This window comes from uncultured Sphingomonas sp. (assembly GCF_964237155.1).
In the GTDB taxonomy this organism is placed as follows: Bacteria; Pseudomonadota; Alphaproteobacteria; order Sphingomonadales; family Sphingomonadaceae; genus Sphingomonas.
The window spans coordinates 55,380-105,305 of sequence record NZ_CAXSHH010000003.1 but is presented as its reverse complement, the minus strand read 5'-3'; the positions used below and the strand labels follow the sequence as shown (position 1 = coordinate 105,305).

Here is a 49,926-nt window from a genome sequence, read left to right as displayed (position 1 = left end):
CCGTGTTCAGCCGACCGGATCACGCGTCGTCGTTCGAGCTGATCGAACTCGCGCCCGAGGTGAGCGCCGAAGAGGTGGCGGCAAAGACCACGGCGCGGTACGAGGGCTGATGTCGGTTACCCGGAGAAGGCAGCGGTTCGAGAGTTACCGCCGCGCGCTAACACTTCTGCGCGAGGCCGTCTTCGCTTTATGCGCAGGACAGCCATCCATGCTGGAGCGCGAAGGCCTGATCCAGCGTTTCGAGTATACCTGGGAGCAAGGTTGAAAGGTCATGCGCGATTACCTGATTGATGCCGCTTATGGCTTAAAGATCATGGTTCCGGCGGACGTGATACGGGCCGCCAATGAGGCCAGGTTGATCAAGGATGGCGACCGATGGATCAAGGCGCAACGATCGCGTAACTAGCTCGGACCCGTATGTCGTCGAGCGTCGCGACGATGAAAGCCGCCACCTCCATGTCGACCGCGCTCTCGCCTTGGAGGTCACCAGCCCGCGGTCCTCCGGGGCCGGGCGGTCGCGAGCTCCCGCTGTCATTCGCGATGGCGGCGAACGCTCGCACCGGGTACGGGATCCGAAGGGGAGAAGAACATGAAGCGTGCGTTGGCGGCGTTGGTATTGGGATGTCTGGGCAGCGGAGTGGCCGCGTTCGCTGCGGGTGGGAAGGATCCGCCCGTCCGGGTCACGCTCACCCGCCTCGATTGCGGCGCGACCAAGCAGCCGCGCGACATCGCGATCTTTTCGGATACACGCGCCTATGAGGGCGTGAAGAAGTCGCTCGTCGCCAGCTGCTACCTGATCCGTCACGGTGACGAGCTGATGCTGTGGGACACCGGCTATCCCGTCGCGACCAAGACCGATCCGCAGTCGCCAATCGCGCTGAACGCGACGGTCGTCGAGCAGCTCCGCGCATTGAACATCATTCCCGCGCAGGTAACCCGCGTCGGGGTAAGCCACCATCACGGCGACCATACCGGCCAAGCGCGCGACTTTCCCGGCGCGACGTTGCTGATCGGGCGAGGCGACTGGGCCGCGCTGACGGCCGCGCCCGCCTCGACCGGGTTCGGCGCGCCCGATCCCGCGCCGGTCGCACACTGGATCTCGGGTGGCGGCAAGGTCGAGCAGGTCCGGGGCGACCTGGACGTGTTCGGCGACGGCAGCGTCGTCATGCTGGACATGCCGGGCCATACGCCGGGCCATCACTCGCTCCTGGTGAAGCTGAAAGCAAAGGGCCCCATCCTGCTGACCGGCGACCTCGCGCATTTCCAAGAGAATTACGATACGGGCGGCGTTCCGGGCTTCAACACCGATCGCGCCGATACGATCGCGTCGCTCGACCGATTCAAGGCCATGGCGCGCAATATGAAGGCGACGGTGGTCATCCAGCACGATCCGCGCGATGTCGGCAAGCTGCCCGCGTTCCCGGCCGCCGCCGACTGACGCTGTCTGTCGTCGGCGTCGGGGGTCGCGCCGACACCGACGGCGCGGCCGATATGGACCTGGGCCGGCCCGACCCGTTCCGCCGTCGCTGGTTCGAAAGACTGGACGAGATCGGCCTGACGCTGGCAAGGTAGGGAAGGATAACAAGGTTCCGGGGATGGTCGCCGAGCATCGCCCCTGGCCGACGGGAGTGGGTGAACATGCGGGCGTTGCTGTCGAAGGCGGTCGGTGGACCTGACACGTTGGAGCTGACCGAGCTTCCCGATCCCACCGCCGGGCCCGGCCAGGTGGTCGTCGTGGTCAAGGCGTGCGCGATCAACTACCCGGATGTCCTGATCATCGAGGACAAATACCAATTCAAGCCGCCGCGCCCGTTCGCTCCCGGCGGCGAGATCGCGGGGTTGGTCGAGAGCGTCGGGGAAGGCGTGACCGGTTGGGGCGTTGGCGACCGGATCATGGGCACGATCGGCAATGGCGGCCTCGCGGAACGGATCGCGATCGACCCCAGCCGAATGTTCCGCGTGCCCGAGGGTCGCAGCTTCGCCGAGGGCGCATCGCTGGTCCTGACATACGGCACCACCATTCACGCGCTCCTCGACCGCGGTCACCTCAAGGACGGGCAGACGCTCCTCGTGCTCGGCGCGGCGGGCGGCGTCGGGCTAGCCGCGATCGAGCTCGGCAAGGCGTTCGGCGCGCGCGTGGTCGCCGCCGTGTCGTCCGAGGAGAAGGCGAAGGCCGCGAAGCGGGCCGGAGCGGACGACACGATCGTCTATGCTCGCGCGCCGTTCGACAAGGACCAGTCCAAGGCGCTTGCCGAACGGTTCAAGGCCGCCGTCGGCAAGAACGGCGCGGACGTCATCTACGATCCGGTCGGCGGCGATTACGCCGAGCCGGCACTCCGCTCGATCGCCTGGGAGGGCCGCTACTTGGTGGTCGGCTTCCCGGCCGGCATCCCCAAACTCCCGCTCAACCTGACCCTGCTCAAGAGTTGCGACGTCTGCGGCGTCTTCTGGGGCGCGTTCGCCGCGCGCGACCCGGCCGCCAACCAAGCCCACATCGACCATCTGTTCCGCCTGTGGGAGCAGGACCGCATAAGTCCCCGAGTGACCGAGACGTTCCCGCTGGAACGCGGCGGAGACGCCATCGCGAAGATGGCCGCGCGCGGCGCGATCGGAAAGTTGGTGGTGGAGATGTGAGACGAGCGGTGGGGCCGTTGCCTCCCTCCCGCCCCCGGCCTATCTCGAACGTGAGCAACAAGGGAGCGCGCGCATGACCATCTTCGACGAACGCGAGCGTGCGCACGAGGCGGAGTTCACGCGCGACGGCGAGATGGCGTTCCGTATCGCGGCCCGCCGCAACAAGCTGGTCGGGCAGTGGGCGGCCGGGTTGATGCAGCTTACCCCCGCCGAGGCGGACAGCTACGCCAAGTCCGTCGTCCAGGCCGATTTCGAGGAAGCGGGCGATGACGACGTGGCGCGCAAGCTGATCGGCGATCTGGCGGCCGCGGGTGTGGAGGTGGACGACGCCGCCGTCCGCCGGGCGCTCGACGAGCAACTGGTCGAGGCGCGCCGCCAGTTGTTGGAGGCGCGCTGACGTCATGCCGATGGCCGCAACCGACATCGAAGCCATGATCCGCGCCGCCATCCCCGATGCGCAGGTCGAGATCACCGACCTTGCCGGCGACGGCGACCATTACGCCGCGCGGGTCGTCGCGGCGAGCTTCGTGGGGCTCAGCCGCGTACAGCAGACCCGCGCCGTCTATGCGGCCCTTGGCGATCGCATGGGCACGACCCTACATGCGCTTCAACTGACCACTTCCGTCCCCAAGGACCGATACTCATGACCGACCCCGACCAGACCCGCATCGACGCGCTCGTGAAGGCGAAGCCCGTCGTGTTGTTCATGAAGGGCACCGCGCTCTTCCCCCAATGCGGCTTTTCCAGCCGGGCGATCGCGATTCTCCAGCATCTCAACGTCGATTTCGAGACCGTCGACGTGCTGCAGGACCAAGGTGTCCGCCAAGGCATCAAGGCGTATAGCGACTGGCCGACGATCCCTCAGCTTTATGTCGGCGGCGAGTTCGTCGGCGGGTCGGACATCATGATGGAGATGTACGAGTCGGGCGAACTGAAGGAGTTGTTCGAGAAGCAGGTGATACCCTTGGCCTGATGGCCGGATCAGGGTGGCTTTACACGCGACCGGATACGCTGCCGATCTATCCTGGTGAGGCTCTAGGGCCTTCAGCTGACGATGCTCACGTATTCGACGTGCCGGTGGGCGAAATGCGTGTGCTCCTATCGTTCGACCGTTGAGATCGCGCACCCGGTCTTCTGGAACGTAAACGCGACCGACAGGTGCCATCGCGCTTGACTACACATGTGATCGATGTTAACTACGCTTGTAGTCAGTTAAGGAGCGAGTAGGTGGCCGAACGGATCAGCGACGCCGAGCATGCGGTCATGGAGGTGCTCTGGGTCCGGTCGCCATTGACCGCGCAGGAGGTGGTCGAGCGCGTCGACCCCGCGCGCGGATGGAGTGGCAACACGGTCAAGACCCTGCTCGGCCGACTGTTGGCCAAGACCGCGATCTCTGCCGAGGAGGACGGCCGTCGTTATCTATATCGCCCCGCGATCGAACGCGGCGACTACGTCGCGGGCGAATCCAAGCGGCTCATGGATCGGCTTTTCGGCGGCAGGCTCATCCCGCTCGTCGCGCACCTAGCCGAACGCGACCAGCTCAGCGACGCCGACATCGCCGAGATCGAGGCGCTTCTCCGAGACCTGAAAAAATGATCGGCTGGTTGGTCGAGGCGGCGCTTGGCTCCACACTTCTGATCGGAGTGGTGCTTCTTCTCCGCGAACCCACACGCCGCCTGTTCGGCCCCACCGTCGCCTATGCGCTTTGGGCGCTGCCCGCGCTCCGTCTCGTGCTTCCGCCGATGCCCGAATGGCGGCGCGACATCGCGACCACCCCGATCAGTCGGGTCGGCGAACTCGTGATCCATTTCCTCGATACGGCCGTCACCGCCGAGGAAGTCGCCGCCGCGAACGTTGTCCTGCTGCTCTGGCTTATCGGCGGGGCGGCTTTTCTGGGCTGGCACTTGGTCCGCTACGCCCTGTTTCGCGCCCGCATCCTGCGCGGTCATGACGATCTGGCCCGCATCGGTCGTGTCCGGGTGGTGCGAAGCGCCGTCGCGCCCGGCCCGCTCGCCTTCGGGGTATTGCGTCCGCACGTCGCCATGCCCACCGATTTGGATCGCGTCTACGACGCGGACGAGCGGGCGCTCGCCATCGCGCATGAACTCGGCCACCATGCGCGCGGAGACCTTCTCGCCAACTGGGTCGCGCTGCTCGTGCTCGCGGTCCATTGGTGGAACCCGCTCGCCTGGATCGCGCACCGCGCGTTCCGCACCGATCAGGAGTTGGCCAACGATGCGCATGTCCTCGCCGAGTGCGGGTCCGACGCCGTCCACGCCTACGCGCGTGCGATCGTCAAGGCGGCGAGCGGGTACGGTCACGCCGCAGCCTGTCACCTCCGCTCCGTTTCCGACCTGAAAGGACGCATCCGTATGTTGAAAGCCGATCCGCCTTCGCCGCGCCGTCTGCGCACCGGCATCGCCGGCGTCGCGCTGTTCGCCGTTCCGACGCTGGCGCTTACCGCATCCGGAAGCGGTGCCGCCGCTACCATGAGGGAGGGCGTCGGCGCGACGATCGGGTTGGACTTGACGACCGCCAAACTCGACTGGAGCCCGATCGACGTACCGAGCGCGCCGGTGCCGCCGATCGTTCCGGCTCAAGTCGAAGCGCCCGTCGCGTTCGTTCCGCGGTCCCTAGCTGCGATCCCGCCGGTGCCACCCACTCCTCCGCTGCCCTCGGTTCCGCCCGCGCCGCCCGTTCCACCCGTGCCGGCAGTCGATGGGACGCGCCAGGTCACGGTGATCCGGACCCGCGATGGACAGGCCGTCTATCGTATCGTCCGCACCCGCAACGGCCGCGAATTCGACCTGTCGTCGATATCGGAGGTTTTGGAGCAAAGCTGCGGCCGAGGTGATCGCCCGCTGGTCCGCCGCGAAATGCGGGACGGCAAGCCGGTCACGATCATCTGCATCGACCGGATCGGGCGTGTCGCCGACCAGGCCTCCCGTGCCGCGACCGAGGCCGGCGAGATCGGACGCGGTGGGCTGGCGGCCGCGCTCTTCGGCCTGCGCGGCGCGCGCACCGCGATCGACGCCGACCCTCATCTCTCCGGCGAGCAGAAGCGTCGGGCGCGTGAGGGCGTCGAACAAGGGATCCGCGAGATCGAGAACAATTTAGCCAAGCCGGGCTAGCGGCCCCGTCCGCTGATGAGGGAGTTGCCATCCTTATCCTGACCCGGCACATCGTCGACCATGCCCGCACCCCCGACCGGCATCGCGATACCGCTCGAGCCGCTCGTGACGCGGGTGCTCGCGCCGAACCCGTCGCCCTTCACGCATACCGGTACGCAGTCCCACATCATCGGCGTGCGAGCGCTCGCCGTGATTGACCCCGGGCCGGACGATCCGGCGCATCTGGCGGCGCTCCTGCGTGCGATCGACGGCCGTCCGGTGTCGGCGATCCTCGTCACCCACCACCACCGCGATCACAGTCCCGCCACGCGTGCGTTGGCAACGGCGACGGGCGCGCCGATCGTCGGCGCGGCTCCGTCGCATGTGAGCGGTGATGGTCCGCGCGCCGACGCCGCCTTCGATCCCGACTACGCACCCGAGCGCGTCTTGGCGGACGGCGAGACCGTGGAAGGGGAGGGCTGGACGTTGCGCGCGATCGCCACCCCCGGCCACAGCGCCAACCATCTCGCCTTCGCGCTGGAGCGGTCGGGAGAGGATGGTACGGCGCTCTTCTCGGGCGATCACGTGATGGGTTGGTCGACCAGCGTGGTCTCGCCGCCCGACGGTAGCATGACGGCGTACATGGCAAGCCTGGAGAAGCTGCTCGCGCGCGACGACCGCGTCTATTACCCCGGTCATGGCGACCAGGTCGACAATCCCCGACGCTGGGTGCGCGGCCTGCTCGGCCATCGAAAACAGCGCGAGGGGCAGATCATGCGGCTGCTCGGTACGGAGGCGCTGACGGTCACCGCCATAACGAAACGGATGTATGTCGGCCTGGACCCGCGCCTGCTGCTCGCCGCCGAGCGGTCGGTGCTCGCCCATCTGCTCGACCTTCAGGCGCGTGAACTGGTCTGGGGCGAGGCGACGAGAGAAGGAGCGAGGTGGGAATCGACCGACGCCGCCCCGGCGACGGCGGAGTGATGCAAAACCATCGGCCTCCGCGCGATCCCATTGGGAAGCATCGCCTTTCCGCTCCCCGACATATTCAAACCCGGACCGAAGACCTTAACCGGAGAGCGACGGACCGATGATCCATGTCGGCCAGGCCACTCAAAACGGCCAGCCACGGGACCTAAGTAGGTCGCTCGAAGAGATTACCGCCGAGGAACGCGAATGACCGCCATCGACCTGAACCTCACCGGCCTCGATCTTCGCGCGGAGATCGACCGTTTGCGCCATGAGCGCAACGCGGTGATCCTTGCGCATTACTATCAGAAGCCCGAGCTTCAGGATCTGGCGGACTTCGTCGGCGACAGCCTCGACCTCAGCCGTCGCGCGGCGGAGACGAACGCCGACGTTATCGCCTTTTGCGGCGTGCGCTTCATGGCGCAGACCGCCAAGATCCTGTCGCCCGACAAGATAGTCGTGCTGCCCGACATGGACGCGGGCTGCTCGCTCGAGGATTCGTGCCCACCCGATCAGTTCGCGGCGTTCCGCGCGCGTCATCCCGGTCACATCGCGCTCACCTACATCAATTGTTCGACCGAGGTGAAGGCGCTGTCCGACATCATCGTCACTTCATCGTCGGCCGAGAAAATCCTGTCGCAGATCCCCGTCGATCAGCCAATCATCTTCGGCCCGGACCGCAATCTGGGCGGCTATCTCGTGCGCAAGACCGGGCGCGACATGCTGCTCTGGCCGGGGGTATGCATCGTCCACGAGGCGTTCAGCGAGACCGAGCTGATGAAATTGCAGGCGCTATATCCCGGTGCGCCGGTGGCGGCGCATCCGGAGTGTCCGGCGGTGATCCTGGACCATGCCGACTATGTCGGATCGACGCGCGGCATCCTGGAGTTCGCGAACGCGATGCCCGGCGATACGCTGATCGTCGCGACGGAGCCCCACATCATCCACCAGATGGAAAAGGCGATGCCGGACAAGCGATTCATCGGCGCGCCGGGCGCGGACGGCAACTGCAACTGCAACATTTGCCCGTACATGGCGCTTAACGACATGGAGAAGCTTTGCTTCGCGCTCCGCGATCTGCAGCCGAGGATCGAGATCGAGGAGTCCTTGCGCCTCCGCGCCAAGCGGAGCCTCGACGCGATGCTCGCCATGGCGAGCGGGACGGTCGGGCAGGGCGATCTCGGGCCGGTGCGGGTGACGGGGGATTGACGGTGGCGGGGGGCGAAGTCTGGGCGGATATATGATCGGGTTCGATCTCGACCGTTTCGTGCGGTCCACCCTGGCCGAGGATCTGGGCGAAACGGGTGACATCACTTCGGATGCGGTCGTTCCTGTGGATGCTGCGTTCAGCGGTGTCATGGACAGCCGCGACGCGATAACCGTCGCCGGCTTGAACATCGCCGAAGCGTTCTTCCGTCATCTCGACCCTGAGGTCCGGATCGAGCGTTTGGTCGAGGACGGCGCGCGCCTCGAGCCCGGAACCGAGCTGCTCCGCCTGCACGGCCGCGCACGCGCGCTGCTCACCGCAGAGCGTTCGGCGCTCAACACGGTCCAACACTTGTCGGGCATCGCCACGCTCACCCGGGCGCATGTCGATGCGATCGCGGGCACGGGCGCGACGCTGCTCGACACGCGCAAGACGATCCCGGGCCTGCGCGTCCTGGAGAAATACGCGACCCGCACCGGCGGCGCGCGCAATCACCGCATGGGATTGTGGGATGCGGCGATGATCAAGGACAACCACGTCGCGGTCGCGGGCGGCGTCGCCGAAGCGGTCCGCCGCGCCCGCGCCGCCGGGATCGCCGACATCATCGTCGAGGTGGACCGGATCGATCAGATCGCCGCCGCCTTGGATGCGGGCGCCACGCACCTGCTGCTCGACAACATGGCCCCTGCTGTCCTGATCGAAGCGGTCGCGGCCGTGGACGGTCGCGTTCCGACCGAGGCGTCGGGCGGCGTCACGCTCGCCACGATTCGCGCCATCGCCGAGACGGGAGTGACATTCATCTCGGTCGGGCGGCTGACGCAGTCGGCCCCGGCCGCCGATATCGGCCTCGACTTCACCGTCTGACCGCGCCACCACGCGGGAGGAAAAGGAGTCATATGCACAGACCACCGTCGATCGTCCGGTTCGAGCGGATGTGGTGGACGTCCGCGCTGCTGTCGCTAATCGCCGCCTATCTCTCCTGGGATCGTGTCCAGCACGGCATACGGGCGAGGTTCGCGGTGGACCCGGCATTGCGTGCGAACCCGTTCGGCGCGGTCGTCGTCGACTGGACGCAGGTCGCCGGCGTCGCGATCACGATCGCGTGGACGGTGATCGTCTGGTTCCTGGTGACGCGGCGGGCGAGCGGAGCGGGCCGGTGGCTGGCCGTGCTGACCGCGGTGCTGAGCGGCGTTCAGCTCGCCATCCTGCTCGGCGGGCTGGCGTTGGGCCGCACCCTGCATCCGTTGTCGCACGGAGCGGCCGCCGCGGCGGCGGTCCTAACGATGATCGCCGCGGCCGCCTTGTTCACATCCGCCTCCCGGACGTGGTTCGGCGAGGCGGACGAAACCGAACGGCAACCGGTCTGACTTGACGATCAACGCTCGGCGCGACCCTCGACGACGACGGTCGCGGGATGATGCTTGTCGAGGTGGCGTTTGAGCATGCGCAGGTTGCGGGTGTTCGATCGGAACAGAAAATCGGCGGCATCGCCCACGAACGGTACCAGTCCAATCACCGTATCAAGCCCCACATTCCCCGCCATGCGCGCGAGCTTGAACTTGGACAGCCCCAGATTCCGCGCCTCCCACACCAACCACGCACCCAGGCCCGCGCCGGCGAGGTCGCCTACGACCGGTACGAAGCCGATCAGCGTGTCGAGCCCGATCGGTCGATTGATGCCTGGCACGACGAACAGGCGCTCGAGCAGCCGCTCCATGGTCTCGATCCGGAGGCGGACCGCGGCGGGGTCGCGACCGAGCGGGAGGCGGTCGAAGATGGTGGGGTCGAGGCGGCGTTCCATGCCAGCTATCTGGGCGCGGCGCGGAGCCGGTTCAACGGATGCCATGCCCGTGCGTTGGGCCGCCACCGTCCCAACCGGGGCGCGACCAGCGACCAGCGCAGCGGCCGGGCGATCGGGATGAACGCCGCATCGGCGTCGACCAACCGGTCCACCGCCGCGATCTCCCGCGCCCGCGTTGCCATGTCGGGCGCATCGCGCGCGGCCATCAGTGCCGTGGTCGCTGCGGGACCGCATGGCCGGCATGCGCCGACGAGATACCAGCGCGCGCTGTCATAGGGCGCGACCTCGTCGATCAGGCGCAGTTCGGCGGGCGCCGACCACCCGACCCGCTCCGGCGTGACGCCGACCGCCAGCAGCGACCCCGCCACCCGCCCGTAAAGGATGGTGGCCCCCGGTCCGCGCGGCAACGCGATCCGCAGCCGGACCGGGCGGCCGGCGGAAAGAACTCGTCCGCGCGCGGCGGCACGGCGCTGGTCGAGCGTCAGCAGAGTCCATTCCGGCACGGTCGGTGGCACCGCGCTGTCGAGCGCGTCCGGCAATATGCGGTCGGCGGGTTCCCATCCGGGCGTCAGCGCGGCGGTGATCGCGGCACGGTCGAGCGCCTGGGACACCGCCGCCCGGTTCGCGGCGGTCGCAAGGAAGCCTCGGCGCGAGACGACCGCGAAGCCGAACAGGCCCGTGGCCGGGTCGATGCGCAGGTCGGCGGGACGAATACCCGCGCCGGCGACGATCGGCCAGCCGGCGAAGTCGCCGCCCAACACCAAGGCGGACCCACCCGCGGCGAAGCGTGCGACCGCGAGCGCGCCGCTTTCGGCGATCAGGCGCACGTCCTCCTCCGGGCGTGCCGCGACGGGGTTCGCCGGGTCGGCGCGGGCGGGGTCGATGGCGGGACGGAGCAGCGGATGAGGGTCGTCGTCGACGAGCCGCATGGGACCAGTACCGCCGATCCGCGCCCGGGCGATCGCCATCTCCGGCTGCGCGAACAGCTTGAGCAGGTCGGGCCGTTGGCGGCTCAACCGGACCTGGATCACCTGCGGCGTCATCGCGACCGCACCTTCGACGGCGGTCAGGAAGGGGCGCAGCGGGTTGGCGCGCGCGGTCAGGCGGCGGGTGAGGGCGGCGGCGACCTGCGCCGCGGTAACGGGGGAGCCGTCGGGCCACTCCGCCCGGCGGAGGCGAAAGATGTAGCTGGTGCCTTGGTCGATCACGATCCAGCGTTCGGCGAGGCCAGGTTCGATCCGTCCGGCGGCGTCAAATCGGACCAGGCCTTGTTCGGTCGCATCGACGAGCAGGCGGATCGGCAACGCGGCGCCGACGGGCGCGGTCTCGCCCGCGATGGCGCTGACGACCACCGGGCCGGTATCGGCGGGACGGTCGCAGGCCGCCAGCGCCAGTAGCATCGAAAGCGGGGCAAGGAGAGTGGTGCGGACGGCGGGACTTGAACCCGCACTCCAAAGGAAACCGATTTTAAGTCGGCAGCGTCTACCGATTTCGCCACGTCCGCCCACGGCCAGGGGTCAAGCGTAGGATCTCCGACATTGCAAGCGGTCTGCGGGATCGGGAGGGGGTCACGGGAGTAGATTCCGTGACGCCGATCCTCGGTCATGCCGAGGTCGGCCGGCCTGCGCCGGGTCTTCGCGCAAGCTCCGCTCGCGCGAAGCCGGCTGAGCTACACGTTCAGGCGGGCGCGCATTTCCTTGCCGGGCTTGAAATAGGGAACGCGCTTGGCTCCAACTTCGACATGCTCGCCGGTGCGCGGGTTGCGGCCGGTGCGGGCGTCCCGGGGGCGGGTCGAGAACGCGCCGAAGCCGCGCAGCTCCACGCGGCCATTGGCGGCGAGACGAGCGGAGATGGTGTCGAAGAAGCAGCCGATGATCGCCTCGATCTCGCGGCCCGACAGGTCGGGATGCTCGGCGCATAGCCGATCGACTAGTTCAGACCTGATCATCTTGGAGCCCCCTCAAGCCCGGTCGACCGGGGCCGGGGCGAACACCGCCCCGGCCCATCCCTCCCTTAGTTGTTGTCTCGCGCCTTGAGCGCGGCACCCAGGATGTCGCCCAGCGACGCGCCCGAGTCGGACGAACCATACTGCGCCACCGCTTGTTTCTCCTCGGAAATTTGCATCGCCTTGACGGAGAAGGTCGGCTTCTTGGATCGATCGAAACCCGTCACCATCGCATCGAGCTTCTGGCCGACCTGGAAGCGCTCGGGCCGCTGCTCGTCGCGGTCGCGGCCGAGATCGATGCGTTTGATGAAGCCCGTGACGCCGTCGTCGCCGACCTGGACCTCGAGGCCCGGATCGCGGACTTCCAAGACCGTCACGGTGACGACCTGGTTCTTGTTGAGGCCGGACCCCGGACCCGCCGCCGCGCCGCCCGCGACGGGAGCGCCGCGCTCGAGCTGCTTCATGCCGAGCGAGATGCGCTCCTTCTCGGGGTCGATGTCGAGCACCACGGCCTGGACGGTCTCACCCTTGCGGTGCAGATTGAGCGCGTCCTCGCCCGATACGCCCCAGGCGATGTCGGACATGTGGACCATGCCGTCGACGTCGTTGTCGAGGCCGATGAACAGCCCGAACTCGGTCGAGTTCTTGACCTCGCCCTCGACGGTCGAACCGATCGGATGAGCCGCCATGAACGCGTCCCAGGGATTGTTCTGCGCCTGCTTGAGGCCGAGCGAGATGCGGCGCTTCTCGCCATCGACCTCGAGCACCATCACGTCGACTTCCTGGCTGGTCGATACGATCTTGCCCGGATGGACGTTCTTCTTGGTCCAGCTCATCTCGGACACATGGACCAGACCCTCAATGCCCGCCTCCAGCTCGACGAAGGCGCCGTATTCGGTGATGTTGGTCACGCGGCCGGACAGCTTCGCGCCGACCGGGTACTTGACCGAGGCCGCGTCCCACGGATCGCTCTCGAGCTGCTTCATGCCCAGCGAGATCCGCTGCGTGTCCTTGTTGATCCGGATGATCTGGACGCGGACCGTGTCGCCGATATTCAGCACCTCCGAGGGGTGCTGGACGCGTTTGTAGCTAAGGTCGGTGACGTGGAGCAGGCCATCGATGCCGCCGAGATCGACAAACGCCCCGTAATCGGTGATGTTCTTGACCATTCCCTCGATGATCTGTCCCTCGGCGAGGCTCTGGATGAGGCCGGTGCGCTGCTCGGCGCGGGTCTCCTCCAGGATGGCGCGGCGCGAGACGACGATATTGCCGCGCTTGCGGTCCATCTTCAGGATCTGGAAGGGCTGGGGCAGGTCCATCAGCGGCGTGACGTCGCGCACGGGGCGGATGTCGACCTGGCTGCCCGGCAGGAAGGCGACGGCGCCCGACAGGTCGACGGTGAAGCCGCCCTTGACGCGGCCGAAGATCACGCCCTCGACGCGGGCCTGCTTGGCGAACTCGGTCTCCAGCTTGTCCCAAGCGGCCTCGCGGCGGGCGCGGTCGCGGCTGAGCATCGCCTCGCCGTGCATGTTCTCGACGCGGTCGACATAGACCTCGACCTCGTCACCGACCTTCAGGTCCGCCTTCTGACCCGGCGCGGCGAACTCGCGGAGCGGCACGCGGCCCTCCGACTTCAAACCCACGTCGATGACGGCGAGATCGTTCTCGATCGCGGTCACCGTACCGTGGACGACGCGTCCCTCAAAGCTGTCGGCGCCGCCGAACATGTCATCGAGCATCGCGGAGAAATCGTCGCGGGTGGGCATCACTTGAGCCGGAGCTTGGGTCGCCATAAAGAGTCGTCAATCCTTGAGATACTGTCCGGCCAACCGGTCGGGTCCGGTGGTCTTGGCCTTGTCACGACCGCGACGACCCCATGCCGGCACGGTATCCGGGAAAGGCGGTGCAGTCGGAGGAGCAAACCGCATCGGATGCGAAAAGGGCGCGTGAGAACAAGCCTCCGCGCCTACCTCCGCGAGCACGAACCCGCCGGATGAGAACGACATAGCTGAACGAGGGTGGAGGAGCAAGGCGGGCGAGCGTGTCGGAAGTTCACTAAAGTTCACGCCAAGAACGTCTTCGTCACGTTGATTACGGCAGGGATGGTCGACCGACGATGGGGACCGTTCCCCACCGACCAAATGGCGGCCGCGACCACGCCGATGCGTGCGAGCGCGGCCACGAGGGCGCGATGCACCGCCGCCGACCCTTCGCTCGCACCGCGATAGACGATCGTGACCAAGGTTGAAGAGGAGGAAGCGTCGGGTTCATCGGGCGGATCGGACTCGAGCATGGCGGGAACATTGGCATGCGCCCGATCCTGTAGGACAGCGGAATCTTCACGGTACCACGTTGTCGTTCCCGGGACGATCTACGACGGCGCGGCGCCGTGCATCCGGCGAAACGCTCGCCCCGGGTCAGGCCAGTCCCGCAGCTCCGAAGGCCCTGCGCACATCGTCCGGAGCACCCCGCAACATGCGATCCACCCGCTCCGTCACGACCACCTCGTCGCGTTCGCCCGGCAGGCTCGCCATCGCTCAGTCGCCGAACGCGCGCGTGCTCGCGGACTCGTCGCTCACCACGCGCGTGTTGTTGTGCCGAGGATCGCCGCGAACACGTTCAACGATGTATTCGACCGTTTTCGAAGCGCCTTCCAGAACCTGGAGATGACCGACGCCATCGGTCCAGATGAAGCCGGATACTCCATATAAGCCATTGTTCGCTCGGGACTGACGCAGGACCTCGAGGTGGTCGCGGCGGCAATCGTCGCAATTAGCCTTGCTGGCATGGATCAGCCGGCGGAACGCGGTTGCGGCATCGTGGTCCAGTCCGCCGCCGCTCCTATTCCGAAATCATGCGTCGGTCGATGGAGACTCACGATCCCGCGCGGACACTCGGCGGCGCTTCCCGCCACTCGCCCGGTTTAACCCCGTCGACCGTCCAGTCGCCGATGCTCCAGCGCACCAACCGGAGCGTGGGGTGGCCGACCGCGGCCGTCATGCGGCGCACCTGGCGGTTGCGGCCTTCGGCGATCGTCAGCTGGAGCCAGCAATCCGAGACCGTCTTGCGGAACCGGACGGGCGGGTCGCGAGGCCACAGCGCGGGGGCGGGGATGCGCTCCACCTCGGCGGGTCGGGTCGGGCCGTCCTTTAGTCGGACGCCGCGTCGGAGGGCCGTCAGTGCTGTCCCGCCTACCTCACCCTCCACCTGGACGAGGTAGGCCTTGCGCATCTTGAACCGGGGATCGGCGATCCTCGCTTGCAACGCGCCGTCGTCGGTGAGCAGGAGCAGGCCCTCGCTATCGAGATCGAGCCGACCGGCGGGGTAGATGCCGGGAAGGTCGATGTGGTCGGACAGGGTGGGGCGGGGCGACGCGCCGCTTGTCGGTCGGTCGTCGGTGAACTGGCAAAGGACGCCGTAAGGCTTGTTGAACAGGATGAGCTTCGTCATGCGTAGAACCGCGTGGTCAGGGCGATTCCCGCGAGGTTCTGGGAGCGCTTGACGTAGCGGATAGTCGGCGGACCGACGGCGGCGGTCATCGCGCGGAAGGTCTCCAGATGCCGGACGGCGTCGCCGCGGCATTTGGCGGTGCCGCTCGCCTGTGCGACGACGTTGGCGGAGTCGCCGAGTAGGACGTAATCGGCCCGACCAAACGACCGTGCGACCGTCAGCGCGTGGATCAGCGCCAGCCACTCGGCATCCATGCTTGTGCCATGGCCGACATCGCGGAACAGTTCCGTACGGCCGCCCATGACGACCGCGATCTCCATCCGGCCCGGATTGGGTCGGCAGCCACCGTCGAAGAAGACTTTCAGGCGGGACGGCATGACGAGTCCCCTGACGCGATGCTCGATTGGCGGGTTAGTGTCGTCGACCAGCAACGTCGCGCGATCAGGCGGTAGAGCGCCGGCCGATGAGCCGTCCGTTCACCAGCGCGATCGCGCGGCGGGTGGCCGCCTCGACCGTCAGCGCGCTCGTATCGAGCGGCGCGGCGTCGGCGGCCTGGGTCAGGGGCGCGGTCGAGCGGGCGCTGTCGCGGGCGTCGCGGGCGCGGATGTCGGCCAGCACCTGTTCGTAGGTGATCTCCCGGCCGCGCTCGGTCAGCTCGTGATGGCGACGGCGGGCGCGGACGGGAGCGGTGGCCTTCACGAACAGCTTGGCGTCGGCCTCGGGCGCGATCACGGTGCCGATGTCGCGCCCGTCGAGCACCGCGCCGCCCGGCTGGTTGGCGAAGCGCTTCTGCCGCTGGAACAACGCGGCGCGAACGAGGGGGTGGACGGAGACCACGGAGGCGAGCTGGCCGACCTCGTCGTCGCGCAAGGCCGGGTCGGCCAGCGTCAGCTCGTCGAAATCGCAAGCCGCGATCGCGTCGGCCTCCCTGGTCGGGTCGAGTTCAAGCCGGTGCACGGTATAGGCGACCGCGCGGTAGAGCAGGCCGGTGTCGAGATGGGGCAGGTCGAAGTGACGCGCGAGCGCGCGCGCCACCGTGCCCTTTCCGCTCGCGGCGGGACCGTCGACGGCGATGATCAAGGGGTGGGCTCCTGCATGGTCGCGGCGGCCAGGGTGGGGAAGAAGTCGGGGTAGCTCGTCGCGACGGGCGACGCGTCATCTAGCGTGATCGCGGCGCGGGCATGGAGCGCGGCGACGGCCATGCCCATGGCGACGCGGTGGTCGAGGCGGGTGGCGACGGTGCCGCCGCCGGGAATGGAACCGCCGCCGGTGCCCTGGATCGTCAATCCGTCGTGATGCTCCCGCGCGGGGACGCCATTCGCGCCGAGCGCGGCGGCCATGGCGGCGATGCGGTCGGACTCCTTCACGCGCAACTCGGCCGCGCCGCGCGCGACGGTGCGGCCGTCGGCGAACGCGGCGGCGACGAACAGCGCGGGATATTCGTCGATCATCGACGGGGCGAGTTCCGGCGGCACGGTTATCGCATGCAGGGGAGCATGGCGGACGCGCAGGTCGGCGACGGGCTCGCCGCCGACGGTGCGGGCATCGAGCTCGGCGATGTCCGCGCCCATCAGGCGGAGCGCGATCAGGAGGCCGGTGCGGGTCGGGTTCATGCCGACGCCGCGCAACGTCAGGTCGGAGCCGGGGACCACGCTCGCCGCGACAAGCCAGAAAGCGGCGGAGGAGGGGTCGCCGGGGACGACGATGTCCTGGGGCCCGAGCTCCGCCTCCCCGGTGAGCGAGATGACGCGGCCCTCGGGGGTGTCCTCGACGGTCACCCGCGCGCCGAAGCCGGCGAGCATGCGCTCGGTATGGTCGCGGGTGGCGACCGGTTCGGTCACGCGGGTGATCCCGGGCGTGTTCAGGCCGGCGAGCAGGATCGCCGATTTGACCTGCGCGGAGGCGACTGGGAGCGTGTAGGCGATCGGCACCGCCGGGCACAGGCCGCGCACCATGAGCGGCAACGTGTCGCCGGGGCTCGCGGTCACGTCCGCACCCATGGTCCGGAGCGGACCCGCGACGCGGGCCATCGGACGGCGCGACAGGCTGGCGTCGCCCGTGAAGGCGGCGGTGATGGAATGGCTGGCGACCAGCCCCATCAGCAGGCGGGCGGAGGTGCCGCTGTTGCCCATGTCGAGCGCGCGATCGGGCTGGAGCAGGCCGCCGACGCCGACGCCGTGGACCGCCCACGCGCAGTCGCCCGTGCGCTCGACGCCGACGCCCATCGCGCGCAGCGCGGCGGCGGTGGCGAGGACATCGTCGCCCTCCAGCAGGCCGGCGATGCGGCTGGTCCCGACCGCGAGCGCGGAGAGGATCAGCGCGCGGTGGCTGATCGACTTGTCGCCGGGAACGGCGATCGCGCCGCGCAGGGGACCGCTCGCGGCGACGGTTCGGGAGATGGCGGAGTGCGGCATGGGGAAGGCGGCGCGCTTTGACAGTCCGGTCGCCCCGTGGCAAGGCGCGCGCCATCCGGGCGGCCGTCCGCCCGCAACGCTACTCCAAAGGCATCCTTCGAATGATCCAGCCGGAATGGGGCACGAAGCGCACGTGCCCGAAATGCGCCACGCGTTTCTACGACCTCGGCAAGAACGACCCCGTCACCTGCATCGAATGCTCCAACACGTTCCAGCCCGAGACGATCCTGAAGTCGAAGCAGCCGATGGCGTACGAGATCGTCAAGGCCGACCCCGCCAAGGATGCGGCGCTTGCCGGCGGCGATGAGGATACGGAGGCCCTGGCGGCGGATGACGGCGAGCCGTCGGCCGACGACGAGGTCGATCTGGGCGGGGACGATGATCTGGGCGTCGAGACGAACAAGGAAGACGACGAGAGCTGAGCGGGGCGGGCGAGAGGCGGTGCGCACGCCGCCGCTTGCCAAGCCGGAGGAGCCTCGCTAGGGGCGCATCTCCCGGACCGGGTGTCTTAAATAGAACCGATCCGGTACGATATGGGGCCGTAGCTCAGCTGGGAGAGCGCTGCAATGGCATTGCAGAGGTCAGGGGTTCGATCCCCCTCGGCTCCACCACCGCACCTTCGATCAGGCGACCGCGCGGGCGATGAGCCCGCCCAGACGGGCGTGGATGATGTTCGACGCCGCCAAATCGAGCGGCGAGTCGGCGATGTAGCTGGCGACGAGCAGCGGCCTGCGTGCCGGCGGCCAGAGGATCGCGACATCGTTGTCGTGGCCGCGCCCGCTGGCGCCCGTCTTGTCGCCCACCCGCCAGTTCCTGGGCAGCCCTGCGCGCAGGCGGGGATCACCCGTCTTGTTGGCGACGAGCCAGCGCGTGAATCGCGCACGCGATACGGGCTTGAGCACCGGTCCGAGCGTCAGCGTCCGGAACAGGCCGAGCATCGCGTCGGGCGTCGTCGTATCGCGCGGATCGCCGGGGCGGACGTCGTTCAGTTCGGGCTCGATCCGGTCGAGGCGGGTGCGATCATCGCCGAGCGCGCGCGCGAAGCGGGTGACCCCGGCCGGGCCGCCGACCGCGGGCAGGAGCAGGTTGGCCGCCGCGTTGTCGCTGCGCGTCATGGTCGCCAGGCATAGTTCGGCGACCGTCGCATCGCCGCCGACGCGCGTTTCGGTGAAGGGCGAGTTCGGGACGAGGTCGGAGGCGGCTATCGGCACGCGGCGGTCCAACCGATCACCGTTCCGATCGACCCGCGCGAGGATCGCGGCGGCGAGGATCAATTTAAAGGTGCTGCACAGCGCGAAACGCTCATCGCCGCGCGAGTCGAAGCGCGCTCCGGTTCCCGTATCGAGGATCGCCACGCCGAGCCGCCCCCGTGATGCGCGTTCGAGCGCCAGCACCTCGCGTCGGAACGCCAGGCCGCCGAAGGACGACGAGGACGCTCCCGCGGGGATGGGGCCTGCGACGACGCAGGCCGCGCCGGTCAGGAAGCTTCTTCTCAGCATTTTCGCTTCTTCCCCGGCCCGTTTCCACCCGGTCGATGCCCCACCCTCACGATCGCGTCCAGCCGCGCCTATATATCGCTGGTGTCCACGGGTCGGGAGGACGGGATTGAGCGACGAGGCATCGGTGGGCGGACCGCACCGCATCTACCGCCACCGTGTGTCGACGCGCGTGTGGCACTGGGTCAACGCGGTCGTGCTCGTCGTCATGCTGATGAGCGGGTTGATGATCTTCAACGCGCATCCGCGGCTATATTGGGGTCAGTATGGCGCGAACACCGACGCCGCGTGGCTTCAGATCGGGCCGACTACTACGGGTGGGCAGGTGGTGATCGGGCAGACGCGGATCCCGACCACGGGCGTGCTGGGACGGTGGAAGGACAAGCAAGGCGTCGAGCGGACGCAGGCGTTTCCATGGTGGGCGACGATCCCGTCGGGCTACAACCTGGCGGCGGCGCGGCGATGGCACCTGTCGGTCGCGTGGCTCTTCGCGATCGCGACCTTCGGCTATTTGCTATGGAGCGCGCTCGACCGGCACATCGGCCGCGACCTGCTGCCGCGCCGCGCGGAGCTTACCCCCAAGCATCTGTGGAAGGACGTGACCAATCACCTTCGGCTGCGCTTCCACCCGACCGACGGGACCGCGCATTACAACATCCTCCAGAAACTGACCTACGGGTTGGTGCTGTTCGTGCTGCTGCCGGTGGTGATCCTGACGGGGGTTAGCATGTCACCAGGGTTGAATGCCGCCTGGCCGTGGATGCTCGACCTGTTCGGGGGACGGCAGTCGGCGCGGTCGATCCATTTCATCTGCACGGCCGGGCTGGCCGGCTTCATCGCCGTCCATCTGGTGCTGGTGCTGTTGGCGGGGCCGGTGAACGAGATGCGATCGATGATCACGGGTTGGTTCCACGTCCGTCAGGTAGGGGAGGACGCGGCATGATCACGCGGAGAGGGCTCGTCGGGTCGATCGGGCTAGGTGCGGGCGGGCTGCTGTTGTCCGGATGCGACCGGATCGCGGCAACGCCCGCTTTTCGTGGATTCACCGAGGGCGCGGAGGGCCTGACGTCCGACTTCACGCGGTTGGTGTCGGATCGGGGAGCGCTCGCGAGGGAGTTCACGACCGCCGATTTGTCGCCCGTGTTTCGCGCGAACGGCACGCGCGATCCGGCGGCGGCGGACTACCGCGCGCTCGCGGCCGGGAACTTCGCCGATTACCGCTTGCATGTAGACGGGCTGGTGCGGCGGCCGTTGTCGGTGTCGCTCGACCAGCTCAGGCGATCGCCCGCGCGGACGCAGATCACGCGGCACGACTGCGTGGAGGGGTGGAGCGCGATCGGGCGCTGGACGGGCACTCCCTTGCGCGGGCTGTTGAGCGAGGCGGGGCTGCTGCCGGCGGCCAAATTCGTCGTGTTCCACTGCGCGGACGATTATGGGCCGGGTAAGTATTATGAGAGCATCGACCTGATCGACGCGTTCCATCCGCAGACGATCCTCGCCTGGGGGTTGAATGGTCGGACGCTGCCGATCGCCAACGGCGCGCCCATCCGCCTCCGGGTAGAGCGCCAGTTGGGTTACAAGCACGCCAAATACGTGATGCGGGTGGAGGCCGTCGCGAGCCTGGTCGGGATCGGCGGCGGCAAGGGCGGCTACTGGGAGGACTCGAACGACTATGCCTGGTATGCCGGCATCTGAAACCGTCCCCGTTCGGGACGGGACGAATTTAACCTTCTTTAAGGCTGGTAGATCCCGATAACGGTTTGTTAACGGGTCGCCATGACCAGAAGATTAGTCCTGACCAACGAGGGTGCCGGTCACCCGATCCGCCGCAGCCTGCCGTCGCCGTCCGCGCCCAAGGTCGCGCGCGACGAAGACAGGGACTGGAAGCTGTTCCTGCTGAGCTTCTCCGCCTTCTTCACCAGCTTCTATACCTTCATCTTCTAGTCGCGGACCCGGACCGGGTCGCAGGCACGGTGCAGCCTCACCGCGATCGCGGCGGCGACAAGGCACATGGCCGCGACCAGCAGCAGTAGCTGCTGGGCCGTCACGCCAGCCGCCGTCATCGCCGCGACGCCCATCGATCCGACCGTCATCGCCCCCGAATTGACGACGTTGTTGGCCGCCACCGTGCGCGCGGTCTGGTCCTTGGCGACGGTGGTCGTCAGGAACGCGTAGAGCGGCACCACGAACATGCCCCCGAAGATCGCGACCAATAGCAGGCACAGCAGCACGGGCGCGGCCTGCGGCTGGCCCATGAACTCGACGATCCCGTACAGCCGCCCGTCGGCCGCCGGCGTCCATAGCCGCACGGCCGCCCAGAACGCGATCACGGCCGCGCCCATCGCCAGCACCGACGCGGGGGCGTAGCGCGCCGAGATCGTCCCCTTGAGCAGCAGGTTGATCACCACCGACCCGACCGCGACGCCGACCGAGAAGACCGCGAGCACCAGGCTGGCGACCCCGGCGTCGGCGGTCAGCACGTTCTTCACCAGCGGCGGGAACGCGATGATGAGGACGGAGCCGATCGTCCAGAAGAACGAGATGGCGCAGATCGCCAGGAACAACTGGCGGATATGCATCGTCGCCGCGATCAGCCGCCACGACGCGCGCACCGGGTTCCAGTCGATCACCAGCTTGGGGCCGAGCCGCGGGGCCGGCGGTATCTCCCGCGCGATCAGATAGCCGCCGATCGCGACGGCGAGCGTCAGCGCGGCGACGACGAGCGTCGACTGGTACACGAACCCCGCGACGATCGTGCCGAGCAGGATCGACAGATAGGTCCCCGCCTCGACCAGGCCGGTGCCGCCGAGCACGTCGTCGTCATCCAGATGTTGCGGCAGGATCGCGTATTTGATCGGGCCGAAGAAGGTGGAATGAACGCCCAGCCCCGTGACCGCGACGAGCATCAGGACGAGCGGAGCCGTCACCGCGCCCGTGCTCGCCAGGAGCAGTCCAGCGCAGCCGACGAGCATGATCCCGATCTCCGCCAGCTTCACCAAGCGGATAATGCCGGTCTTGTCGTTTGAGTCGGCGAGCTGGCCCGCCAGCGCCGAAAGCAGGAAGAAGGGAAGCACGAACAGCCCGGCGGCGAGTGCGTTGAAGAACCCCTCCTGACGCTCGTCGGCGAAGATCCGGTAGGTGGCGAACAGCACCATCGACGTCTTGAACAGGTTGTCGTTGAACGCCCCCATGAACTGGGTCGCGAACAGGGGCAGGAACCGGCGGCGCTTGAGGAGCCCGAGGGCGTTGATCATGGGATGGACGACGGCCCCGGTGGCTGGATGATGGGCGGCATAGCCGAGCCTAGGGGCCGCGCCAACGCTTAAGCCGCGGCGGACCCGACGCCGGTCGCGGCGGGGTATCGCAGGGGCGGGCGGGACGCTACGATCCGCGTCGATGTGGACCTTGCCCAACCTGTTGACCCTGTCGCGGATCGTCGCGCTGCCGCTGCTCGTCGCGCTGTTGTGGAACAAGCATTGGGAGATGGGGTTCGGGATCGCGTTCGTGCTCTATTGCGCGATGGGGATCACTGATTATTTCGACGGCTACCTGGCGCGCGCGCAAGGGGCGGTGTCGCGGCTGGGCGTCTTCCTGGATCCGATCGCGGACAAGATCATGGTCGCCGCCGTCATCCTGATGCTGGTGGCGACGCAGGTGATCGCCGGGGTGCACGTGATCGCCGCGCTCGTCATCCTGCTGCGCGAGATCGCCGTGTCGGGCCTGCGCGAATTCCTGGCTCAGGTGCAGGTGTCGGTGCCCGTGTCGCAACTCGCCAAATGGAAGACGACGCTCCAGCTGATCGCATTGGGTGCGATGATCCTGGCGGGCGCGTTGCCGGGCGAGGGTTGGATCGCCGCGGTGGGGCTGGTGAGCCTTTGGGGGGCGGCGGTGCTGACGCTGATGACGGGTTGGGATTATCTGCGCGTCGGCCTGAAGCATATGGACTGACTGCGGGATGCGGGTGCTCTATTTCGCCTGGGTCCGCGAGCTGGTCGGCGTGGATGAGGAACGCGTATCGCCGCCCGCCGAGGTCGCGACCGTCGCCGCGCTGGTCGGGTGGTTGGCCGGGCGCAGCGAACGTCATGCCCAGGCGTTCGCCGACCCGTCGCGGCTGCGCGCGGCGGTCGACCAGGCCTTCGTGCCGCTGGACGCGCTCCTTGGCGACGCGCGGGAGGTGGCGTTGTTCCCGCCGGTCACGGGCGGATGATCCACGTCCGCGTATCGGGCGAACCGATCGACATGGTCGCCGAGACGGCGCGCGTGGAGCTGGCGGGGGTGGGCGGGATCGCCAGCTTTTCCGGACTGGTCCGCGCCGATGACGGCGTCGAACTGCTCGAGCTCGATCATTATCCGGGCGTGACCGAGGCGATGCTGACAGGCTTGGCCGGGGAGGCGAGCGGGCTATGGAGCCTGGCGGCGGCCCTCATCGTCCACCGCATCGGGCCGATGCGCCCGGGCGAGCGGATCGTGTTCGTGGCTACCGCTGCCGCGCACCGGAAGGCGGCATTGGAGGCGTGCGCGTTCCTCATCGACCGGCTCAAGACCGACGCGCCGTTCTGGAAGCGCGAGACGCGGGGCGGGGAACGGCGCTGGGTCGAAGCGCGCGACAGCGACCACGCGGCCGCCGCGCGCTGGAAGGTCTAGGGCAGCGTCGGGACGAGCACGCCGTTGACGACATGGACGACGCCGTTCGACTGGCGGACGTCGGCGGTTTCGACATAACTCTTGTTGCCGCCCTGGTCGGTTAGGGTAATGTTGCCGTTCTCGACGCGCGCGGTCAGCGGCGCCCCCGCGACCGTGGAGAGCGTGGCGGTGCCGCCGCCCGCCGATATCCGCTGCTGCAGCTGCGCGGCCGACAGGTTGCCAGGCACGACGTGGTAGGTCAGCACCTTGGTCAAGGACGCCTTGTTCTCGGGCCTTAGCAAAGTGTCGACCGTGCCGGGCGCGAGGCGGCCGAACGCGTCGTTGGTCGGTGCGAAGACAGTGAACGGACCCGGGCCCGACAGCGTGTCGACCAGCCCCGCCGCCTTCACCGCGGTGACCAGCGTGGAGAGGTTGGGAGCCGCCGAAGCGTTCTGGACGATCGTCTGGCTGGCCACCATCGGCGCGCCGCCGACGGTCGGGTTGGCGCCGGCGCTCGCGGAGGCGCTCGTGCTCGCCGTCGACGTCGACGCGTCGCTCGCCGCGGCGGGGCCGGCGGTGTCGGCGTTCATCGGCGCGCAGGCGACGACACCGAGCGAGGCGGCCAGCACGATAAGTGGAAGTCGGGGATAGGACATCTTGTCTCTCCTGATGGACTGGACCCGGTCGGTCCCCGTGCGTTAACCATCGCACTCCCGCAGTTACGTTTCCCTCCCGAAATGGTTGCGTCCGGTTACCTCACCTGCCTTGCGCGAACACCTCGGCGAGCAGGCGGAAGTCGCGTTCGCGCGGCGACCCGCGGCGCCAAGCGAGCGCGACCGTCCGCGCGGCATGGGGCGCGTCGAGCGGACGCGCCGCGACGCCCGTGCCGTCCAGGATGCCTGCGGCCAGCGCCATTTCGGGCAGCATGGTCACGCCCAGCCCGCCCTCGACCATCCGCACCATCGTATGCAGCGAGGTACCGAGCATCCGCGCGTGCCCGCGCAGTTCGGGCCGGTCGCAGGCGGCCAGCGCGTGTTCGGTCAGGCAATGGCCGTCCTCCAGCATCAACAGCTGCGTCTCGTCGATATCGCCCGGCCTGAGCGTGGGCGGCGCGTCCCGTCCATCGCCGGGGAAGGCGACGAACAGCCGGTCCTGGAACAGGGCCTGCGCGGTGACGTCGCCGCACGCGTAAGGGAGCGCGAGCAGCACGCAATCGGCGCGTCCGGCCCCGAGCGCTTCGCAGGCGGAACCGCTTGGCTCCTCGCGCAGGAACAGGCGCAGGGTGGGGTAGTCGCGGCGCAGGCGGGGCAGGACCTGCGGCAGGATGAAGGGTGCGATCGTCGGAATGACGCTCAGCCGCAGATCGCCCGACAGCGGCCGACCCGACGCGCGGGCGAGTTCACCGAGCTCGTCGGCCTCGCGCAGCACGCGGCGCGCCTTGTCCGCGACGGTCTCGCCCAGCGGCGTGAACCGGACCACGCGGCGCGTGCGCTCGACGAGCGAGACGCCCAGCAGCGTCTCCAGCTCGCGCAGGCCCGCCGACAACGTCGATTGCGTGACGAAACATGCCGCTGCCGCGCGCCCGAAATGGCCGTGGTCCAGTAGCGCCACCAGATATTGAAGCTGCTTCAGCGTCGGCGGATAGGGGGCGCTCACAACACCGCGCGAACGACGCCGTATCCGCTCGTCAGGATCAGGACGACGCCGACCAGGATCAGCAGCAGCTTGGTCGAGACCCGCCGTGCGATGATCGCGCCGAACGGAGCGGCGGCGACCCCGCCGACGATCAGGCCGACCGTGGCGAGCGCGAACGCCTCGACGCCTAGATGATAGACGAAGGTCGCCGACACGGTGATCGTCAGGAAGAACTCGACCGCGCTGACGGTCCCGATCACGCGGCGCGGCTCGACGCCCTGGACCAGGAGGTTCGAGGTGACGACCGGACCCCAGCCGCCGCCGCCGACCGCGTCCAGGAAGCCGCCCACCAGCGCCAGTGGCTCGACGACCTTGGGCTTGGCGGGCTTGGGCGGGAACAGGATCCCGCGCACGAGCAAATAGAAGCCGATCAGGACGAGGTAGCCCAGGATATACGGTTTCACCGTGTCGCCGTCGAGGTTGATGAGGACATAGGCCCCGGTCACGCCGCCAACGATGCCGGGCAGCAGCAGGCGCAGGAACAGCGCGCGGTCGATGTTGCCCGCCAGCGCGTGGCTGATGCCTGATGCGGCGGTCGTGAATATCTCGACGATGTGGATATTGGCCGACGAGCGCGCCGGCGGCAACCCGAGCACCGCGACGAGTAGCACGTTGCACACGACCCCGAACGCCATGCCGAGCGCGCCGTCGACGAGCTGCGCGGCGAAGCCGATCGCGATAAAGGGCAGGACGGCGGACCAGTCGATACTTGCGAGACCCTGCATCCGCGTCCTTTCGCCTTCGCCACTAGCGGAGCCGTTCAATCCTACAAGAGAGGTGGAGTTTAGCCGGGTAAAGCCGGGGTGGGCGCATGCTGGCAATCGGAACGGCGTCATCCTATTTGTGCGCGATAGGGGAGCGTTCATGTTCAGGCGCCTGGCCAGCTATCTCGATTCGATCCGGGCGCGCGACCCAGCGCCGCATAGTCGCGCGGAGGTGTTGACCTATCCGGGCGTTTGGGCGCTCGGCTGGCACCGCGTCGCGCATCGGCTTTACCGGCGGCGGCTGTTCTTCCTGGCACGATGCGTCAACCATTGGTCGCGCGCGACGACGGCGATCGACATTCATCCCGGTGCCAGGATCGGGCTAAATTTCTTCATCGACCATGGCTTCGTGGTGATCGGCGAGACGGCGGAGATCGGCGACAACGTCACGATCTACCAATGCGTGACGCTGGGCGGGACCAGCCCCGACAACGGCGTCGCGGGCAAGCGGCACCCGACCCTGTCCGACGGCGTGATCGTCGGCTCGGGCGCGCAGGTGCTGGGGCCGATCACGGTCGGACCGCGCGCCAGGGTGGGCGCGAACGCGGTCGTGACGCGCGACGTGCCCGAGGGCGCGGTGATGGTCGGCATCCCCGCACGCGCGACGATGGTGGACGGCGGGGCCGCGCCTCCGCCGAAGTTCGTGCCCTATGGCACGCCCTGCACGGAGATGTTCGATCCGCAGACGCAGAAGATCGAGCTGCTCCGCTGCGAGCTGGAGCAGCTTCGCAGGCAGCTGGACGCGCTGAGCCGCGACGGCGAGCGGGAAGCGGGACGGGATCGCGCCTGATGGGCGTCGTCACGCCGTTTCCGCTGCCGCATGGCCCGGCGACGCAGATCGGATTCGACCGCACGGAGCTGACGCGCATCCTGGACGTGTATGGCCGCATGGTCGCGGCGGGCATGTGGCGGGATTATGCGATCGATCTCGGGCGCGACGCGGCGGTGTTCGCCGCGTTCCGGCGCGCGGCGGAGCGGCCTGAATATCGGGTCGAAAAGCGCCCCGACCTCCGGAACAAGCAGGGTATGTGGGCGCTCGTCGGAGAGGCGGGCGCCGTGCTCAAGCGGGGCCACGAGCTCGCGTCGGTCCTGGCCCCGCTCGAGCGGCGGTTGCTCAAGGTCGTCGACTAGGCGGCGGCGGGCGTCGCGGTCGGGGGCAGCCGGCGGCCGAGATCGCCGAGCATGCTCACGACCCGCGCGCGCGTCGGATGCCAAAAGGCGGACAGGGTGAGCAGCGCCGAGCCGATCACGAAAGCGGTCAGCGCCCAACTGAGCTCCACCGCTCCCGCCGTGCGGAAAAGCGCGATCATCGCATACAGGACGTAGCCGAGGCCGGACACGAGCAGCGCGCGTCGGTCGATCGCTAGCGCGATGACGGCGAACAAGAAGTAGAGCGAGAGGACGACCAGTGCGACCGCGACCGTCACCTCCCGATCGAATATGCCGAGCAGCTTGAAGATGGGATGGGCGATCATCGGCGCGGCGGCGAGATGCAGCCAGAAGGCCACGTCGGCGCGGCGCGTCCGGCGCTCGCGGTCGGACAGGTCCCAGCGCATGGCGACCGCGAACACGCCGAGGCCCGCCACGAACAGCAATTGCCAGATCGCGGCGACCGCGTCCGGCACCGCCGCCGTCACCAGCCCCGCGACTACGCCGACCGCCGCCACCGCGCCCGCCGCCACGGTGATCGGCACCGCGAAGCGCCGCCAATGCGCCCAGGCGGCGCCCGCCGCGACGAGCGCGACACCCGCCGCCGCGAGCGCGCCCCCTCGTTCGGACAGGTCCGGCTCGATCGCCTCGATCAGCCCGGCGAGCGCGGCCGCGACGCCGCCGACGAAGGCGAGCAACAGTAGGATGCTGGGCAGCGCCATGCGCCTGCGCGCGGTGAAATACCCGGCGAGCAGCCATGCGGCCCCGGCCACGGCCGCCCCTCCCAACCACCGCGCGACGTCGATGCTGGTGCCGATCTGGAGAAGAGCGGCGAGCAACAGGACGATCGCGATCGAGACGAAGACGTCGTTGAAGCCGGTCAGGAGGCGGAAGCTCTCCTCATCGACCGCGGGCGCGGCGCGCGTCCGGGCGATGTGGTTCCGTAGGCCGCGCGCGGCTTCAGGCGATAATGCGCCGGCGGTGACCGCACCGTCGATGTCCGACTCGCTATACATGAGCTGCTCCTCTTCGCGGCGCGAGGATAGCGGGAGTGTGCTGCTAGATCAATACACCGTCATCGGGCGGCGTTCAGGCACGGCGACACGGCGCGCTCGGCCTCGCTCGCCGGACCCGAACAGGCTGCGAGGGTCAGCGGCAGCAGCGCGGTGCGCCTCACCGCGCCTGAAGCTTCGCGCCGATCGACATCGCCTGCTCCACACCCGATTTCGGCACGATCTCATCCGTGCGATCGATGATCTCGGCCCACCGCGCCGCGACGCCTTCGGGCGACAGCTCGTCGCCTTCCAGCAACGCGCCGGCCGTCAGCGTGACGTAGGACGCCTGAAACACGCCCGCGCCCGCGCCGACGATCACGCCCGACGGCGCGTCTTCCGATACGAGATAGAGCGCGGCCGGAGCGACCTTCTCAGGCGCGAACGCCTCGAACGCGGCATCGGGGAATAGGTCGGCGGTCATGCGCGTGCCCGCCGTCGGCGCGATCGTGTTGACGCGGATGTCGTTCTTCGCGCCCTCGATGTTCAGCGTCTTGGCGAGCCCCGCGAGGCCGAGCTTGGCCGCGCCGTAGTTCGCCTGGCCGAAATTGCCGAACAGCCCGGTCGAGGAGGCGGTCATCAGCACGCGGCCGTAATTCTGTTCCCGCATCACGTCCCAGCACGCCTTCGTCGCATAGGCGGAGCCGAGCAGGTGGACGCGGACCACGAACTCGAAGTCGGCGGGGTCCATCCTGGCGAAGCTCTTGTCGCGCAGGACGCCCGCATTGTTGATGAGGATATGGACGCCGCCCCAGCGTTCTGAGGCGGCGGCGACCATCGCGACCATCTGGTCGTATTCGGCGACGTTGCCGCCGTTCGCCATCGCCTCGCCGCCCGCGGCCTCGATCTCCTGGACCACCTTGAGCGCGGCATCCGACTGTCCGGTCCCGTCGCGCGCGCCGCCGAGATCGTTGACGACGACCTTCGCGCCGCGCCGCGCGAGTTCGAGCGCGTAACCGCGACCGAGGCCGCCGCCCGCACCGGTGACGATCGCGACGCGGCCTTCGAAACGGATGGACATGGAAAAGGGCGCTCCTTGGTGAAGAAGCGCCCTTTCTAGATGTTGGCGAGTCGCTTGCAACCGACCCAGCCGCCAATCGGCCTAGCGGCGACGGCGCGACCGGCTGCGGCTGCGGCTGCCTCGCGAGGCGGTCGCCTGCACGCAATCGTCATACTGGCCGGCGCGGCAGACGGGCGGGTTCGGATTGGCCGCCTCGGGCGCGGCGACCGGCTGTGCGGCGACTCCCGCACCGCCCATCATGCCGCCGGTACCCGGCGCGGCCATCATCGGCGCACCGGCCGTCGGAGCCGAACCGCTCATCGTGCCGGTCGAGCCCGACATGGCGGGGTCGGTCGAGCCGGAGGTGGCGGGGTCGGTCGAGCCGGAGGTGGCGGTCCCAGCCGAGCCCGACATGGCGGGGTCGGTCGAGCCGGGCGTCGTTCCCGTCTGCCCTTGCGTGGCGGGGTCGGTCGGGGCCGGCTGCATCGTCTGGTCGGTCGCGGGCGGGGTCGATGTGGTCGAGCCGGTCTGGCCCTCCATCGTCTGGCCGGACATCGTCGTCGGCGACTCGGTCGAGGTCTGCGGCGTACCGGACGTCGTGCCGGTACCGCCGGTGCTGCCGCTCGTCGTGCCGCCGGTGGTCTGGGCCAAGGCGGGGGCGGCGATGAACGCGGCCGCCGCGAGAAGAAGATGCTTCATCGGAATACTCCTGATTTCGAGCGCAACGTCGCGTTCGCGCAGGGTGGTGAACGCACTAGTAACCAGTTGGGTCCTCGTTTCGGCCGCGCATCGGTCGAGGTCCGTTCAGTTCCCCGCATCCAGGGCATAGCCCGCCGAACGGACGGTGCGGATCACGTCGGCGCACTCGCCGATATTGATCGCCTTGCGCAGCCGACGGATGTGGACGTCCACGGTGCGCGACTCGATGTCGCTGTCGTGACCCCACACCGCATCGAGCAGCCGCTCGCGCGAGAAGACCCAGCCGGGATGCTCCAGGAAATGCTTGAGGAGCCGGAACTCGGTGGGGCCCAGCGGCACGACCTGCCCCGCGCGCCGGACCTTGTGGCCGACCGTGTCCATCTCGATGTCCGCATAGGTCAGCGCCTCGCCCGCGAGCGCCGGACGGACGCGGCGAAGGACCGCGCCGACGCGGGCCACCAACTCGCGCGGGGAGAAGGGCTTGGTGACGTAATCGTCCGCGCCCGTCTCAAGCCCACGCACCCGGTCCTCCTCCTCGCCGCGCGCGGTCAGCATGATGATGGGGACGTTCTGCGTCTCGGGCGTGCGCCGCAGACGGCGGCATACCTCGATGCCGGAAAGCCCCTCCACCATCCAATCGAGCAGGACGATGTCGGGGGTCGATTCGCGCGCGAGGAGCAGCGCTTCCTCGCCGTCCGGGGTGCGGCGGACCTCGAAATCCTCGCGGGTGAAGTGGAAATGAAGCAACTCGGAGAGGGCGGCGTCGTCCTCCACCAGGAGCATCTTGGCGCGGGGCATGGTTCAGGCCTTTCCATTGTTCGGGAAACGACGGGTCACGTGAGCAGGTTCTGGGGCGGGCTCAGCCGGTCGGCGATCTGCGTGCCAGTGGCGGCGAAATAGACCATCTCGGCGACGTTGCCGGCATGGTCGCCGATGCGCTCCAGGTTCTTGGCGACGAACAGCAGGTGCGCGACCTGGCTGATCGTGCGCGGATTCTCGACCATGAATGTGACGAGCGTACGAAAGATCGAGTCGTAGAAATCGTCGAGCGCCGTGTCGGATTGGCACACCCTGACCGCCGCTTCCGGATCGCGCTTGGCGAAGGCGTCGAGCACGTCGCGCACCATCTCGCTTGCCATGCGGCCCATCGCGGGAAGGACGGAGATCGGCTCGATCCGGTCGCTTCCCCCATTGCCGCCGGCGCCGCCGTCCTCGATCATCGGCACGCGCTTGGCGATGTTCTTGGCGTAATCGCCGATCCGCTCGACCACGCTCGCGATCTTGAGCGCGGCCACGACCTCGCGTAGGTCGTTGGCGAGCGGCGCGCGGAGCGCGATGATGCGGACGGCGAGGCGCTCCACCTCCGCCTCGATCAGGTCGATCGCCTTGTCGTCGGCCTTGACCTGCGCCGCCAGCGTCAGGTCGCCGCGCTGCAACGCCAGCATCGCGCGCGCGATCGCATCCTCCGCGAGCCCGCCCATCTGCGAGATCAGGCCGCGCAGCTCGCCGATGTCGGCGTCGAATGCCTTGACGGTGTGTTCGGTCATGGCCGCGCCCTCAGCCGTACCGGCCGGTGATGTAGTCCCGCGTGCGCTCCTCGCGCGGGTTGGTGAAGATCTCGGTCGTGGAGCCGTATTCGACGAGCCTGCCGAGATGAAAGAAGGCGCAACGCTGCGACACGCGCGCCGCCTGCTGCATGTTATGGGTGACGATCGCGATCGCGTACTGCCCCTTCAGCGCGTGGATCAGCTCCTCGATCTTGGCGGTGGCGATCGGGTCGAGCGCGCTGCATGGCTCGTCCATCAGGATCACCTCCGGATCGACGGCGATCGCGCGGGCGATGCACAGCCGCTGCTGCTGGCCGCCCGACAACGCGGTGCCGCTCTCGGTCAGCCGGTCCTTGACCTCGTCCCACAGCCCGGCGCGCTTGAGCGAGGTCTGGACGATGCCGTCCAGGTCCGTCCGCGAGGGGGCGAGGCCGTGGATGCGCGGACCGTAGGCGACGTTCTCGTAGATCGATTTGGGGAACGGGTTGGGCTTCTGGAACACCATGCCGACGCGCGCGCGCAGCTGCACCACGTCCATGCGCGGCGAGTAGATGTCCTCGCCATCCAGGCGGATGTCGCCTTCGACGCGCGCGCTGGCGACCGTGTCGTTCATGCGGTTCAGCGTGCGCAGGAAGGTCGATTTGCCGCAGCCTGACGGGCCGATCAGCGCGGTGACGCGGTCCTGGTCGATGTCGATCGACACGTCGTCGATCGCCTTCACCGCGCCGTACCAGACGTTGACGCCGGTCGCGGTGATCTTCGGAGGATAGTTGCTCACCAGCGGGTCTCGAAACGGTTGCGGAGGTGGATGGCGAGCGCGTTGATGGCGAGCAGCACGACGAGCAGCACGCCGATCGCCGCCGACGTCTTCTCGACGAAGCCGCGCCCGACCTCGTCCGACCACAGGAAGATCTGTACGGGCAGCACCGTCGCGGGCTCCGTCACGCCGCCGGGCGGCGCGGCGATGAAGGCGCGCATACCGATCAGCAGCAGCGGCGCGGTCTCGCCCAGCGCGCGCGCCAGCCCCAGGATCGTGCCCGTCAGCACGCCGGGCAGCGCCAGCGGCAGGACGTGGTGGAACACGACCTGCACCGGCGAAGCGCCGACGCTAAGGCCCGCGTCGCGGATCGAGGGCGGCACCGACTTGATCGCGTTGCGCGCGGCGATGACGATCACGGGCATGATCATCAGGGCGAGCGTCAGCCCGCCGACGAGGGGGGCGGAGCGGGGCAGTCCGAAGGTGCCCAGGAACAGCGCGAGCCCCAGCAGCCCGAAGATGATCGAGGGCACGGCGGCAAGGTTGTTGATCGACACCTCGATCAGGTCGGTGAACCGGTTCCGGGGGGCGTATTCCTCCAGATACAGCGCCGCGAGCAGCCCGATCGGAAAGGCGAGCGACAGCGCGACCGCCATCGTCAACAGCGACCCCTTGAGCGCACCCCAGATGCCCGCGCGCGTCGGGTCGGTCGAATCGGACGCGAACAGGAAATCGCGATTGAGTCCCGTGGAGAGCAGCCCGCCCGACCGCAGCGAGGCGACGACCGCCTCCGCCGCGACCGTCCCCGTTCCCTTGGCGGCGACGTCGATCGGGCTCGCGACGGGCAGGTCGAGCACGACGCGGCGCGCCAGCATCGTGTGGTCGTGCTTCACCGCCTCGCGCACGCGGACCCACGCGCCGTCGGACAGGATGCGCGCGCCGAGATCGGGGCCGAACGCCGTAACCGCCGCGTCGTCGACCAGGCCCTCCAGCCCCGCGCCCGCCAGCGCCAGGTCCGCGCCCCGACCCTCGAGCCGCGCGGCGTCCAGCCCGAGCGGGCGGGCGGCGAAGTCGATCGGCATCGCGACGCGCGTCTCCAAGAACCCGGTCGCACCCTGGACGAGCATCGATCCGAGCAGGAAGACCAGGAAGCCCGCCGATAGCAAGACCGCGGTCAGCCCGAGCAGCCGGAACCGGCGCTCGGAGCGGTAGCGGCGGCGCACGCGGCCCTGCATGGCGGCGTGCGACCAGTCGGTCGGGCGACGGTCGAGCGAAACGACGGGAAGGGCGACCGCGTTATTCATACGCCTCCCGGTACCGGCGCACGACCGACAACGCGATCATGTTGAGAAGGAACGTGATCGCGAACAGCGTGAGCCCGAGCGCGAAGGCGGCGAGCGTCTTGGGGCTGTCGAATTCCGCCTCGCCGGTCAGCAGGTCGACGATCTGGCGCGTGACGGTGGTGGTGCTCTCGAAGGGGTTCAGCGTCAGCGTCGCGACGCCGCTCGCGGCCATCACGACGATCATCGTCTCGCCGATCGCGCGGCTGACGCCCAGCAACACGCCGCCGATCACGCCCGGCAAGGCGGCGGGAAGGAGCACGCGGCGGATCGTCTCGGACGGGGTCGCCCCCATCGCCAGGCTCCCGTCGCGCATCGCCGACGGGACGGCGGCGAGCGAGTCGTCGGCCAACGACGAGATGAAGGGGATGATCATGATCCCCATCACCGACCCCGCGACCAGCGCGCTTTCGGACGAGGCGTTCTCGATCCCGATCCCGACCGCGAAGTCGCGCACCCGAGGCGCGACCGTCAGCGCGGCGAAATACCCATAGACGACGGTGGGCACCCCCGCGAGCATCTCCAGCAGCGGCTTGACCCAGCTGCGCACGCGCGGGGTGGCGTACTGCGTCAGGTAGATCGCGCTCAGCAGGCCGAAGGGCAGCGCCACGATCATCGCGATCACCGCGCCGATGAAGAAGGTGCCCCAGAACAGCGGCACCGCGCCGAGCGACGCGCCCGGATCGCGGGGGTCGATCACCTGCGGGCTCCAATGCGTACCGAACAGGAAGTCGGTGACGGGAACCAGCGCGAAGAAGCGTCCGGCCTCCCAGACGAGGGACACGAGGATGCCCAGCGTCGTCAGGATCGCGACCAGCGAAGCGGCGAGCAGCGCGCCCATCACGATCCGCTCCGTCCGCGTCCGCGCGGAGAAGTCGGCCCGGACGCGCGTGAAGGCGTACCCTCCGCCGCCGAGCGCCAGCAGCAACGCGACCGCGGTCGCGATCCAGTCATAACGCGACTGCGCGGCCGCGTAGGCGGGAGCCAGCGTCCGGGCGAGCGGCTGGAACGCGCCGTACGCGTCGCCCCGCCCAAGCCGGCGCGCCTCCGACAGTACCGCCGCGCGGTCGAAGCCGGGCGGGGGCAGCTGCGCCGCGCCCGGGGTGGTGAGCACCGCGTCGGTGACGAGCGCGGGCGCGGTCAACGACCAGACGCTCAGGAACAGCAGCGGGGGCAGCAGGCACCACAGCGCGACATAGGCGGCATGATGGCCCGGCAGCGAACTGAACCGGCGACCATCGTTCCGGAACCCCGCCGCGCGCGCGCGCGCCGACAGCCAGCCGACGAGCGCCAGTCCGGCCAGGAGAAGCAGCAGGCCGCCTCCGGACATCAGCGCGTCCCCTTCATCGTAAGCCGGCCGCGTCGAGCGGGCGCTCGGTCGCGATTACCCGCGCGGCGTCGGCGCGGACGGGCGCCGGCGCGACGATCAGTCCGCGCCGCGCGAGCGGGCCGCCGGGGTTCCAGCCGGCGGCGTAGAGCTTCAGGAAGCGACGTAGACCAGGCACCGCGTCGAGGTGGTTGCGCTTCACGTAAAGATACAGCGGCCGCGATCCCGGATAGCTGCCGTCGGCGATCGCGGCGTAGGTGGGCGACACCCCGCCGACCGGCACCCCCTTCACCGACGCGGCGTTCTCTTCGAGGTAGCTATAACCGAACACGCCGATCGCGGTCGGGTTGGCGGCGAGTTTCTGGACGATGAGGTTGTCGTTCTCGCCCGCGTCGACATACGCCCCATCCTCGCGGACGCGCGCGCACCGCGCGCGGTGCGCGTCCGGGTCGGTGCGGGCCAGCGCCCGCGCGTCGGGATCCGACGCCTCGCAGCCGGGAACCATGATCAGCTCGACCAGCGCATCGCGCGTGCCGCTGGTCGCGGGCGGGCCGTAGACGCTGATCGGGGTCGCGGGCAGGCGCGGGTCGATATCGCTCCAGTGGCGCGCGGCGTTCGGTCGCCCGCCCGGCTCGGCGGCGAGCGCGCGGTAGAGGTCGGCTTGCGTCAATGCGAGCTTCGGGCCGTCCAGCGCCTCCGCGACGACGACCCCGTCGATGCCGATCCGCACCTCCATCACCGGCCCGACGCCGTGCGCCCGGCAAATCCGATATTCGCCCGGGGTCATGCGCCGCGACGCGCTGACGATATCGGGATGGCGCGCGCCGAGCCCCGAGCAGAACAGCCGCATGCCGGCGCCGGTGCCCGTGCCCTCCACCACCGGAGCCGCCGCGTCCGGGTCGCCGCCCACGAACTGTTCGGCGATCAGCGTGGTGAAGGGATAGACGGTCGACGACCCCACCGCCCTGATCTCGTCGCGCGAGCCCGCGCCGCCGCCGCGCGCCTGATCATGGCAGGCGGCGATCGACGGACATAGGAGAAGGAGGGCGGCGAAGGCGCGCAAAGGCCAGGATTCCGGATGGCGCACGTCCGGATGGCCGCCGCACCCCGCGTGGTAGCAGCGGGGCCGAACGTCTATGTGACGTTTCACTTACGGATTTGTGACAACGTCGTCCATTGTCGGCAACAGGACCGTCACGGTGGTGCCGACCCCGGCCTTGCTGACGATGTCGAGCCGTCCGCGATGCCGCTCGACGATGTGCTTGACGATGGCGAGCCCCAGGCCGGTCCCGCCCAGCGTCCGGCTGCGCCCCGCGTCGATGCGGTAGAAGCGTTCGGTCAGGCGCGGGATGTGCTCCGCGGCGATGCCTTCGCCTTCGTCGGAAACGGCCAACCGCACCATCGCGCCGTCGCGCCGCGCCGCGATCGTCACGGGCGTTCCGGGTCGCCCGTATTTCACCGCATTGCCGATTAGGTTGTGGAGCATCTGCGACAAACGCGCCCGGTCGCCGCAGACGGGGGGAACGCCCGAACCGAAATCGAGCGTCACCGCGTGCCCCTTGTCGTCGCCCATATCGAAGATCTCGGCGCGCACCTCCGCCACCAGCCTCGCGAGGTCGACGGCGCTGCTCGGCAGTTGGTGCTTCTCCGCCTCGATCCGCGACAGGGAGATCAGGTCTTCCACCAACCGCTGCATTCGCCGCGCCTCGTCGAACATGACCTTCAGGAACCGCGCGCGCACGTCCGGATCGCCCCCGGCCTCGTCCGACAGCGTCTCGATGAAGCCCAGGATCGACGCGAGCGGGGTGCGCAGCTCGTGGGACGCGTTGGCGACGAAATCGATCCGCATCCGTTCGGCCGCATAGGCGCCGGTTCGGTCGATCAGCTGGACGATCCGGTACGACCCGACCTCGCCGACGCGCATCTCCCAGCGGCGATCGACCGAGCCGAGCCCGACCAGCTCGATCGGCCGCTCCGCCGCGGCGGGCTCGGCGGCCGCGAGCCGCGCGGCGGCTGCAGGGTGGCGGATGGCGACGCGCACGTCCTCGCCGACGATATGCCGTCCCAGCTCGGCGAGCGCGGCGCGATTGGCGAACGATACGCGGCCGCCCCGCACGAGCAGCACCGGTTGCACCACCGCGTCGAGCAGATGGTCGATCAGCTCGGGTGGGCGATCCGATACGGGTTCCGCGGGGGATGGCGGTTCGGGACGCTCAAGCCCGCCGAGCAGCACCGCCGCCACGCCGCCCACTCCCGCGATGAGCGCCGCCTGCAGGCTGTCGCCGACGATCCCCGCGACGACGGCGGTGACGATCGCGAGGGCGAGAGCCCAATACAGGCTGGGATCGGGTCGGGTCGGCATCGCGTCCTGTCCTACCCGAAGACCCTGCCTGCTGCGAAGGGCGCACCGCACCGAAACGAAGCCGCGCCGCTTCCGCTCGCTCGTCACCTATGGATCAGGCAGCGGCGCGGTTAGCCGCCCAGCCGTTCCAGCGTGGGGATCAGCTCGACGTACCCGTCGATCACCGCGTCCGCGCCCAGTTCCTCGACCGACCCGGCCAGGAAGCCGAAGGCGACCGCCACCGTCGGCAGCCCCGCCGCGCGGCCCGCCTCGACGTCGTAGATCGAGTCGCCGACGAACGCCGCGCGCCCGCCGCCACACCGCTCGATCATGAGGTGCAGCAGGTCGGGCGCGGGTTTGGCCCGCCCCGGCCCGAGCGTGTCGCCGCCGACGATGCTGGCGAAACGCGGGGTGAGCCCGAGTTCGCCCAGCACGAGCCGCGCCAGCCGCTCGTTCTTGTTGGTGACGATGCCGAGCGCGACACCCCGCCGCGCCAGTTCGTCCAGCGCGTCGAGCGTTCCCGGAAACGGCCGGGTCGAGACCGCGATGTTCGCTTCGTAATAGTCAAGCAACCGCCGTTGCAGCACGTCCAGTTCGGCTTCGGTGCAGCCGCCGGTCGCGGCCATGCCCCGCGCCAGCATATGCCGCGATCCACCGCCGATCATCGGCCGCACCCGTTCGACCGGGAGCGATGGCCGGCCCGCACTCGCCAGCGCGTGATTGACCGCCGCGGCCAAGTCGCCGCTGGTGTCCAGCAAGGTGCCGTCCAGGTCGAAGCCGACGATATCGAAGGGGAAATCCGCCATCGGCCGACCGCCTGCCAGCCCGGCTATGGAATTGGCAAGGGCCCTGTGGCACTCGCCGCGATCATGACCACGCCCGCGCCGCCGGCCGCCCCCCTCTCCGCCCCTCTTTCGGCCCCCCTTTCGGCCATCGTACTCGCGGCCGGCCAGGGCACGCGCATGAAGTCCGACCTGCACAAGGTCCTCCACCCCGTCGCGGGGCGGCCGATGCTGCTGCATCTGTTGGCGAGCGTCGGCGAGCTTGCCCCCGAACGCACCGTGGTCGTCGCGGGCGCCCGGCGCGAGCAGGTGGAGGCGGCCGTCGCGCCGATGGGCGTGCGCGTAGCGGTCCAGGCGGAGCAGCTCGGCACCGGTCACGCGGTCGCGCAGGCGGAGGCGGCGCTCGCCGGGTTCGAGGGCGACGTGCTGATCCTCTATGGCGACGTGCCTCTGGTGGGCGCGCCGACGATGCTGCGCATGGTCGAAAGGCTCCACAGCGAGGATGCGCCCGCGGCGGTGGTGCTCGGCTTCCGCCCCGCCGATCCCGGCGCGTACGGCCGCGTGATCGCGGATGCGGACGGCCGGATCGAGCGGATGGTCGAGTGGAAGGACGCCGACGCCGCCCAACGCGCGGAGACGCTGTGCAATTCCGGGTTGATGGCGGTCCGCGCCGCCGACCTGTTCGCGCTCCTGGCGCGCGTCGGCAACGACAATGCGGCGGGCGAATACTACCTGCCCGACATCGTCATGCTCGCCGCCTCCGACGGTCGACATGGCGCCGTCATCGAGACGGAGGCGGGCGAGGTCGCCGGGATCAACAGCCGCGCCGAGTTGGCGGCGGTCGAGGCGGACTGGCAGCGCCGCCGCCGCGCACGCGCGATGGCGGAGGGCGCGACATTGCTGGCGCCCAAGACGGTTTGGTTCAGCCACGACACGGTGATCGGCCGCGACGTGACGGTCGAGCAGAACGTCGTGTTCGGCCCGGGCGTGACGATTGCCGACGGCGTCGTGATCCACGCCTTCAGCCATCTGGAGGGCGCGACCGTCGCCACGGGCGCGAGCGTCGGGCCCTATGCCCGCCTGCGCCCCGGCGCGGTGCTGGAGGAGGGCGCGCGGATCGGCAACTTCGTCGAGATGAAGAAGGCGACGCTGGGCCGGGGAGCCAAGGCCAATCACCTGACCTATCTCGGCGATGCGGAGGTCGGCGCGGGCGCGAACATCGGCGCGGGCACGATCACCTGCAATTATGACGGCTTTCTCAAATACCGCACGTCGGTGGGCGAGGGGGCGTTCATCGGCTCCAATTCGGCGCTGGTCGCCCCGGTCACGATCGGCGCGGGCGCGATCGTCGCCGCGGGATCGGTGATCACGGCCGATGTCGCCCCCGACGCGCTCGCGCTCGGCCGGGGCAGGCAGGAGGCGCGGGTGGGTTGGGCCGGGCGCTTTCGCGCCCTGATGCGCGCGCGTAAGGATGCCGCCGAGAATGGTTCGGGAGAGTGAGCGTCAATGTGCGGCATCGTTGGAATCCTCGGCGCCGGTCCGGTCGCGGACCGCTTGCTCGACGGGCTGAAGCGTCTTGAATATCGCGGCTACGACTCGGCGGGCATCTGCACCGTCCACGAGGGCGACTTTGACCGCCGCCGCGCGCCCGGCAAGCTCGCCAACCTCGCCGAGCGTCTGCGCGAGGAGCCGTTGCCGGGCGAGGGCGGGATTGCGCACACGCGCTGGGCGACGCACGGCGCGCCAACCGTCAATAACGCGCATCCGCACATCGTCGGCGACGTGGTCGTGGTCCACAACGGCATCATCGAGAATTTCAAGACGCTGCGCGACGAGCTGATCACCGCGGGCCGCGACTTCAGGAGCCAAACCGACAGCGAGGTCGTGGCGCACCTGCTGGCGCGCGAGATCGAGCGCGGGCGCGAACCGCGAGAGGCGCTGGCTGCCGTGCTGCCGATGCTGCACGGCGCATTCGCGCTGGGCGTTATGGTCCGGACCCACCCCGACCTGTTGCTGGGCGCGCGGCTCGGCGCGCCGCTGACGGTCGGGTACGGCGAGGGCGAGAACTATCTCGGCTCGGACGCGCTCGCGCTCGCGCCGCTGACGCAGCGCATCGCCTATCTGGAGGAGGGCGACTGGGTCGCGGTCACGCGCGACGCGGTCGAGATATACGACAAAGACAACGAGCGGGTCGAGCGGCGGATCGTCCGGTCGGGCGTGTCCGGGCAGCTGATCGACAAGGGCAACCACCGCCATTTCATGCAAAAGGAGATCTACGAGCAGCCCGTCGTCGTCGCGCAGACGCTGCGTTCCTACCTCCGCCCGCTCGAGGAGCAGGTCGCGCTGCCCGACATGACGTTCGACCTGTCGGCCGTCGAGCGCGTGGCGATCGTCGCCTGCGGCACGTCTTCCTATGTCGGCATGATCGGCAAATATTGGATCGAGCAGTTCGCCAGGGTCCCGGTCGAGGTCGATGTTGCGAGCGAGTTCCGCTACCGCGACCCGGTGCTGACGCCGAACATGCTGGGCGTTGTCATCTCGCAATCGGGCGAGACCGCCGACACGCTGGCGGCGCTGCGCCACATGAGGGAGCATGGCATCACCACGGCGGGGATCATCAACGTCTCCACCTCGTCGATGGCGCGCGAGGTCGACCTGCTGCTGTCGACGCATGCCGGACCCGAGATCGGCGTCGCCTCGACCAAGGCGTTCACCTGCCAGCTCGCCGTCATGGCCGCGCTCGCCACCAATCTGGCGCGCGCCAAGGGCAAGCTGTCGCCGGAGGAAGAGCGCGAGATAGTCCGCCACCTGTCCGAAGCGCCCGAGGCGATGAGCCGCGCGCTGTCCCATGACGACGAGATCGCCGCGATGGCGGGCAAGATCGCGGGCGCGCGCGACGTGCTGTATCTTGGCCGGGGGCCCGACTATCCGCTCGCGCTCGAGGGCGCGTTGAAGCTGAAGGAGATCAGCTACATCCACGCCGAGGGTTATGCGTCCGGCGAGATGAAGCACGGGCCGATCGCGTTGATCGACGACCAAGTGCCGCTCATCGTGCTGGCGCCGTCGGGGCCGCTGTTCGACAAGACGGTATCGAACATGCATGAGGCGCAGGCGAGGGGCGCGCAGGTGGTCCTAATCTCCGACGCCGCCGGCATCGCCCAGGCGGGCGCGGACGCGATCGCGACGATCGAAATGCCTCAGGTCCACCCGCTGATCGCGCCGCTGGTCTATGCGATCCCGGTGCAGCTGTTGGCCTACCACGTCGCCGTCGTGAAGGGCACCGACATCGACCAGCCACGCAACCTCGCCAAATCGGTGACGGTCGAGTGAGGTAGCCCTCTCCCGCTTTCGCGGGAGAGGGAAAGACGCGCGTAGCGCGGCGAGGGTGAGGGCCGGACCTCGCCCGGGTAGGGTCCGCCCTCACCCTGGCGCTTCGCGCCTGTCCCTCCCCGCGAAGGCGGGCGAGGGTTTCGACAGCGCGGAGAGGGTTAGTTCACCGGCACCACCGGCAGGTGCACCGCGCTGGCGGTCGCGCCGCCGCGCTCCAGCATCACCGTCGCCTTCCGGTAATCCCCGGGCTTGGCGAAGAAGATATTGGGCACGAACGTCTGCGGATTGCGGTCGTAGAGCGGGAACAAGGTCGATTGCACCTGCACCATGATTCGGTGCCCGGGCTTGAACACGTGGTTCACCGTCGGCAGGCGAAAGCGATAGCGCTGGGTCTTTCCCGCCGGGATGGTGGCCGGTTTCTCGAAGCTGTTCCGGTACCGCCCGCGGAAGATGTCGAGGCTGACCGCGAGCTGGTAGCCGCCCTTCTTGGGCTCGCTCGCGACTTCGTCCGGCTGGACGTCGATGAGCTTGACCACGAAATCGGCGTCGCTCCCGGTCGTGCGCGCATGGATATCGGCGAACGGCGCGCCCGACACGCGCACCGCCTCCGTCAGCACGGGGGTCTGATAGGTCATGACGTCGGGCCGCCCGTCGACATGCCGCTGGTCGCTCACCAGCCACGCGCCCCATCGCCCGTCGTCGAAGTTCACCGGGCGCGGCAGGTGCGGCACCGGCTTGGCGGGATCGGAGACGTAGGCGTCGCTTCCGCTCGCGCCCTTGTCGAATCCGAGCCCGCCGTCGGCCTGGAAATAAAGCGGCTTGAGCGGTGCGCCGCACCCCGTCTCGCAGGCGAGCGGCCAGTCGGCCAGCTCGTCCCAGCGGTTCTCGCCCGTGTTGTAGACCAGCGCCTGGGGCGGGGTGAAGGCGGGCTGGCCGGGCCGCAGATACTGGTCGAAGAACGGGAACAGGTATTCCTCGCGCCACTGCGCCGCCGTGTCGCCGCGCCATTTCAAGTCACCGAGCGACGATCCGTCGTAATTGGCCTGGCTATGCCGCCACGGTCCCATCACCAGGAAGTTGTTGCCCCGCTTGCCCTTGGCCTTCAGCGCTTCCCAGGCGACGATCGCGCCGTACATGTCCTCCTGGTCCCACAAACCCTGCTCCCACATGGTCGGCACGTTCGACGGGTTCGCGGCGAGCAGCTTGTCGAGCGCCTGACCCCGCCAGAACGCGTCGTAGGACGGATGCTCGCTCATCCGCCGCCAATAGGGAAGCTGGTCGTAACCCGACTTCTTCGCCCAGTCGCCCGCCGATCCGACGCGCCGGAACTGCTCGTAATCGTCGTAGATCCCCGACGGCGGCTCCTTGCCCGCGCCCTTGTAGCCCGTCTGCGAACCGAGCCAGCCGATGTTCGCCAGCCGGAACGCGCCGTAATGGAACCAGTCGTCGCCCATCCACCCGTCGATCATCGGGCTCTCGGGTGCCGCCACCTTGAGCGCCGGATGCGGCTTCAGGAGCGCCATGACCACGGTGAAGCCCTCGTAGGACGAGCCCAGCATGCCCACGCGCCCGTTCGACTCCGGCAGGTTGGCCTTGTTCACCAGCCAGTCGATCGTGTCATGCGCGTCGGTGACGTGGTCGGTCGTCGTCCGGTTGAGCGGCCCGATCACCGGCCGCGTGACGACGTAATCGCCCTCCGACCCGTATTTGCCGCGGATATCCTGGAACACGCGGATATAGCCGTGCCGCACGAACACCTCGTCACCTTGCGGCAATGCGGAGACCATGTTGGGGCTGTCGCTCCGGCTCGCCCGCCCCGCGGCGTTATAGGGCGTGCGGGTGAGGAGGATCGGCGCATCCCTCGCGCCCTTGGGACTGACGATGACGGTGAACAGCTTCGTCCCGTCGCGCATGGGAATCATCACCTCGCGCCGGACATAGTCGCGCGCGGTGATTGGGGGTGCGAAGTTCGACGGCACGTCGCCCCCGGCGCGCGTCCGCCCGTCCTTGGGCGTCGGGGTCGTCTGGGCGGTGAGGAGGGCGAAGGCGGAACAGAGAAGGACGAAGCGCCGCATGAACAAACTCCTGGTACGTAACGACCCATGATGCCGCTAGGTCGGCGGCGCGTCCAGTGGAGAGAAAGGCATGACCGACACGAACCCCCTGATCGCCGGCGTCGAGCTGGGCGGCACCAAATGCGTCTGCGTCCTCGCGCGCGGGCCGGACACGATCGAGGACGAGGTGCGGCTGCCCACCACCGGACCGGACGGGACGCTCGCGGCGATCGAGGCGGTGCTCGACGGCTGGAGCGGGTTCGACGCGGTCGGCGTCGCCAGTTTCGGCCCGGTATCGATCGACGCCCATGCTCCCGATTGGGGCCATGTGACCGTCACCACCAAGCCCGGCTGGTCGGGCACGGACATCGCCGGACGGTTCGCCCGGCGGTATCGCAAGCCGGTCGGCCTCCACACCGACGTCGTCGGCGCGGCGCTCGCCGAGGCGCGGTGGGGCGCGGCCAAGGGCCTGGCGGATATGGCCTACGTCACCGTCGGCACCGGCGTCGGCGCGGGGCTGATCGCGGGCGGGCGGCCCGTCGACGGGCTGACGCACGGCGAATACGGGCATCTGCGCCCCGTGCGCCTTCCCGGCGACGACTGGATCGGTGCCTGTCCGTTCCACGGGGCCTGCGTCGAGGGGCTCGCGGCCGGACCGGCGATCGCCGCCCGCGCGGGCCGGCCGGGGAACGAGGTGCCGCACGACGACCCGGTGTGGGAGGGGGCTGCCCACGCGCTCGCGCAACTGGCCCACGCGCTCGTGCTCACCGGCGTTCCGCGCCGCATCGTCTGGGGCGGCGGGGTGATGACGGACGGCCATCTGCTCCCCCGGATGCGCGCGCTGCTCAAGGCGAGCCTGGGCGGTTACCTCCCCTTTCCCGAGATCGTGGACGGCGAGACCTTCCTCGTATCCGCGGCGCTCGGGAGCCGCGCGGGGCCGCTGGGCGCGATCATGTTGGGCCGGCAGGCTATGGCCAAGCGGGACTAGCGGACGACCTATAGCGGCAACGTCGCCTGCGGCTCCGGCTCCGCCTCCACCCCGACCAGCCCCGACAGCGTCAGCCCCAACAGCCTGATCCCGTTCGGCGCGGGCAGCTGCGCCGCGAGCAGGATCCGCCCCGCCGCCAGGAACCCGTCGCGGTCGCCCACTGGATCGGCGAACGACCTGGCCCTCGTGATCGTCGTGAAGTCGGGATGGCGAAGCTTCAACGTCACCGTCCGCCCGCGCGCGCGGTGCCGTTCCACCCGCACCCAGGCGGCGTCGGCGATCCCGGCCAGCCGCTCGGCCAGCTCGGCCGCGTCCGCGATATTCTCGTGGAAGGTCCGCTCGGCCCCGATCGACTTGCTTGTCCGGTGTGAACGTACCGGCCGCGTATCCTCCCCGCGCGCCGCCCGGTGCAGGTACTCGGCGTACGAGCCGAACTGTGCCTGGAGGAACGGCAGGTCGCGGTCGCGCAGATCCGCGCCGGTATGGATGCCCAACCGCTCCATCTTGGCCGCGGTCACCGGCCCGACGCCGTGGAAACGCGAGACCGGCAATGATTGGACGAACGCCGCGCCCTTGCCTGGCGGGATGACGCACAGCCCGTCGGGCTTGTTCTGGTCGGACGCCAGCTTGGCGATGAACTTGTTGTAGCTCACCCCCGCCGACGCGGTCAGGCCCGTCGCCTCGCGGATGCGCGCCCGGATCAGCTCGGCGGTCGCGCGCGCCGAACCCAGCCCGGCGCGGTCCTCGCTGACATCCAGATACGCCTCGTCGAGCGACAGGGGCTCGACTAGATCGGTATAGTCGTGGAAGATAGCCCTGATCTGCCGCGACACCTCCGCGTACGCCTCGAAACGCGGTCGCACGAATATGAGGTCCGGGCACCGCCTGACCGCGCTGGCCGACGGCATCGCCGATCGCACCCCGAACGCCCGCGCCTCGTAGCTCGCCGCCGCCACCACGCCGCGCGCGCCGCGCCCGCCGACCGCGACCGGCCTGCCCCGGAGCGCGGGATCGTCGCGCTGCTCCACCGACGCGAAGAACGCGTCCATGTCGATATGGATGATCTTCCGGGTCATCGCGCCAAACCTTCAGGGTATCGGAACGTAGCAGGAACGAGAAACCCATACGAATCTAATTGGCACCGTAACATCTCGCCGTCACAAGGACGCGGTGCAGCAAGGGGTGGAAATCTGGCGGACGGCCATGGCCGACCGCATGTCGGTGATCGTCGACGCCGACGCCTATTTTCGGGTCCTGCGCCAGTCGATGATGCTCGCGCGCAGGCGCATCATGCTGGTCGGTTGGGATTTCGACGCGCGTATCAGCCTCGATACCGGCACGCGCCTGCCCGGCGAGCCACGCACGATCGGCGGCTTCGTCCGCTGGCTCGTCGACCGCTCTCCCGACCTCGAGGTGTGCCTGCTCCGCTGGGACCTGGGCGCGATCAAGTCGCTGTTCCGCGGCACAACGGTATTCTCGTTGCTGCGTTGGATGGGCCACCCGCGCATCACCACGCTGCTCGACGGCCATCACCCAATGGGCGCCTCGCACCATCAAAAGATCGTCGTGATCGACGACTGCCTCGCCTTTTGCGGCGGCATCGACGTGACCAGCGAGCGGTGGGATACGGCGGCGCATCTCGACGACGATCCGGGCCGCCGCACCTCGCTCGGTCGGCCGTATAAGCCGTGGCACGACGCCACCAGCGCCGTTCAGGGCCCGCTCGCCGCGGCGCTGGGCGAACTCGCGCGCGACCGCTGGGTGATGGCCGGCGGCAAGGCCCTGGCGCCGGTGCCGCTACTTCCTGACTGCTGGCCCGACGGCCTGCGGGTCGATTTCACCAACGTCGAGGTCGGCATCGCCCGCACCGGTCCGGCGATGCCCGACTCCGAACCCATCCACGAATCGGAGGCGCTGTTCCTCGCCCAGATCGCGGCGGTGAAGCGCCATCTGTACGTCGAGTCGCAATATTTCGCCTCTCGCCGCATCGCCGAGGCGATCGCCAAGCGCCTGATCGAGCCCGACGGCCCCGAATTCGTGATCGTCAACCCGCGTAACGCGCAGGGTTGGCTGGAGCCGATCGCGATGGATACCGCGCGCGCGCGTCTGATGACCGCGCTGTGGGCACGCGACCCGCACATGCGTCTGCGCCTATACCATCCCGTGACCACCGGCGGGTCCGACATCTACTGCCACGCCAAGATCCTGATCGCCGACGACGACGTGTTCCGGCTCGGCTCGTCCAACATGAACAACCGCTCGCTCCGCCTCGATACCGAGTGCGACCTGGCGCTCGTGGCCCCGAACGACGACGCGCGCGCCACGATCGCGCGCATCCGGAACGGCCTGATCTCCGAGCATCTCGACGTCCCGCCCGAACAGGTCGCCCACACCCTGACCGAGACCGGGTCGCTGATCGCCACGATCGAACGCCTGCGCCGACCCGGCAAGACACTCGACCCGTACGAGGTGCCCGACGTGGGCGCGGTCACGCAGTGGCTTGCCGACAACGAGGTGCTCGATCCCGAAGGTCCCGACGAGATGTTCGAGTCGTTCGCCAGGCGCGGCCTGTTCCGCAGCCTTCGCCGACCGCGCTAGCGGCAATTCCCCAATCGCGCCGCGCTACCGACCGACCCGCGCGAGCACGGCGCGAAGCACCCGCGCGCAATCCTCCAGATGCGTTATGGGCAGCATGTGACCGCCCTCGATCACCTCGAACGCGGCGTCCGCAATCGCCGCCGCCGTCGCCCGGCCATGGAGTTCGGGGTCGAGCAGCCCGTCGCCGCGCCCGAACAGGATCGACACCGGCAACGTCAGTTCGCCATATCGCCGCTTCAGCGCGTCCAGATCGTCGCGCGCGGTGAAGATGTCGTACATCGCCGCCTCGATGTTCCCCGGTCGGAGCGCCAGCAGCCCGCCGCCGCGCGTCCCGAAATCGTCCGGCGCCGGATCGGGCGCGAAGATCATCCGAAGGTTGGTTTTACTTCCCAACCGCCCGAGCGGCACCCCGACCGTCCGTGCGACCAACTTGCGCGACAGCGCCGAGTCGCGCTCCAACCGCCGGAACGCTTCGGGAGCTTGCTCCATCGGCTGGGTAAGCGGCGCGAGCAGCAATAGCCCACCGATCTTCCCCGGCGCGGCGAATGCCGCCGCCAACGCCACCGCGCCGCCCAGCGAATGGCCGACGATCAAGGGCTTCTCCAGCCCGAGCCTGTCGACCAGCCTCGCCACGAGCCTGCCCTGCGCGCGGATGTCGGGCGTCGTCCCAGGCTTTGGCGTGGAGTATCCCGATCCGGGCCGGTCGATGATGATCAGCCGGTGCTCGCTCTCGATCAGCTCGGACAGCGCATAGGTGAAGTTGCGAAGCTGTCCGCCCAGCCCGTGGACGAGCACGATCGCCGGCCCCGACCCACGGTCGACATAATGCAGCCGCGCGCCGTCGACCTCGATGAACCCACCATCGGGCGGCACCTTGCGCTCCGCGTCCCGGCCGAGCAGCGTCGAGACCGCCGCCAGCCCGGCTCCCGCCGCGCCGACACCTAGTGTGGTCAGCCCGACGCGCCTGAGCCAATTAGGGGCGCGAGTTTCGTTGCGGTTCTGTGTCATGGGACTGCGAAGCTTTCCGCGGCCTGGTTGGTTCCGCCAGCCCCGCGCCGACCGACCCGATGATCGCATCATCGCCGAACAGATCACCCAGCCCAAGCGAGAACAACCCGAGCGCGGCGGTGATCGGGAGGCGTGGGTACCGCTCCACCGCCGCGGCCGCGATCTCCTGGTCCGCCGCCCCCAACCGGCGCTCGGCGACGGCGACGGCGATGTCGGGTCGTGCGCGAAGCAGCGTCGACGGCAGCCCGAGCGGGGGCGAGGCCGACAGGAGGGGCGCGCCGGGAGGCGCGGCGAGCTACGTCACCAGCCGCCCCGTCGTACTCGCCCGCTCGCTCCGGATCGGCGCGCTCCGCGCTTCCAGCGACTGCCCGCGCACCAGCCTGAATTCGGGCGCGATCCCCGCGCGTGCGCGGATTCGAGTGACCGCCAACAGATGGGCGGCGCTGGCGATGTCGCGCCCTATCACAGCCTGGCGCAGGTCGAGCGTCCGGATGTCGACCACCGCGCGTGCGATATCCGCGCTGATCGACAGGCGGACGCCGGCCGCATCCGCTCCCGCCGCGTCGATCCGCGCGACGGCGGCGGCGAGGGTGGGGGGGGCTCCAGCGCGCCGCTCCAGTTCGACGTATCCCCAGTCGCCGCGCCGCGTTCTCGGCGGCGGTCAGCGTCGGGAGCAGATTGAATTGCTGAAAGATGAAGCCGATCGTGTTCAGCCGTAACTTGGCAAACTGCGTGTCGGTCAGCCGGTAGATGTCCGTCCCGAATACCTCGACCTGCCCCTCGGTCGGATAGAGGAGGCCCGCGATGATCGAGATCATCGTTGTCTTTCCCGACCCAGACTTGCCGACCAGATAGGTCAGCTCGTTCGACCGGATGTCCGTATCGATCCGTGCAACACGCGAATGGTGGAGTCGCCTACCGGGAATTCCTTGGTGATCCCGCGCACGCTGATTGCCGCTCGATCTCCATCGCCACCGCCTTGGCATCCCGCCCCGGCGCGCCGCGTATGAGACTTAATCAGTTGCGGTTGCCCGGTAAGTAATTGAGCGCGTTGGAATTACGCGTATGGAGCATCACCGTCGAGTTGAAGGACGGATCGGCGTCGACGATGTCGCGGATGATCGCGCGCTAGTCGTTCAGTTCCAGCCGCGTGCCTAGCACGCCGCCGTGCTCGAACGGCATGCGCGATCCGACCGCGTCGATGAACACCGCGTCCGGATCAGCGAGCGCGTCGCGCGATCCCTCGACTATAGTGCGGGGCAGCCCGATCAGCGACGCGTCATAGACCCTGATAACGCTGACCGGCTCGAGCCAGATGTTCGCGACCCAAACTTCGTTAATTGACGCCCCGCCTCGAAGCAGCAGGTTAATGAAGATCGTCAGCTGCTACGTGATGAGCAGCGTCGAAAAAGCAATGCCGAACAGCAACCCGATGAACTTGACCCGGTCGCCGGTCAGCACGCGGATCGCGGTCCAGCTCATGGTAGGTACGGGCCCCCGGGGGTTCTACTCGGCAGACCACAAATAATGATGTACGCTCGCTTTCATGAACGCGAGCGTACGGTCATGATCGTGACCCGCCGCATAGGTCAGGTTCTTCCGGTTCCGGGCGGTTGCCCGCCCGATCGGGCCAAGGACGCGGCGATCTTGACGGCCGCCAGCGCCAGCCTCTTCAAGCGCGGCTTCACCGCATCCACCATCGAGGACATCGCCGCGGAAGCCGCCTTCGACGACGACCCGCACGGCGACGGCTCGCTTGCACCTCGCGCGTGGAGCGCGGGACTCGTCAGTTCATTAGAATGTTGACACCAAGCGCGTGAATGTTGGTCGGGAAGAGAGGATTCGA

56 protein-coding genes, 3 tRNA genes and 2 pseudogenes (1 of these 61 cut by a window edge) are annotated in these 49,926 nt (G+C 68.9%); 28 read left to right on the top strand and 33 right to left on the bottom strand.

Translation table 11 applies throughout. The features are described from left to right. The 13 genes and pseudogenes from ACFE71_RS01750 to ACFE71_RS01690 all read left to right on the top strand — a co-directional run. Positions 1–110 (top strand): annotated as a pseudogene (locus ACFE71_RS01750) (succinyl-CoA--3-ketoacid-CoA transferase); the annotation flags it as partial. Positions 111–271: 161 nt separating this feature from the next. Further along, on the top strand, positions 272–406 hold the full coding sequence (locus ACFE71_RS01745; protein WP_375427090.1) for a hypothetical protein: 135 nt from the start codon (positions 272–274) through the stop codon (positions 404–406). 183 nt (positions 407–589) lie between these two features. Next, the gene (locus tag ACFE71_RS01740) at positions 590–1,438 is read left to right on the top strand and encodes an N-acyl homoserine lactonase family protein (protein WP_375427089.1); all 849 of its coding nucleotides are present in this window, start codon (positions 590–592) and stop codon (positions 1,436–1,438) included. A 200-nt stretch (positions 1,439–1,638) separates the two neighbouring features. Next, positions 1,639–2,634: an NADPH:quinone oxidoreductase family protein gene (locus ACFE71_RS01735; RefSeq protein ID WP_375427088.1), complete on the top strand. Its 996-nt coding sequence runs from the start codon at positions 1,639–1,641 to the stop codon at positions 2,632–2,634. A 73-nt stretch (positions 2,635–2,707) separates the two neighbouring features. Further along, positions 2,708–3,031, top strand: coding sequence for a DUF1476 domain-containing protein (locus ACFE71_RS01730; protein WP_375427087.1), 324 nt, complete (start codon positions 2,708–2,710; stop codon positions 3,029–3,031). A 4-nt stretch (positions 3,032–3,035) separates the two neighbouring features. Further along, positions 3,036–3,281, top strand: a complete 246-nt coding sequence (locus ACFE71_RS01725; protein ID WP_375427086.1) for a BolA/IbaG family iron-sulfur metabolism protein — start codon at positions 3,036–3,038, stop codon at positions 3,279–3,281. Next, entirely contained in the window at positions 3,278–3,607 is a 330-nt protein-coding gene (grxD, locus tag ACFE71_RS01720) for a Grx4 family monothiol glutaredoxin (RefSeq protein WP_375427085.1), read from the top strand. The genes ACFE71_RS01725 and grxD overlap by 4 nt, the downstream gene beginning before the upstream one ends. A 254-nt stretch (positions 3,608–3,861) precedes the next feature. Beyond that, a complete protein-coding gene (locus tag ACFE71_RS01715; RefSeq protein ID WP_375427084.1) occupies positions 3,862–4,230 on the top strand; it encodes a BlaI/MecI/CopY family transcriptional regulator in 369 nt (122 codons plus the stop codon). Further along, complete coding sequence (locus ACFE71_RS01710) at positions 4,227–5,765, top strand: M56 family metallopeptidase (RefSeq protein ID WP_375427083.1); 1,539 nt, start codon at positions 4,227–4,229, stop codon at positions 5,763–5,765. The genes ACFE71_RS01715 and ACFE71_RS01710 overlap by 4 nt, the downstream gene beginning before the upstream one ends. 60 nt (positions 5,766–5,825) lie before the next feature. Further along, on the top strand, positions 5,826–6,728 hold the full coding sequence (locus ACFE71_RS01705; protein ID WP_375427082.1) for an MBL fold metallo-hydrolase: 903 nt from the start codon (positions 5,826–5,828) through the stop codon (positions 6,726–6,728). Positions 6,729–6,920: 192 nt separating this feature from the next. Next, complete coding sequence (gene nadA, locus ACFE71_RS01700; RefSeq protein ID WP_375427081.1) at positions 6,921–7,922, top strand: quinolinate synthase NadA; 1,002 nt, start codon at positions 6,921–6,923, stop codon at positions 7,920–7,922. 31 nt (positions 7,923–7,953) lie between these two features. Beyond that, positions 7,954–8,784, top strand: coding sequence for a carboxylating nicotinate-nucleotide diphosphorylase (gene nadC, locus ACFE71_RS01695; RefSeq protein ID WP_375427080.1), 831 nt, complete (start codon positions 7,954–7,956; stop codon positions 8,782–8,784). A gap of 32 nt (positions 8,785–8,816) precedes the next feature. Continuing rightward, positions 8,817–9,287: a hypothetical protein gene (locus tag ACFE71_RS01690; protein WP_375427079.1), complete on the top strand. Its 471-nt coding sequence runs from the start codon at positions 8,817–8,819 to the stop codon at positions 9,285–9,287. 8 nt (positions 9,288–9,295) lie between these two features. On the opposite strand, the gene ACFE71_RS01685 is transcribed toward ACFE71_RS01690, so the two are convergent. The 11 genes from ACFE71_RS01685 to aroA form a co-directional block, all read right to left on the bottom strand. Beyond that, positions 9,296–9,721 (bottom strand): DUF4112 domain-containing protein, encoded by a 426-nt coding sequence (locus ACFE71_RS01685; RefSeq protein ID WP_375427078.1) that lies wholly within the window; start codon positions 9,719–9,721, stop codon positions 9,296–9,298. 5 nt (positions 9,722–9,726) lie between these two features. Beyond that, a complete protein-coding gene (locus ACFE71_RS01680; RefSeq protein ID WP_375427077.1) occupies positions 9,727–11,121 on the bottom strand; it encodes an ABC transporter substrate-binding protein in 1,395 nt (464 codons plus the stop codon). A 20-nt stretch (positions 11,122–11,141) separates the two neighbouring features. Then, a tRNA-Leu gene (locus ACFE71_RS01675) sits at positions 11,142–11,225 on the bottom strand. A gap of 165 nt (positions 11,226–11,390) precedes the next feature. Next, positions 11,391–11,669: an integration host factor subunit beta gene (locus tag ACFE71_RS01670; protein ID WP_375427076.1), complete on the bottom strand. Its 279-nt coding sequence runs from the start codon at positions 11,667–11,669 to the stop codon at positions 11,391–11,393. A 65-nt stretch (positions 11,670–11,734) separates the two neighbouring features. After that, positions 11,735–13,432, bottom strand: coding sequence for a 30S ribosomal protein S1 (gene rpsA, locus ACFE71_RS01665; RefSeq protein ID WP_375427075.1), 1,698 nt, complete (start codon positions 13,430–13,432; stop codon positions 11,735–11,737). A gap of 296 nt (positions 13,433–13,728) precedes the next feature. Continuing rightward, the gene (locus ACFE71_RS01660; protein ID WP_375427074.1) at positions 13,729–13,959 is read right to left on the bottom strand and encodes a hypothetical protein; all 231 of its coding nucleotides are present in this window, start codon (positions 13,957–13,959) and stop codon (positions 13,729–13,731) included. A gap of 244 nt (positions 13,960–14,203) precedes the next feature. Continuing rightward, entirely contained in the window at positions 14,204–14,458 is a 255-nt protein-coding gene (locus ACFE71_RS01655; RefSeq protein ID WP_375427096.1) for a BLUF domain-containing protein, read from the bottom strand. Between the two features lie 82 nt (positions 14,459–14,540). Continuing rightward, entirely contained in the window at positions 14,541–15,116 is a 576-nt protein-coding gene (locus ACFE71_RS01650; RefSeq protein ID WP_375427073.1) for a pseudouridine synthase, read from the bottom strand. Beyond that, positions 15,113–15,493 (bottom strand): ribonuclease HI, encoded by a 381-nt coding sequence (locus ACFE71_RS01645; RefSeq protein WP_375427072.1) that lies wholly within the window; start codon positions 15,491–15,493, stop codon positions 15,113–15,115. The genes ACFE71_RS01650 and ACFE71_RS01645 overlap by 4 nt, the downstream gene beginning before the upstream one ends. A gap of 64 nt (positions 15,494–15,557) precedes the next feature. Continuing rightward, positions 15,558–16,196, bottom strand: a complete 639-nt coding sequence (gene cmk, locus ACFE71_RS01640; protein WP_375427071.1) for a (d)CMP kinase — start codon at positions 16,194–16,196, stop codon at positions 15,558–15,560. Then, positions 16,193–17,530 (bottom strand): 3-phosphoshikimate 1-carboxyvinyltransferase, encoded by a 1,338-nt coding sequence (gene aroA, locus ACFE71_RS01635; RefSeq protein ID WP_375427070.1) that lies wholly within the window; start codon positions 17,528–17,530, stop codon positions 16,193–16,195. The genes cmk and aroA overlap by 4 nt, the downstream gene beginning before the upstream one ends. 101 nt (positions 17,531–17,631) lie before the next feature. Between aroA and ACFE71_RS01630 the strand changes: the two genes are divergently transcribed. Together ACFE71_RS01630 and ACFE71_RS01625 are read left to right on the top strand one after the other, a co-directional pair. After that, positions 17,632–17,952, top strand: a complete 321-nt coding sequence (locus ACFE71_RS01630; protein WP_375402637.1) for a TIGR02300 family protein — start codon at positions 17,632–17,634, stop codon at positions 17,950–17,952. Positions 17,953–18,065: 113 nt separating this feature from the next. Further along, positions 18,066–18,141: transfer RNA gene (locus ACFE71_RS01625), tRNA-Ala, on the top strand. A 12-nt stretch (positions 18,142–18,153) separates the two neighbouring features. Here the strand turns inward: ACFE71_RS01625 and bla are convergent. Then, complete coding sequence (gene bla / locus ACFE71_RS01620; protein WP_375427069.1) at positions 18,154–19,029, bottom strand: class A beta-lactamase; 876 nt, start codon at positions 19,027–19,029, stop codon at positions 18,154–18,156. Between the two features lie 106 nt (positions 19,030–19,135). Between bla and ACFE71_RS01615 the strand changes: the two genes are divergently transcribed. The 3 genes from ACFE71_RS01615 to ACFE71_RS01605 all read left to right on the top strand — a co-directional run bounded on the left by ACFE71_RS01615 (position 19,136) and on the right by ACFE71_RS01605 (position 20,970). After that, positions 19,136–19,969, top strand: a complete 834-nt coding sequence (locus tag ACFE71_RS01615; protein ID WP_375427068.1) for a cytochrome b/b6 domain-containing protein — start codon at positions 19,136–19,138, stop codon at positions 19,967–19,969. Continuing rightward, on the top strand, positions 19,966–20,721 hold the full coding sequence (locus tag ACFE71_RS01610) for a molybdopterin-dependent oxidoreductase (RefSeq protein WP_375427067.1): 756 nt from the start codon (positions 19,966–19,968) through the stop codon (positions 20,719–20,721). The genes ACFE71_RS01615 and ACFE71_RS01610 overlap by 4 nt, the downstream gene beginning before the upstream one ends. Before the next feature lie 81 nt (positions 20,722–20,802). Continuing rightward, entirely contained in the window at positions 20,803–20,970 is a 168-nt protein-coding gene (locus ACFE71_RS01605) for a hypothetical protein (protein WP_375427066.1), read from the top strand. Here the strand turns inward: ACFE71_RS01605 and ACFE71_RS01600 are convergent. Beyond that, the gene (locus ACFE71_RS01600; protein ID WP_375427065.1) at positions 20,967–22,280 is read right to left on the bottom strand and encodes an MFS transporter; all 1,314 of its coding nucleotides are present in this window, start codon (positions 22,278–22,280) and stop codon (positions 20,967–20,969) included. The two genes, ACFE71_RS01605 and ACFE71_RS01600, sit on opposite strands and share 4 nt — an antisense overlap. 142 nt (positions 22,281–22,422) lie before the next feature. Between ACFE71_RS01600 and pgsA the strand changes: the two genes are divergently transcribed. From pgsA to ACFE71_RS01585, 3 genes are read left to right on the top strand one after another with little or no spacing between them, the layout of a single operon-like run. Continuing rightward, entirely contained in the window at positions 22,423–22,974 is a 552-nt protein-coding gene (pgsA, locus tag ACFE71_RS01595) for a CDP-diacylglycerol--glycerol-3-phosphate 3-phosphatidyltransferase (RefSeq protein WP_375427064.1), read from the top strand. A gap of 7 nt (positions 22,975–22,981) precedes the next feature. Beyond that, the gene (gene moaD, locus ACFE71_RS01590) at positions 22,982–23,233 is read left to right on the top strand and encodes a molybdopterin converting factor subunit 1 (RefSeq protein WP_375427063.1); all 252 of its coding nucleotides are present in this window, start codon (positions 22,982–22,984) and stop codon (positions 23,231–23,233) included. Further along, positions 23,230–23,670: a molybdenum cofactor biosynthesis protein MoaE gene (locus tag ACFE71_RS01585; RefSeq protein ID WP_375427062.1), complete on the top strand. Its 441-nt coding sequence runs from the start codon at positions 23,230–23,232 to the stop codon at positions 23,668–23,670. Before moaD ends, ACFE71_RS01585 begins: the two co-directional genes overlap by 4 nt. On the opposite strand, the gene ACFE71_RS01580 is transcribed toward ACFE71_RS01585, so the two are convergent. From ACFE71_RS01580 to ACFE71_RS01570, 3 genes are all read right to left on the bottom strand, one after another. Further along, positions 23,667–24,239: a fasciclin domain-containing protein gene (locus tag ACFE71_RS01580; RefSeq protein WP_375427095.1), complete on the bottom strand. Its 573-nt coding sequence runs from the start codon at positions 24,237–24,239 to the stop codon at positions 23,667–23,669. The two genes, ACFE71_RS01585 and ACFE71_RS01580, sit on opposite strands and share 4 nt — an antisense overlap. A 166-nt stretch (positions 24,240–24,405) precedes the next feature. Then, entirely contained in the window at positions 24,406–25,305 is a 900-nt protein-coding gene (locus ACFE71_RS01575; RefSeq protein ID WP_375427061.1) for a hydrogen peroxide-inducible genes activator, read from the bottom strand. Next, the gene (locus ACFE71_RS01570) at positions 25,302–26,069 is read right to left on the bottom strand and encodes a sulfite exporter TauE/SafE family protein (RefSeq protein ID WP_375427060.1); all 768 of its coding nucleotides are present in this window, start codon (positions 26,067–26,069) and stop codon (positions 25,302–25,304) included. Before ACFE71_RS01570 ends, ACFE71_RS01575 begins: the two co-directional genes overlap by 4 nt. Positions 26,070–26,208: 139 nt before the next feature. On the opposite strand from ACFE71_RS01570, the gene epsC reads away from it, so the two are divergent. Together epsC and ACFE71_RS01560 are read left to right on the top strand one after the other, a co-directional pair. Further along, positions 26,209–26,898 carry a serine O-acetyltransferase EpsC gene (epsC, locus tag ACFE71_RS01565; protein WP_375427059.1) on the top strand — a complete coding sequence of 230 codons (690 nt, stop codon included), beginning with the start codon at positions 26,209–26,211 and terminating at the stop codon, positions 26,896–26,898. Then, a complete protein-coding gene (locus tag ACFE71_RS01560) occupies positions 26,898–27,239 on the top strand; it encodes a DUF2794 domain-containing protein (RefSeq protein WP_375427058.1) in 342 nt (113 codons plus the stop codon). Before epsC ends, ACFE71_RS01560 begins: the two co-directional genes overlap by 1 nt. On the opposite strand, the gene ACFE71_RS01555 is transcribed toward ACFE71_RS01560, so the two are convergent. From ACFE71_RS01555 to ACFE71_RS01505, 11 genes are all read right to left on the bottom strand, one after another. After that, entirely contained in the window at positions 27,236–28,273 is a 1,038-nt protein-coding gene (locus ACFE71_RS01555; protein WP_375427057.1) for a hypothetical protein, read from the bottom strand. The genes ACFE71_RS01560 and ACFE71_RS01555 overlap by 4 nt on opposite strands. 157 nt (positions 28,274–28,430) lie before the next feature. Continuing rightward, entirely contained in the window at positions 28,431–29,330 is a 900-nt protein-coding gene (locus ACFE71_RS01550; protein WP_375427056.1) for an SDR family NAD(P)-dependent oxidoreductase, read from the bottom strand. Positions 29,331–29,411: 81 nt separating this feature from the next. Then, on the bottom strand, positions 29,412–30,008 hold the full coding sequence (locus ACFE71_RS01545) for a hypothetical protein (RefSeq protein ID WP_375427055.1): 597 nt from the start codon (positions 30,006–30,008) through the stop codon (positions 29,412–29,414). Positions 30,009–30,113: 105 nt separating this feature from the next. Further along, positions 30,114–30,806, bottom strand: coding sequence for a phosphate regulon transcriptional regulator PhoB (phoB, locus tag ACFE71_RS01540; protein ID WP_375402620.1), 693 nt, complete (start codon positions 30,804–30,806; stop codon positions 30,114–30,116). A gap of 35 nt (positions 30,807–30,841) precedes the next feature. Further along, the gene (gene phoU / locus ACFE71_RS01535) at positions 30,842–31,555 is read right to left on the bottom strand and encodes a phosphate signaling complex protein PhoU (protein WP_375427054.1); all 714 of its coding nucleotides are present in this window, start codon (positions 31,553–31,555) and stop codon (positions 30,842–30,844) included. Positions 31,556–31,565: 10 nt separating this feature from the next. After that, the gene (gene pstB, locus ACFE71_RS01530) at positions 31,566–32,333 is read right to left on the bottom strand and encodes a phosphate ABC transporter ATP-binding protein PstB (protein WP_375427053.1); all 768 of its coding nucleotides are present in this window, start codon (positions 32,331–32,333) and stop codon (positions 31,566–31,568) included. After that, positions 32,330–33,616 carry a phosphate ABC transporter permease PstA gene (pstA, locus tag ACFE71_RS01525; RefSeq protein WP_375427052.1) on the bottom strand — a complete coding sequence of 429 codons (1,287 nt, stop codon included), beginning with the start codon at positions 33,614–33,616 and terminating at the stop codon, positions 32,330–32,332. Before pstA ends, pstB begins: the two co-directional genes overlap by 4 nt. Continuing rightward, entirely contained in the window at positions 33,609–34,982 is a 1,374-nt protein-coding gene (gene pstC / locus ACFE71_RS01520) for a phosphate ABC transporter permease subunit PstC (RefSeq protein WP_375427051.1), read from the bottom strand. Before pstC ends, pstA begins: the two co-directional genes overlap by 8 nt. 13 nt (positions 34,983–34,995) lie before the next feature. After that, on the bottom strand, positions 34,996–36,066 hold the full coding sequence (locus tag ACFE71_RS01515; RefSeq protein WP_375427050.1) for a substrate-binding domain-containing protein: 1,071 nt from the start codon (positions 36,064–36,066) through the stop codon (positions 34,996–34,998). A 63-nt stretch (positions 36,067–36,129) separates the two neighbouring features. Continuing rightward, positions 36,130–37,341, bottom strand: a complete 1,212-nt coding sequence (locus tag ACFE71_RS01510; protein ID WP_375427049.1) for a sensor histidine kinase — start codon at positions 37,339–37,341, stop codon at positions 36,130–36,132. Between the two features lie 110 nt (positions 37,342–37,451). After that, complete coding sequence (locus ACFE71_RS01505) at positions 37,452–38,126, bottom strand: HAD family hydrolase (protein ID WP_375427048.1); 675 nt, start codon at positions 38,124–38,126, stop codon at positions 37,452–37,454. Positions 38,127–38,189: 63 nt separating this feature from the next. Here ACFE71_RS01505 and glmU point away from each other — a divergent pair, with 63 nt between their 5' ends. Continuing rightward, positions 38,190–39,602, top strand: coding sequence for a bifunctional UDP-N-acetylglucosamine diphosphorylase/glucosamine-1-phosphate N-acetyltransferase GlmU (glmU, locus tag ACFE71_RS01500; protein ID WP_375427047.1), 1,413 nt, complete (start codon positions 38,190–38,192; stop codon positions 39,600–39,602). 6 nt (positions 39,603–39,608) lie between these two features. Next, positions 39,609–41,432 (top strand): glutamine--fructose-6-phosphate transaminase (isomerizing), encoded by a 1,824-nt coding sequence (glmS, locus tag ACFE71_RS01495; RefSeq protein ID WP_375427046.1) that lies wholly within the window; start codon positions 39,609–39,611, stop codon positions 41,430–41,432. A 158-nt stretch (positions 41,433–41,590) separates the two neighbouring features. Here the strand turns inward: glmS and ACFE71_RS01490 are convergent, their stop codons facing one another. Then, complete coding sequence (locus ACFE71_RS01490; RefSeq protein ID WP_375427045.1) at positions 41,591–43,507, bottom strand: CocE/NonD family hydrolase; 1,917 nt, start codon at positions 43,505–43,507, stop codon at positions 41,591–41,593. Positions 43,508–43,577: 70 nt separating this feature from the next. Between ACFE71_RS01490 and ACFE71_RS01485 the strand changes: the two genes are divergently transcribed. Beyond that, complete coding sequence (locus tag ACFE71_RS01485) at positions 43,578–44,474, top strand: ROK family protein (RefSeq protein ID WP_375427044.1); 897 nt, start codon at positions 43,578–43,580, stop codon at positions 44,472–44,474. 8 nt (positions 44,475–44,482) lie between these two features. On the opposite strand, the gene dinB is transcribed toward ACFE71_RS01485, so the two are convergent. After that, positions 44,483–45,550 (bottom strand): DNA polymerase IV, encoded by a 1,068-nt coding sequence (dinB, locus tag ACFE71_RS01480; protein ID WP_375427043.1) that lies wholly within the window; start codon positions 45,548–45,550, stop codon positions 44,483–44,485. Positions 45,551–45,689: 139 nt separating this feature from the next. Here dinB and ACFE71_RS01475 point away from each other — a divergent pair, with 139 nt between their 5' ends. Further along, positions 45,690–47,072, top strand: coding sequence for a phospholipase D-like domain-containing protein (locus tag ACFE71_RS01475; protein ID WP_375427094.1), 1,383 nt, complete (start codon positions 45,690–45,692; stop codon positions 47,070–47,072). A gap of 24 nt (positions 47,073–47,096) precedes the next feature. Here the strand turns inward: ACFE71_RS01475 and ACFE71_RS01470 are convergent, their stop codons facing one another. The 3 genes and pseudogenes from ACFE71_RS01470 to ACFE71_RS01460 form a co-directional block, all read right to left on the bottom strand. Beyond that, positions 47,097–48,080, bottom strand: coding sequence for an alpha/beta fold hydrolase (locus ACFE71_RS01470; protein ID WP_375427042.1), 984 nt, complete (start codon positions 48,078–48,080; stop codon positions 47,097–47,099). A gap of 295 nt (positions 48,081–48,375) precedes the next feature. Next, the gene (locus ACFE71_RS01465; protein ID WP_375427097.1) at positions 48,376–48,582 is read right to left on the bottom strand and encodes a hypothetical protein; all 207 of its coding nucleotides are present in this window, start codon (positions 48,580–48,582) and stop codon (positions 48,376–48,378) included. 169 nt (positions 48,583–48,751) lie between these two features. Further along, positions 48,752–49,066 (bottom strand): annotated as a pseudogene (locus ACFE71_RS01460) (ATP-binding cassette domain-containing protein); the annotation flags it as partial. A 661-nt stretch (positions 49,067–49,727) separates the two neighbouring features. Between ACFE71_RS01460 and ACFE71_RS01455 the strand changes: the two are divergent. Then, a complete protein-coding gene (locus tag ACFE71_RS01455; protein ID WP_375427041.1) occupies positions 49,728–49,886 on the top strand; it encodes a hypothetical protein in 159 nt (52 codons plus the stop codon). Positions 49,887–49,904: 18 nt separating this feature from the next. Here the strand turns inward: ACFE71_RS01455 and ACFE71_RS01450 are convergent. Continuing rightward, positions 49,905–49,926 (bottom strand) — tRNA-Pro (locus ACFE71_RS01450) (it continues 55 nt past the right edge of the window).

Excerpts from the sequence above, each read along its gene's own strand:
- ACFE71_RS01745 (WP_375427090.1), top strand. The coding sequence starts at position 272 with ATGCGCGATTACCTGATTGATGCCGCTTATGGCTTAAAGATCATGGTT.
- ACFE71_RS01740 (WP_375427089.1), top strand. The coding sequence starts at position 590 with ATGAAGCGTGCGTTGGCGGCGTTGGTATTGGGATGTCTGGGCAGCGGA.
- ACFE71_RS01735 (WP_375427088.1), top strand. The coding sequence starts at position 1,639 with ATGCGGGCGTTGCTGTCGAAGGCGGTCGGTGGACCTGACACGTTGGAG.
- ACFE71_RS01730 (WP_375427087.1), top strand. The coding sequence starts at position 2,708 with ATGACCATCTTCGACGAACGCGAGCGTGCGCACGAGGCGGAGTTCACG.
- ACFE71_RS01725 (WP_375427086.1), top strand. The coding sequence starts at position 3,036 with ATGCCGATGGCCGCAACCGACATCGAAGCCATGATCCGCGCCGCCATC.
- grxD (WP_375427085.1), top strand. The coding sequence starts at position 3,278 with ATGACCGACCCCGACCAGACCCGCATCGACGCGCTCGTGAAGGCGAAG.
- ACFE71_RS01710 (WP_375427083.1), top strand. The coding sequence starts at position 4,227 with ATGATCGGCTGGTTGGTCGAGGCGGCGCTTGGCTCCACACTTCTGATC.
- ACFE71_RS01705 (WP_375427082.1), top strand. The coding sequence starts at position 5,826 with ATGCCCGCACCCCCGACCGGCATCGCGATACCGCTCGAGCCGCTCGTG.
- nadA (WP_375427081.1), top strand. The coding sequence starts at position 6,921 with ATGACCGCCATCGACCTGAACCTCACCGGCCTCGATCTTCGCGCGGAG.
- nadC (WP_375427080.1), top strand. The coding sequence starts at position 7,954 with ATGATCGGGTTCGATCTCGACCGTTTCGTGCGGTCCACCCTGGCCGAG.
- ACFE71_RS01690 (WP_375427079.1), top strand. The coding sequence starts at position 8,817 with ATGCACAGACCACCGTCGATCGTCCGGTTCGAGCGGATGTGGTGGACG.
- ACFE71_RS01685 (WP_375427078.1), bottom strand. The coding sequence starts at position 9,721 with ATGGAACGCCGCCTCGACCCCACCATCTTCGACCGCCTCCCGCTCGGT.
- ACFE71_RS01680 (WP_375427077.1), bottom strand. The coding sequence starts at position 11,121 with ATGCTACTGGCGCTGGCGGCCTGCGACCGTCCCGCCGATACCGGCCCG.
- ACFE71_RS01670 (WP_375427076.1), bottom strand. The coding sequence starts at position 11,669 with ATGATCAGGTCTGAACTAGTCGATCGGCTATGCGCCGAGCATCCCGAC.
- rpsA (WP_375427075.1), bottom strand. The coding sequence starts at position 13,432 with ATGCCCACCCGCGACGATTTCTCCGCGATGCTCGATGACATGTTCGGC.
- ACFE71_RS01660 (WP_375427074.1), bottom strand. The coding sequence starts at position 13,959 with ATGCTCGAGTCCGATCCGCCCGATGAACCCGACGCTTCCTCCTCTTCA.
- ACFE71_RS01650 (WP_375427073.1), bottom strand. The coding sequence starts at position 15,116 with ATGACGAAGCTCATCCTGTTCAACAAGCCTTACGGCGTCCTTTGCCAG.
- ACFE71_RS01645 (WP_375427072.1), bottom strand. The coding sequence starts at position 15,493 with ATGCCGTCCCGCCTGAAAGTCTTCTTCGACGGTGGCTGCCGACCCAAT.
- aroA (WP_375427070.1), bottom strand. The coding sequence starts at position 17,530 with ATGCCGCACTCCGCCATCTCCCGAACCGTCGCCGCGAGCGGTCCCCTG.
- ACFE71_RS01630 (WP_375402637.1), top strand. The coding sequence starts at position 17,632 with ATGATCCAGCCGGAATGGGGCACGAAGCGCACGTGCCCGAAATGCGCC.
- bla (WP_375427069.1), bottom strand. The coding sequence starts at position 19,029 with ATGCTGAGAAGAAGCTTCCTGACCGGCGCGGCCTGCGTCGTCGCAGGC.
- ACFE71_RS01610 (WP_375427067.1), top strand. The coding sequence starts at position 19,966 with ATGATCACGCGGAGAGGGCTCGTCGGGTCGATCGGGCTAGGTGCGGGC.
- ACFE71_RS01605 (WP_375427066.1), top strand. The coding sequence starts at position 20,803 with ATGACCAGAAGATTAGTCCTGACCAACGAGGGTGCCGGTCACCCGATC.
- ACFE71_RS01600 (WP_375427065.1), bottom strand. The coding sequence starts at position 22,280 with ATGATCAACGCCCTCGGGCTCCTCAAGCGCCGCCGGTTCCTGCCCCTG.
- pgsA (WP_375427064.1), top strand. The coding sequence starts at position 22,423 with ATGTGGACCTTGCCCAACCTGTTGACCCTGTCGCGGATCGTCGCGCTG.
- moaD (WP_375427063.1), top strand. The coding sequence starts at position 22,982 with ATGCGGGTGCTCTATTTCGCCTGGGTCCGCGAGCTGGTCGGCGTGGAT.
- ACFE71_RS01585 (WP_375427062.1), top strand. The coding sequence starts at position 23,230 with ATGATCCACGTCCGCGTATCGGGCGAACCGATCGACATGGTCGCCGAG.
- ACFE71_RS01580 (WP_375427095.1), bottom strand. The coding sequence starts at position 24,239 with ATGAACGCCGACACCGCCGGCCCCGCCGCGGCGAGCGACGCGTCGACG.
- ACFE71_RS01570 (WP_375427060.1), bottom strand. The coding sequence starts at position 26,069 with ATGCAGGGTCTCGCAAGTATCGACTGGTCCGCCGTCCTGCCCTTTATC.
- epsC (WP_375427059.1), top strand. The coding sequence starts at position 26,209 with ATGTTCAGGCGCCTGGCCAGCTATCTCGATTCGATCCGGGCGCGCGAC.
- ACFE71_RS01560 (WP_375427058.1), top strand. The coding sequence starts at position 26,898 with ATGGGCGTCGTCACGCCGTTTCCGCTGCCGCATGGCCCGGCGACGCAG.
- ACFE71_RS01555 (WP_375427057.1), bottom strand. The coding sequence starts at position 28,273 with ATGTATAGCGAGTCGGACATCGACGGTGCGGTCACCGCCGGCGCATTA.
- ACFE71_RS01550 (WP_375427056.1), bottom strand. The coding sequence starts at position 29,330 with ATGTCCATCCGTTTCGAAGGCCGCGTCGCGATCGTCACCGGTGCGGGC.
- ACFE71_RS01545 (WP_375427055.1), bottom strand. The coding sequence starts at position 30,008 with ATGAAGCATCTTCTTCTCGCGGCGGCCGCGTTCATCGCCGCCCCCGCC.
- phoB (WP_375402620.1), bottom strand. The coding sequence starts at position 30,806 with ATGCCCCGCGCCAAGATGCTCCTGGTGGAGGACGACGCCGCCCTCTCC.
- phoU (WP_375427054.1), bottom strand. The coding sequence starts at position 31,555 with ATGACCGAACACACCGTCAAGGCATTCGACGCCGACATCGGCGAGCTG.
- pstA (WP_375427052.1), bottom strand. The coding sequence starts at position 33,616 with ATGAATAACGCGGTCGCCCTTCCCGTCGTTTCGCTCGACCGTCGCCCG.
- pstC (WP_375427051.1), bottom strand. The coding sequence starts at position 34,982 with ATGTCCGGAGGCGGCCTGCTGCTTCTCCTGGCCGGACTGGCGCTCGTC.
- ACFE71_RS01510 (WP_375427049.1), bottom strand. The coding sequence starts at position 37,341 with ATGCCGACCCGACCCGATCCCAGCCTGTATTGGGCTCTCGCCCTCGCG.
- ACFE71_RS01505 (WP_375427048.1), bottom strand. The coding sequence starts at position 38,126 with ATGGCGGATTTCCCCTTCGATATCGTCGGCTTCGACCTGGACGGCACC.
- glmU (WP_375427047.1), top strand. The coding sequence starts at position 38,190 with ATGACCACGCCCGCGCCGCCGGCCGCCCCCCTCTCCGCCCCTCTTTCG.
- glmS (WP_375427046.1), top strand. The coding sequence starts at position 39,609 with ATGTGCGGCATCGTTGGAATCCTCGGCGCCGGTCCGGTCGCGGACCGC.
- ACFE71_RS01490 (WP_375427045.1), bottom strand. The coding sequence starts at position 43,507 with ATGCGGCGCTTCGTCCTTCTCTGTTCCGCCTTCGCCCTCCTCACCGCC.
- ACFE71_RS01485 (WP_375427044.1), top strand. The coding sequence starts at position 43,578 with ATGACCGACACGAACCCCCTGATCGCCGGCGTCGAGCTGGGCGGCACC.
- dinB (WP_375427043.1), bottom strand. The coding sequence starts at position 45,550 with ATGACCCGGAAGATCATCCATATCGACATGGACGCGTTCTTCGCGTCG.
- ACFE71_RS01475 (WP_375427094.1), top strand. The coding sequence starts at position 45,690 with ATGTCGGTGATCGTCGACGCCGACGCCTATTTTCGGGTCCTGCGCCAG.
- ACFE71_RS01470 (WP_375427042.1), bottom strand. The coding sequence starts at position 48,080 with ATGACACAGAACCGCAACGAAACTCGCGCCCCTAATTGGCTCAGGCGC.